Raw genomic sequence first — 51,536 nt, 5'->3', positions numbered from 1 at the left:
ACGTCGCCGGGTTGGCGGGGTCGGCCCATACAAACCCGCAATTGCCGGCCAAGCCGGACTCCTACAGGGAGGGGTTCAACACGCTGTATCAGCCCGCCAGGCCAACGAACATATCCTGCACGTCGTCATGGTTGTCCAGGCCTTCGAGGAAGGCTTCGACTTCGGCCATCTGCTCATCGCTCAAACCCGTCACCGGGTTCTTGGAGATATAGCCCAGCTTGGCCGACAACACGGTGAAGCCCTGCTCCGGCAGCGCTTTCTGCACGGCGTCGAGGTCGGTGGTCTCGGTGATGAACAGGGTGGTGCCCTCTTCCTCGCCGTCTTCGAAATCCTGTGCGCCGGCTTCAATCGCGGCCATTTCCGGGTCAGCGTCAGGGCTGTCCGGCGAAGCTTCGATCAGGCCGACGTGGTTGAAGTCCCAGGCCACGGAGCCGGAAGCCCCCAGTTGACCCTTGCGAAAGGCCACGCGGATTTCCGCCACGGTACGGTTGATGTTGTCGGTCACGCACTCGACGATCAACGGCACCTGGTGCGGGGCAAACCCTTCGTAGGTCACGCGGTGGTACTGCACGGTTTCGCCGAGCAGACCGGCGCCCTTCTTGATGGCGCGGTCCAGGGTTTCCTTGGGCATCGAGGCTTTTTTGGCCTGCTCCACCACCAGACGCAGGTGGGCGTTGGTCGCGGTGTCGGCGCCGTTGCGGGCGGCGATGGTGATTTCTTTCACCAGCTTGCCGAAGATTTTGCCCTTGGCATTGGCTGCCGCTTCTTTATGTTTGACTTTCCACTGTGCGCCCATGACTCACTCTCTTTTCGTCCATCGCGCCGAAACGTCTACTGGCCGGCGCTTTGGGGGCAGAGTTTATAGCGCAAAAACACTCTAATCCACCAAAAAACCGGCCAGCCTGTCAGGTGCGCAAGGGTTTGATCGCGACGTTGCGGTCCGGCACAAAATCGCCGACCTCGGCCAGCACCGCCGGCCTGGCGTTCCAATAGGGCATCAACACCAGCGAAGAAAACAGCGCGGCGCCGGCAAACACGATGAACACCGTGACCGTGTCGAAGTAGCCCGGCAGCAAGCCGCCGAGCACCGCGCCCACCGAGCCGCAACCGTTGACAAAGCCTGCCGCCGTGGCGCCGGCCTTGGCGGTGCCGAAGTCGATGGCGGCGGTGCTGCTGATCATCGAGTCCGGCCCGTACAGGGTCAGGCCCATGACAAACAGCAAGGCCATCACCAGCATCACACTGCCGGTGTGAAGCGCGCCCATGAACAACGCGAGGGCCACGGTCAGCGCCAGCAGACTGAGCACACAGGCGGGCATGCGCCGCGCGCCGAAGAGCTTGTCGGACGCCAGCCCGATCAGAATCGGCCCAAGCAACCCGGCCAGTTCAAAGGCGGTCGGCACAATCGCCGCGCCGACCTTGCCCACCGAGGGCATCTGCTCGTAGACGATCACCGGCCCCCACAACAGGATCGCGTAACGCGCCGGTTTCAGCAGGAAATACGCCAGGCCCAAGGTCAGCACCGTGCGGTTGCGCAGGATCGCGCGCAGTGGCTCCAACACGCTGATGCGTTTTGCGGCCGCCCTTTCCTCGGCGGTCATCACCGGCTCGGGTTCGACCGCCGGCAAGCCGACATCTTCGGGCGTGTTGCGCTGGAAGATGAAGAACAACAGCGCCACCACCCCCACCACCGCCGCACTCGAGATAAACGCCGCGTGCCACGTGCCGATCAACGTGTAGGCCCACCACCCGGCAAAGGGCGAGGCCACCAGGCCGCCGAACGCGTAGCACGAACTCCACAGCCCGAGCACCCGCCCACGCTGCTGCGCCGGGAAGAAACTGCCAAGGTTCTTGCACAGCCCCGACCAGCCGGTGGACTGCGCCAGCCCCTGGATCAGCATGCAGGTGACAAAGATCGGCAAGGTCGCAACGGTGCCCATCACCAGCGCGGCGGCAGCGGAAATCAGCAAGCCACCGAGCACCACCACCCGCGGTCCGAAGCGGTCGGCCAACATGCCCCAGGTGAACTGCCCGACCGCATAGGCCGCCAGGTAAATGCCATCCAGGTTGGCCATCATCATTTTATCGAGGGGGAAACTCGGGTCGTCGACGATCCCCAGCTTGGCCACGGAAAACGCTTTGCGAGTGAAATAGAACGCCGCGTACGCGAGCCAGGTGATGGCGAAAATCTGCACGCGCCAACGCTTGATGCTACCCATTGGGATATTCATGGTGGTTCTGACCTCAGGTGAGTGTGCCGGCAGAATCGAGAAGCAAATGCCTGTTCTTTTTATGGTTGAGCACTGCAATGCCGGGCCGTGGACACGGCGGCATTGGTCAGATGAGACCTGTGTCCCAGGTCCCATGGCCGCCGTGGTTGTAGGACTCAACCTACGGCGGTTGACGCGTATCAAAGCAATGGCTGACTAATAGGTAAAATCGATTTATCGTATTTCAAATATAAGCCCAGCTTGTAGGAGGATCAGCGATGTCGGTGTCCCACGCCCAGCTCAAGGCCTTCCATGCGGTGGCCGTACACGGCAGTTTCACCCAGGCCGCCGAACGCCTGTTTCTGACACAGCCGGCGATATCCGACCAGGTGCGCAAACTCGAAGAACGCTTCGGCGTGCTGTTGTTTCACCGCAACAAGCGCTCGGTGCGCCTGACCGATCTGGGCGAGCGCCTGCTGGCCATCACCCAGCGCCTGTTTGTGATCGAAGCCGAAGCCGAGGAGTTGCTGCAGGACTCACGCGCGCTGCTCACCGGCACCCTCACCCTCGCCGTGGATGCCCCGGTGCACGTGCTGCCGCAGATCGCGCGGTTTTGCCAACTGTACCCGGGCATCAGCGTCAAGATCGAAACCGGCAACACCGACGAATCGCTGTTTCGCCTGTACAACTACCAGGCCGACCTTGCCTTGCTTGGCCGTGATGTCGACGATGAGCGCCTGCTGTCACTGCCGTTGCCCGACGACCAGTTGCTCGCCTTCGTCGCGCGCAATCACCCCTGGGCCGGGCGTGAGTCGATCTGCCTGGCCGACCTGGATGACACGCCGCTGGTGCTGCGCGAAATCGGTTCGGTCACCCGGCAGACGCTGGAGCAGGAAATGAGCCAGGCCGGCCTGCGCATTCGTCCGGCGATCCAGGTCGAAGGCCGTGAGGCCGCGCGTGAGGCGGTGGTGGTGGGGATTGGCGTGGGGGTGGTCTCGGCGGCGGAGTTCGGCGCCGACTCGCGGGTGTACGCCATGCCCATCCGCGACTGCAGCCAGCGCATGAAGGAAACCCTGGTGTGCCTCAAGGAGCAAAGTTCGCGGCGGGTGGTAGCGACGTTCCTGCAGATCGTGCGCGACAGCCTTCAGCCGGGCGCCAACTCGAAAAACGCCTGAATCAAGCGCAATGCGCGGCGCCGCTCCATGCAGCCGAGCATGTGCCGGTTGCGCAGCCCCTCGCCCTGGATTGCCACGGCCTGCACCCGCGGGTCCGGGCTGACTTCCATCGATGAGACCACGCCGACGCCCAGCTCGGCAGCGACGGCTTCGGTCACCGCCTCACGGCTGTCGAGTTCCAGCAGCACCTTGGGCTGCACCCCCGACGCCGCGCACGCCGCGTCGAAGGTGCGGCGGGTGATGGAACTGGGCTCGCGCAACACCATGATCACCTCGTCGAGTTGCTCCAGGCGAATCCCCCTGGACTGCTGCGCCCACGGGTGGCTGGCCGGCACCAGGGCGCAGATCCGCGACTCGCTCAAGGGTTGCAGGTGCAGGCCGCTGCGCGGCTCGACCTCGGTGAGTACCGCCACATCCGCATGCTCGGACAACAGTGCCGCCAGGGTTTCCTGGGCGTTGCCCAGGCGCAGGTTGACGGTGATCCCTGGGTAGCGCGCACGCAGGCTGGCGATCATCGGCATGACCAGGTGCGGGCCGTCAGCCGCCACCTCCAGGCGCCCGGTGAGCAACTGCCGGTTGGCCTCCAGCATCGTCTGCGCTTCGTCGACCAGGCCGAAGATCGCACGGGTGATCGCGGCCAGGCGCGCGCCCTCCTCGGTCAGCTCCACGCGGCGCGCGGTGCGGCGCAGCAGCGGGATCTGGTAATGCTCTTCCAGGGCCTTGATATGCCCGGTCACCGCCGGTTGGCTGATGAACAGCCGCGCCGCCGCACGGGTAAAACTGCCCTCGCGGGCCACGGCATCGAATGCGCGCAGTTGGAACAGGTTCATAGCTATCGACCTCACTGATAGCTCGCATAACAACAAACAATTTGATTGATGACAAGCCAAACTGCAATTTAGGCCCCGTAGATTCAACCCCGATGCCTTGCGAGGACTTGAGATGACCACTGCCGCGCCGATCCTGCTGACCCCTGGCCCCTTGACCACATCGAACCGCACGCGTCAGGCGATGATGGTGGATTGGGGGTCCTGGGATGACCGTTTCAATGCCCTCACTGCCAGCGTCTGCTCGCAACTGCTGGCGATCCTTCACGGCACCGACAGCCACCATTGCGTGCCCCTGCAAGGCAGCGGCACCTTCGCCGTCGAAGCCGCCATCGGCACCCTGGTGCCGCGTGACGGCAAAGTCCTGGTGCTGATCAACGGCGCCTACGGCAAGCGCCTGGCAAAAATCTGCGAAGTACTCGGCCGCGACTTCAGCACCTTTGAAACCGCCGAAGACCAGCCCACCACCGCCGCCGACGTCGACCGCCTGCTGCGCGCCGACACGGCCATCACCCATGTCGCGTTGATCCACTGCGAAACCAGCACCGGCATTCTCAACCCGTTGCCGGAGATCGCCCAAGTGGTCAAGGACCACGGCAAGCGCCTGATCATCGACGCCATGAGTTCCTTCGGGGCGCTGCCGATCGATGCCCGTGAAGTGCCGTTCGATGCGCTGATCGCCGCCTCGGGCAAATGCCTGGAAGGCGTGCCGGGCATGGGGTTCGTCTTCGCCGACAAACAGGCCCTGGCCGCCGCCCAGGGCAACTGCCACTCCCTGGCGATGGACCTGTTCGACCAGCACAGCTACATGGTCAAGACCGGCCAATGGCGCTTTACCCCGCCGACGCACGTGGTCGCGGCGCTGCACGAAGCGCTGCTGCAATACGCCGAAGAAGGCGGCCTGCCCGCGCGCCATCAACGCTACGCCGACAACTGCCAGGCGCTGCTCGACGGCATGGCCGCACTCGGCCTGCGCAGCTTCCTGCCGGCCGAGATCCAGGCGCCGATCATCGTCACCTTCCACGCCCCGCAAGATGCGCGCTACCAGTTCAAGGACTTCTACGAGCGGGTCAAGGCCAAGGGTTTCATTCTGTACCCAGGCAAATTGACCCAGGTCGAAACCTTCCGCGTGGGCTGCATCGGCCACGTCGATGCGACAGGCATGCAGGCAGCGGTCACGGCGATCGCGCAAACACTGCAAGACATGCATGTGCTCGAACCTGCAGGAGCCGGCTTGTCGGCGATCACCGGCGACGCAGTTCTTCTGTAACCCCTCATTTTCGTTCAGCGCTGGCAAGCCAGCTTCTACAGGATTTGTGTATGAACTATCAGAACCCCAACACCCTGCAGGCCGTGATCCTCGATTGGGCCGGCACCGTGGTCGATTTCGGCTCCTTCGCGCCCACGCAGATTTTCGTCGAGGCCTTTGCCGAGTTCGATGTGCAAGTCTCCATCGAAGAAGCCCGTGGCCCGATGGGCATGGGCAAGTGGGACCACATCCGCACCCTCTGCGACCAGCCGCAAGTCGCCGAACGCTACCGCAAGGCCTTCGGCCGCACGCCCACCGATGACGACGTGACCGCCATCTACCAGCGCTTCATGCCGCTGCAGATCGAGAAGATCGCCGAACACTCGGCGCTGATCCCCGGTGCCCTCGACACGATCGCACGGCTGCGTGTGCAAGGTATCAAGATCGGTTCCTGCTCCGGTTACCCCAAGCAAGTGATGGACAAGGTCGTCGCCCTGGCCGCCACCAACGGCTACATCGCCGACCACGTGGTGGCCACCGACGAAGTGCCCAACGGCCGCCCATGGCCGGCCCAGGCCCTGGCCAACGTAATCGCCCTGGGCATTGATGATGTCGCCGCCTGCGTGAAGGTCGACGACACCGTGCCGGGCATCCTCGAAGGCCGTCGCGCCGGCATGTGGACGGTGGCCCTGACCTGCTCCGGCAACGCGCTGGGCCTGACCTACGAGCAGTTCCGCGCACTCGACGCCGCCACGCTGGCCAGCGAACGCAAGCGCATCGAGGCGATGTTCAAAGGCTCGCGCCCGCACTACCTGATCGACACGATCAACGAGCTGCCGGCAGTGATCACCGACATCAACCAGCGCCTGGCCCGCGGTGAAATGCCGCAAAGCCACTGATCGAGGTCAAGACAACGGCAATCGCGCCAGGCAAAGCGCTCAAAACCGGCATACAGTTAAGTCACTGCGTCACCCAAGAACGCAATGTTGTCCAGTGATGAAACTGTACCGGTGGCGAGGGAGTTTGCTCCCTCGCCACCGGTTTGCCCTGATGAGTGAGGAACACAGCGATGCCGTGGAAAAATTCCGATACGCGTTACAGCACCATGTCGATCGCGTTGCACTGGTTGATGGTGGTGCTGCTGGCGGTGGTCTACGCCTGCATTGAGCTGCGCGGCCAGTTTCCCAAAGGCAGCGGCGCGCGGACGCTGATCGTCGAGATGCACTTCATGTTCGGCCTCACCGTGTTTGTGCTGGTGTGGCTACGCCTGTTTGCGCGCAGCCTGGGGGTGGCGCCGAAGATCGTGCCGGCGCCGCCGCAATGGCAAACCCTGCTCGCCACCCTGATGCATATGGCGCTGTATGCCTTGATGATCGGCATGCCGATTGCCGGTTGGTTGATCGTCAGTGCCGAAGGGCATTCGGTGATGTTCTACGGCATCGAGCTGCCGCCGCTGATTGCCGAAAACAAAGGGTTGGCCAAGGAGATTGAAAGCTGGCACGTGCTGTTCGGCAAGATCGGCTACTGGCTGATCGGGCTGCATGCGCTGGCGGGGATCGCTCATCATTACATCCTGCGTGACAACACGGCGTTGCGCATGATGCCCGGCAAGCGAGGGAGCATTCAGTAACGCCATCGACTGCTGGATCACACTCGCGGATGCCCTGAGCTCAACGATGGGAAACCCCGGCGGCCTTGCAAGCCGCCGGTGTGGACAAAGATAAGGCGCGTACCACAGACGAAGCGGCGGGCTTCAATCTGCTGCTTCAGCGCCAGCAACGCCTTGCCGGTGTAGAGCGGCTCCAGCGGCAGGCCACAGGCTTGCTCGGTGGCGTCGATAAAGGCCAGCAACTCCGGATCAACCTTGGCAAAGCCGCCCCGGCTGGCCTCCAGCAATTGATAACCGTGCTGCACCAGCGCCTGTACCTGCTGCGCCACCCCGTGGTCATCGGGCACCGCCAGCGCGCCATACACCGGATGCGCGCCCGCCTCCGCCAGCACCAGTCCCGCCAGCGTGGTACCAGTGCCCGCTGCCAGCCACCAGCCGTCATAATCCGCCCAACCGATGTCGCTCAATTGCGCGCGCACCTGCTCCACCAGTACCGCACAGCCCAACGCTCCCGCCAGGCCACCGCCACCTTCGGGCACCGGGTGCAGGTGTGGATACTGCTCGCGCCACGGCCCCCAGAAGTCCGGCGCATGCCGCGCGCGATAGCCGCCATAGCCCAGCCAGTGCAACTGCATGCCGAAGGCGTTGAGGTCGAGGACGGTGGGGGTGTCTTGCGCATGGCCACGCAGCAGGCCGACGGTGGCAAAGCCAAAGCGCTTGCCCGCCGCCGCCAGCGCATGCAGATGGTTGGAATGCGCGCCACCCAGGCTGATGATCCCACTGGCGCCAGCAGCCCGACCTTGCGCGAGGTGCTCGGTGAGCTTGAACCACTTGTTGCCGCTGATCAGCGGGTCGATGCGATCCAGGCGCAGCACGGCCAACTCGACGCCGTCCAGCCAATCGAGCTGCACAGGTTCAAGCGGAGCGTAGGGAAGCCAATCGAAGGGGCCCATCGGGAAGGGTCTGCATGCAAAAAGGGGCGGTAGTCTACCACCGCCCCTTTCGTCGTCTTACAGCTCGGCGGCGAGGCGCGAGCCCTGGTTGATGGCGCGCTTGGCATCCAGCTCGGCCGCCACGTCGGCGCCACCGATCAGGTGCACGTTCTGGCCGGCCGCAACCAGGCCGTCCTGCAGTTCGCGCAGCGGGTCTTGCCCGGCGCAGATGACGATATTGTCGACCGCCAGCACCTGCGGCTCGCCCTCGGCACCGATGCGGATATGCAGGCCCTGGTCATCGATCTTCAGGTACTCGACGCTGTTGAGCATCTGCACCTGCTTGTTCTTCAGGCCAGTACGGTGGATCCAGCCGGTGGTCTTGCCGAGGCCATCGCCGACTTTGGAGGTCTTGCGCTGCAGCAGGAACACTTCACGCGCCGGGGCATGCGGTTGCGGCTTGATACCGGCCACACCGCCACGCGCCTGCAACTGGGTGTCGATGCCCCACTCCTTCCAGAATGCTTCGCGGTCCAGGCTGGTGGACACGCCCTGGTGCACGAGGAATTCCGACACATCGAAACCGATACCGCCGGCGCCGATCACCGCCACGCGCTTGCCGACCGGCTTGCGTTCGAGGATCACGTCCAGGTAGCTCAGCACCTTGGCGTTGTCGATGCCGGGGATCGCCGGCGTGCGCGGCGCGATGCCAGTAGCGAGGATGATCTCGTCATAACCGCCCGCCGCCAGTTGCGCGACATCCACGCGGGTGTTGAGGCACAGCTCGACGTGGGTGGTCTGCAATTTGCGTTTGAAGTAGCGCAGGGTTTCGAAGAACTCTTCCTTGCCGGGCACGCGCTTGGCGATATTGAACTGGCCGCCGATCTCGCTGGCCGAGTCGAACAATGTCACCTGATGGCCGCGCTCGGCCGCCACGGTGGCTGCCGCCAGGCCTGCAGGACCGGCGCCGACCACGGCGATCTTCTTGATCTGCTTGACCGGCAGGTAGTTCAGCTCGGTTTCGTAGCAGGCGCGCGGGTTGACCAGGCAGGTGGTCAGCTTGCCGCCAAAGGTGTGGTCCAGGCAGGCCTGGTTGCAGCCGATGCAGGTGTTGATTTCGTCCGCGCGCCCGGCGGCGGCCTTGTTGACGAACTCCGGATCGGCCAGGAACGGCCGCGCCATCGAGACCATGTCGGCATCGCCCTCAGCGAGGATCTGCTCGGCAATCTCCGGCGTGTTGATACGGTTGGTGGTGATCAGCGGAATCTGTACCGCGCCGCGCAGCTTGGCGGTGACTTTGCTGAACGCGCCACGCGGCACCTTGGTGGCGATAGTCGGAATACGCGCTTCGTGCCAGCCGATACCGGTGTTGATAATGCTCGCACCGGCCTGTTCGATGGCCTTGGCCAACTGCACGATTTCTTCCCAGGTGCTACCGCCTTCAACCAGGTCGAGCATCGACAGGCGGAAGATAATAATGAAGTTCGGGCCGACGGCTTCCCGCACGCGGCGCACGATCTCCACCGCCAGGCGCATGCGGTTTTCGTAGCTGCCGCCCCAACGGTCGGTACGCTGGTTGGTGTGCGCGGCGAGGAACTGGTTGATGAAGTAGCCTTCGGACCCCATGATTTCCACGCCGTCGTACTCGGCAACCTGGGCCAGCAGCGAGCAGGTGACAAAATCCTGGATCTGCTTCTCGATGCCCTCCTCGTCCAGCTCCTTGGGCTTGAACGGGTTGATCGGCGCCTGGATCGCGCTGGGCGCCACTTGCTTGGGGCTGTAGGCGTAACGGCCGGCGTGGAGGATCTGCATGCAGATCTTGCCACCCGCCTCGTGCACGGCCTTCGTCACGATCTTGTGCTTCTGCGCCTCTTCGTCGGTGGTCAGCTTGGCCGCGCCGGCATACACCCCGCCTTCATCGTTCGGGCCAATGCCGCCGGTGACCATCAGGCCGACGCCGCCACGCGCACGCTCGGCAAAATAAGCGGCCATGCGTTCGAAGCCGCCGGGCTTTTCTTCCAGGCCAGTGTGCATCGACCCCATCAGGGTGCGGTTGCGCAAGGTGGTAAAACCCAGGTCCAACGGGGCCAGCAGGTGCGGGTAGGCAGCAGCGGTCATGGTACAGCTCCACAACGGATCATCACGGGACGTGGCGCACTCGAACGGTGTGCCATCGGTTTATGTCCCACAGACTAAGAGCCCGCCCGCCGGCGCTCAATGACTGAAACTGACAAGTTATTGATCCAAATGCACAGCGCCCCTTGGCAAGCGGGTGCATGGGCCCTACCCTAGTCGGCGAACCCCGCACTCGGTCTGTTGTCTGTTGCCCCATGCGTAAACTTCTAGCTTTTACCGTCACCATGGCCCTGGTTGCCGCCATCGCCGCGTATCTGGTCTGGACCCAGGAGCGCCCCGTGGCGCATTACCTGTCGGACCTGCGCATCACCCTCGCCGTCAACGAAGGCCTGCCTGCCGACCGCGGCAACTTGCTGGGCATCCAGCCTGAGCTGTTTCCCGCCGACTACCAGAGCCTGGAACGCCTGCACCTGAAGCTCGCGGCCTACCTGCAAAAAGCCCGTGACCAGGGGCTGATCAACGACAAGACCATCGTGGTGCTGCCGGAACACATCGGCACGTGGCTGATGCTCACCGGCGAAAAGAACGAGGTGTACCAGGCCCTGCACGTGAAGGATGCAATGAACTGGCTGTCCGTCAGCAACCCCGTGCTGTTCCTGCGCGCCTGGATCAGCGCCACCGGCGACAGCCGCACCGACGACGCCTACCTGCGCATGAAAGCCAAGGGCATGGCCCGCGACTATCAGTTGCTGTTCGGCGGCCTGGCCAAGGAATTTGGCGTGACCCTGGTGGCCGGCTCCATCACCCTGCCCAACCCCAGTGTCAGCCAGGGACAACTGCAAATCGGCTCGGGGGCGCTCTATAACGCCAGCGTGGTCTTCAATGCTGACGGCTTGCCGCTTGGCGATCCGCAGCGCCAGCTCTACCCGATCTACGATGAACGCGGTTTTATCCAACCGGGTGACGAAAACGTCGTCAGCGTGGTCGACACCCCGGCCGGCCGCCTCGGTGTGCTGGTCGGCAGTGACAGCTGGTACCCGGACAACTACCGCAAGCTCAACGAGCAAGGCGCGCAACTGATCGCGGTGCCCGCCTTTGTGCTCGGCCGCGATACCTGGGATCGCCCATGGCGCGGCTTCAAAAGCGTGTCGACGCCGACCGAAATCAGCCTCAAGCCCGAAGAGCTCAGCGAAGGTGAGGCGTGGCGTCGCCTCACGCTGATCAGCCAGTCGCCCGTCAGCCATGCCACGGCCGGCATGAGCGTATTCCTGCGCGGGCAGTTCTGGGACCTGGGCACCGCCGGCCACAGCTTTCTCAGCAACAACGGGCAGATCAACGCCGACGGCGAGGCCCGTGGCGCACGCCTGTTGAATATCTGGCTGTGAAACCGGTCCGGCTGGGGGATCTGTCGGTGGGCTTCGTGCACACCCTGGCAGACGCCATCCACAGTCACGGCCTCGACCCCCAGCCGCTGCTGCTGCAATACGGCCTGGACCCGGCGCGTCTCGCCGAGGCCGGCGCACGCTTGTCGATCCCACGCTATATGCGCCTGGGCCACGCGGCCATCCAGCTCACCGGCGACCCCGCCCTGGGCCTGCGCATGGGCCAGCTCAGCCGCCTGAGCCAGGCCGGGCTGGCCGGGGTCACCGCCGCCCAGGCGCCCAACGTGCGCGAGGCCGCCCGCACGCTGACACGCTTCGAGGCGTTGTACGGCTCCAACTATCGCGGGCAATCGAGCTTTCACGAAGACGCCGAAGGCGCCTGGCTGCGCTTCTATTCCATCAGCCCGTACAACGCCTATAACCGCTTTGTGGTGGACTCGATCATCGCCGGCTGGCTGCACCAATTGTCGGGCCTGGCCCAGCAACCGGTGCAGGCGCAAAAGGTCGAGATCGAATTCGAAGCGCCCGACTACAGCGAGCAATACAGCATGCTGGGCGACAGTCCGATACAGTTTGGGGCCGAGGTCAATCAACTGCGCTTGAGCCAACCGACCCTGGCGCTGCGCAATCCACAGCACTGCCCGAGCACCTGGCAACTGTTGCTGCAATTGTGTGAACGCGAACTGGAGCAGTTGACCCGCACCCGCAGCCTGCGTGAGCGCATTACCCGTTTGCTCGGGCCGATGCTCAATGGCGGCCGGGAACCCGACCTGGAAGAAGTGGCGGCACGCTTGAAGCTGCCAACCTGGACGCTGCGCCGCAAACTGGCCGAAGAAGGCACTCAGTTTCGCGCGATTCTCAACGATACCCGTCGCGACTTGGCCATGACCTACATTCGCGATACGGAACTGGCGTTCGGCGAAATCGCCTACTTGCTCGGTTTTGCCTCGGCCCAGGCGTTTCAACGCGCCTTCAGGCGGTGGAACAACCAGACCCCAGGGGAATTTCGCCGCAGTCAGCGGCATTCCGCCTGAAGTCGGTCTTACAGCTCTGTTGCATCGTCTGCGGGTTCCAGCGGGTCCAACTCAATCGCGTGGTACTCGAGCAGTTCTTCCTGGTAATCGTCCATCGTGGACTCCTTGTTTGATTGAAAAGCGGCTGCAGATAAATGACCTGCACTGCCAGCCTAAAGTGCCGTGATGACGAAAAAAAGTCGATGCGATGACGTTCCTGCACGTGCAGATTAAACGTAGCAGCGTCGGGCTGATTTAGCACCTCGTCGTTGAGGTGCGATTGCAATCATTGCAAATGCAATCATATTTCCAGTAGGGTACGAGCCTCTGTTGCCAGGAGCCTTGCCCCCATGCCCGCCTCTACCGCAAACGCCGCGCAGCTGTGCATCAATGCGCTGACCACGACCGAACATGCGCGCAGCTCACCGCTGTATGCCGTGATGACCATGGCCAATACCCTGGAATTGAGTCGCCAGGCCTGGGTGATCCGTGGCCAGTCGCGCTCCCGGCGCGTCAGTAATTGGCCGAGTTGGTTCGCGCGCAACACCGGGGAAAAGCCGCTGTTGTACCTGCACAGCGCCATGTCATCGGCGCAGCTGAGTGCGCTGTCGGACGAGACCGCGCAGCGCGGCATCTTATGCAACGACATCGAGAACCAGCCCTCGCCCTGGCCCCGGGGCGCACAACCTTCGCTGCCGTTGTGGCTGGCCACCAACCCGCGCTGCACCCCATATGACCCGGCCTCGGGCGACGAAGCGCGGGCGATTGTGCTGGCGGGGTTGCGCGCGCTGTACGTCGACGGCCAGCCGGGGTTCTATTACCTGGCCCTGCACGACCATGAAAGCGCGGTGCCGATGGCGGAGCAGGCGCGTGAGGATGCGCTCAAGGGCATGTACCCGATCCGGCGTGAAGGCGCGGATGTGCGCCTGCTCGGTGCGGGCCATGCATTGGAAGCGGTGGTGCAGGCGGCGCGCCTGCTGGAGCAGGACTGGAACATCAGCGCACAGCTCTGGAGTTGCCCCAGCTACACACGTCTGGCCCGCGAGGCAGCGGCCGCTGAACGCTGGAATCGTCTGCATCCGGGCGCGCCCAAACGCAGCTGTCACTTGCGTGACTGCCTGGCGGGAAGTCGCGCGCCGGTGGTTGCCGTCACCGGCTATCCGCAAGCGATTGTCGATCAGTTAAGGGCGCATGTGGATGCACGCTTCGTCGCGTTGGGCGCGGGGTCGGTGCAGGCGGCGGCGCCGAGTCAGTATTGGATAGTGGTATCGGCGCTCAGGGCGTTGGCGGATGAAGGGCGGATCGACGCGCTGCACGTACAGGCCGCGATGAATCGCTATGCATTGAAATGCGCTTGATGGCAGGCCGGCACCTACACGGTTTCTGCGTGGGGCTTCAGGTTTTGCGGCGACTGCGGGTCTGGACGCCCGCGTCCATCGCCAGCCCGGCAGTGCGTTCCAGTGCGTCGGCGAAGGCCTGGCGCTGCTCCGGCTCGATTTGCGACAGGAATAACTCGTCCACCGTGCTTTCGTAGATCGTCCACATTTTTTTGCGCAGCACCCGGCCGGCGTCGGTGATCGAGGCAAACGCCGCGCGGCCATCACCGTCGGAGCGCGAACGCAGCACCAGGCCGTCCTTTTCCAGGCGGTCCACCAGGCGAGTGAGGTTGTAGCGCTCGATGGCCAGCACGTCGGCCAATTCGTGCATGCGGCGGGTACCGTCGGGGCCGCTTTCCAGGCCCCACAGCGCGTCGTACCAGGCATAGGGCGGGAGGTCGGCCGCGGCCAGGCGGCGCTCGATTTCACGGATGACCGTCCTGTGGGCCCTGACAAAACGGAACCAGACATCAGGCTCTTTCGACGACATGCAACACCATCCGGGGAATTTCAAGAAGGTTGCAATAGTAGCTCATCCCGCGCTAGATTCGGCCATGTAGTTGCAATTGCAATTACTTTTGACGGCACTCCCACAAGGAGACCGCCACTTGAAATCCGCCTACCCTGGAGCCTCCCATGACCCCGAACAACGCAGTCCGCCGCGATGACGATCCACAGGAAACCCGCGAGTGGCTGGAGTCCATCGAATCGGTGCTGTCCACCGAAGGCCGCCCGCGCGCCCACTACCTGATCGATCAATTGCTGGATTTCGACGTGGCGCGGCATGGCGACTTCTACGGGCGCGTTACCACGCCCTACGTCAACACCATCCCGGTGGACCGCCAGTTGCCCTACCCCGGCAACCTCGCCATTGAGCGACGCACCAATGCGTTTATCCGCTGGAACGCCATGGCCATGGTGTTGCGTGCAGGCAAACACTCAGGTGTGGGTGGGCATATCGCGACTTATGCGTCAGCCGCCGTGCTGTACGACGTAGGCTTTGACCACTTCTTCCGTGGCCGTACCGACACCTTCGACGGCGACCTCGTGTATATCCAGGGCCATTCCTCACCGGGCATCTACGGGCGCGCTTACCTCGAAGGCCGTATCAGCGAAGCCCAGCTGGACAATTTCCGCCGCGAGGCGGGTGGCGACGGTATTTCGTCCTACCCTCACCCGCGGCTGATGCCGGACTTCTGGCAATTCCCCACCGTGTCCATGGGCCTTGGGCCGATCACTTCGGCCTACCAGGCGCGCTTCATGCGCTATCTGGAACTGCGCGGCCTCAAGCAGCACCAGGGCCGCAAGGTGTGGGCATTCCTCGGTGATGGCGAAATGGACCAACCGGAATCCCTGGCCGCCATCTCCCTGGCCGGTCGCGAGAAACTCGACAACCTGATCTTCGTGGTCAACTGCAACCTGCAGCGCCTCGACGGCCCCGTGCGTGGCAATGCCAAGGTGATCCAGGAGTTCGAAAGCCTGTACCGCGCCGCCGGCTGGAACGTGATCAAGGTGATCTGGGGCGGCGGCTGGGACGCGCTGCTGGAAAAAGACCAGAGCGGCCTGCTGCGCCAACGCATGATGGAATGCGTGGACGGCGACTATCAGAACTACAAGTCGCAGAACGGTGCCTATGTGCGCGAACACTTCTTCGGCAAATACCCGGAGTTGCTCGCACTGGTTGCGGATATGTCCGACGACGAAATCTGGAAACTCTCACGCGGCGGCCATGACCCGGACAAGGTCTACAACGCCTATGCGGCAGCCGTTCGCCACACTGGACGCCCGACGGTGATCCTGGCGAAAACCGTCAAGGGCTTCGGCATGGGCGAAGCCGGCGAAGGCCAGAACATCAACCACCAGCTGAAAAAAATGGGCGCCGACGCCGTCAAGGCCTTCCGCGACCGTTTCGACCTGGAAGTGGCTGACGATCAACTCGACGCAATCCCCTACCTCAAGCCGGCCGCCGACAGCGAGGAAGCACGCTACTTCGCGGCACGGCGCCAGGCGTTGGGCGGCTATGTGCCAGCGCGGCACGCGGCGGTCCAAGCGTTGCAGATCCCCGAACTGAGCGCCTTCGCCACCCAGCTCAAGGACACCGGTGACCGCGCGATCTCGACCACCATGGCTTTCGTGCGCATCCTCGGCACCCTGCTCAAGGACCCGCACCTGGGCAAGCTGATCGTGCCTATCGTGCCGGACGAGTCACGCACCTTTGGCATGGAAAGCCTGTTCCGCCAGATCGGCATCCACTCGGCCGTCGGCCAGCTCTACACCCCACAGGACGCCGGGCAACTGAGCTACTACAAGGAGAGCAAGGACGGACAGATCATGCAGGAAGGCCTGAATGAATCCGGCGCCATTTCCTCATGGATCGCGGCGAGTACGTCCTACAGCAACCACGGCCTGATGACCGTGCCGTTCTATATTTTCTATTCGATGTTCGGCTTCCAGCGCGTCGGTGACCTGGCGTGGGCTGCCGGCGATGCACGGGCACGCGGCTTCCTGCTCGGCGCCACGGCCGGGCGCACCACGCTAATGGGCGAAGGCTTGCAGCATGACGATGGCCACAGCCACATCCTGTCCTCGGTGATTCCGTGCTGCGTGTCTTACGACCCGACCTTTGCCTACGAGCTGGCGGTGATTATTCGCGAAGGCATGCGGCGCATGTACGTCGAACAGGAGGACATTTACTACTACATCACCCTGCTCAACGAAAACTACCCGCACCCGGCGATGCCGGACGGAGTGGAAGACGGCATTCTCAAAGGCATGTACCGCCTCAGCGGTGGCCCCAAAGCCCAGGTGCAACTGATGGGCAGTGGTTCGATCCTGCGCGAGGTCATCGCCGCCGCCGCCCTGCTCGCCGAGGATTTCGGCGTGCAGAGCGCGGTGTGGAGCGTGACCAGCCTCACCGAATTGCGCCGTGACGGGCACGCGGTTGAACGCTGGAACCTGCTGCATCCGGACAGTGAGCCGCGCGTGAGTTACGTCGAGCAATGCCTGCAAGCGCACACGGGCCCCGTGGTGGTCGCAACGGACTACATGAAGCTGTTCGCCGATCAGATCCGCCCGTTCGTTCCCGCTCGACGCTTTGTCGCGCTGGGCACCGATGGCTTCGGACAGTCGGACACCCGGGAAACGTTGCGCGCATTCTTCGAGGTGGACCGGCACTTCATCGCGCTGGCGGCCCTCAAGGCGCTGGCGGATGACGGCGTGATCGGTCGGGACAAGGTCAGTGAAGCGATCAAACGCTACGGGATCAACGTCGACAAGGTCGATCCCGTAGCCGTCTGAGTTACTGCGCGGGCGTCGGCAGAGGGGGAATCGCCTCTGTCGGCGGCGGCAGGTCGGGGGTAGTCGCTGCGGGTGCAGGTTCGGCCTGCGGCGCAATCGGTGCAGCCTCGGGAGCCGGCACCACCGGCTCAGAGGCCGCTGGCGCAGCCGGTTCTTCCTTCGGCGCCTCGACCTTTTCGGCGGCTGGGGGTGTCTTGGGCTCCGGCACACCGAGGTCAGCCTTGGGCTTCTCGGGAATATGCTCGGCCTTCTTCACTTCCTGCGGCAGGAACACGTCCACCAGCGCAAAGTAACGGTCGTAGAACTTCGGCGCAGAGACTGTCTCGCTCGCGACCTTGACCATCGAGTCATCGGTGGAGCCGATTGGCATCGACACCGACCCCAACACTCCCACACCCAGGCTCGCGGAGTTGTTGACCTTCTTCAGCGCATAGCGATCCTGCAAGGCATTGGCGAACATCGTCGAGTGGTTGTTGCCTTTGCCATCATCGGCGCACACCACGTTGAAGCTGATCTGCAGATGGGTCTCGCCGGTCTGCTGGAAGCTCTTGTTACCGACCACCAGTTTCGGATCGTTGCTGGTGATGATGTAGCCCTGGCTCAGCAAGGCCCGGCGTGCGGCTTCGCAAGCCGCGACATCGGTGACCGGATAATCCCGGGAAAACGTACCGGAGTCGTCGAAATTCTCATGTTCATAAATAGCGGTCTTGGGTGACGAGCAGCCCGCGGCGCCCGCCAACACCAGCGCCAACCCGAGGCTACGCAAGTGAAATGATGTCGACATTGAAAATCCTGAGGAAAACAGTCCGGGCGGTATTGTGCAACAGAACGCGTGCTTGGCGCGCGCATTCCTGTCGGTAAAACGTCACAGGCCTACACGACAGCTGCCGTGGGAAAAAGCCCAGCGCACATATGATCAATAAACACGCGTAATTTCGCCGAGGCATGGCGACTTGATGGCCATAGCATCCAGAAACTGCCCCGGTGTTCGAGGTAGTCATCCAGCACCCGTTGCAAACGTCCCTGCGCCACGGCCTGGTTGACCATGTAGTCCGGCAGGCAGGCTATGCCCAGGCCCTCGTGCACCACATGGTTGAGCGACTCGATGGTGGTGCTGACCAACGGTGTGCGCAAGGTCGGCTCCGCAGTGCCCGGCGCAAGGCGCAGCGGCCAGTGCTCGAGTTTACCGGTGGCGCAGAACTTGTGGCGCAGGCAAGCATGCTCGCTCAGGTGGTGGGGCTGCAGCGGCGTACCATGCTGCTGGAAGTAAGCCGGGGTGCCCACCAGCACCAATTGGTAATGCCCCAGGTGGCGCGCCATCAAGCGCGAATCTTCCGGCTTGCCGGTGCGAATCACCGCATCGAACCCTTCCTCGATCACGTCCACCATGCGGTCGGAAAAATCCACATCCAGCTCGATGTCCGGATAGGCGCGCATGAAGTCGCTGAGCACCGGCATCAGCAGGCCCCGCACTTGCGGCACGCTGATGCGCAGCTTGCCGCGGGGCGTTGCGCTGGCCTCGGTCAGTTCGCGCTCGGCGGCCTCCACCTCGGCAAGAATGCGCCGTGATCGCTCCAGAAACAGCGAGCCTTCGCTGGTCAAGGTGATACTGCGGGTGCTGCGATGAAACAGCCGCACGCCGAGGCGTTCCTCCATGCGTGCAATGCTTTTGCCCACTGCTGAAGAGGACACCCCCAGCACGCGACCAGCGGCGGTGAAACTGCGCGTTTCCGCCACCTGCACGAAAACCGAGAGGCTGCCCAAGCTGTCCATGATCACGCCCTTTTTGATTACGGACGCCTGAGTCCGATAAGTTCGGAACCTTAGCCTGTTTTTCCGACGTGCACAGCCCCCTACTCTGGCGCCTTGCCCTTTTGCATGGATAGAGTTTGATGACCGCACTCACCGATTCCCCACCCGTTACCCAGCGTGACGCACTGCCGCTCGGCGGTTTGCTCGCATTGGCCTCGGCCGGTTTTATCACCATCCTCACCGAGGCCATGCCCGCCGGGCTCCTGCCGCAGATGGGCGAAGGCCTCGGCGTGTCGCCCGCGCTGGTCGGCCAATTGGTCACGCTCTACGCCTTGGGCTCGTTGCTGGCGGCCATCCCGCTCACGCTGCTGACCCGCGGCTGGCGGCGACGGCCATTGCTGCTGATTGCCATCGGTGGCTTTGCCCTGGTCAACAGCGTGACCGCGCTGTCCAGCCATTACGGACTGACGCTGGTAGCGCGTTTTTTTGCCGGGGTCTTCGCCGGGTTGCTCTGGGCACTGCTGGCCGGTTATGCCAGCCGGATGGTTGCCCCGCACCTGCAAGGCCGGGCGATCGCGATCGCGATGCTGGGCGCACCATTGGCCCTGTCCCTGGGCGTACCGGCCGGTACCCTGCTCGGCACGCTAGTCGGCTGGCGCCTGAGTTTTGCGATCATGACCGGGCTGACGCTGGTGTTGCTGGTGTGGGCGCGCTGGCAGCTTCCGGACTTTGCCGGCCAACCCGCACAGCAGCGCCTGGGCCTGCGCCAGGTACTCAGGTTACCCGGCATTCGTCCGGTGCTGTGGGTGACTTTTACCTACGTACTGGCCCACAACATTCTCTACACCTACATCGCCCCACTGTTGGTGCCGGCCGGGATTACCGCCGACGTCGACCGCGTGCTGCTGGTGTTTGGCTTGGCGGCATTGCTGAGCATCTGGCTGGCTGGAGTGCTGATTGACCAGTGGTTGCGCACACTGCTGCTGATCAGTTGTGCGCTGTTTGGCCTGATCGCCGTGGCCCTGGCGTTCTGGATCAACGTCCCCGCCGTCATCTATATTACAGTGGCCTTCTGGGGCCTGGCGTTCGGCGGACTGCCGGCCTTGCTGCAGACCGCACTCGCCAAGTCAGCGGGAGCGTCGGCGGACGCTGCGCAATCGATGCTGGTGACCGTGTGGAACCTCGGCATAGCCGGCGGCGGCCTGGCCGGCGGCGTATTGCTGCAGGGCTGGGGCGTCTCGGCCTTTGCGTGGGCGGTGGTACTGCTGATGCTGCTGGCCCTGATCGGCGCCTTACAGGCGGCGCCCCAGCAACTGGCCCGGCCAACCCTCCAGGTTGAAGGTTGAGATTCGCGTATAGCCGCACGACTCATAAAAACCCACCAGGTCACCTGTGCCGCCGGCGTAGCAGTCCACCCGCAGGCGCGTGACACCGGCTGCGCGCGCCTGGTCATCGGCGAATGCCAACAGGCGCCGCCCCAGGCCGCGTACACGGGGGTCGCGCGCGGCGATCAACAATCGCACATACACCTCCGGCTCGGTCGCCGCTGGTACATAAGGCATCGGCTCGCCCAGCACCAGTGCAGCCAGGATCTGCCCCGTGGGGGCCTCTACCACCCAGGCACCCGGCAGTGCGCAGGCTTGCGACACTTGCGCGACTCGACGGGGCGAGGCCGACCAGGGCTCAGTGCCCCATTGATGGTTATTGCCCAGGCGTGCGAACCACTCAATCACCTCGTCAAACACCTGCAGCACCGCAGGAACATCCGCCTCAGTGGCGCGACGGATCACCCAGCCTTCCTGTTCCTGAATCAACACGCGTGAACCTCCTTGCTCGACGATTGCGAAAGCCCAGTCTAGCGCACAAAAAAAGCCCCCGGTCATTGCTGGCCGGGGGCTTTCTTATTCAAACCGCCATCAGTACTTCTTGATGTCGGCCTTGGTTTCCAACTGCTTGCGGTACGCCGCGAAGTCCTGCTGGCCGACACGGGAAGCGAGGAAGCGGCGGTATTGCGCTTTTTCTTCTTCCGATGGGGCTGCGGCTTCATTGACGCCGTTCAAGCGCACGATCACCAGGCTACCGTCAGCCAGGGTCACGGTGGTAAAGGTCGGCTTGTCCTTGGCCGCAGGCTTGGGCATGCGGAACAGGGCTTGCAGCACGGCCGGGTCAATCGCTTCCTGGCTACGGGTAGCCGCTTCAGTGACTTTCCAGGCCTGACCATCGATCGGTTGGTTCAGCGGGGTCTTGCCATCACGCAAGCTGGCGATCAACTCGTCGGCATGCGTCTTGGCAGCGGCGCTGGCGCGCTCCTTGATCATCTGTGCACGGATCGGCGCAGCAACGCTTTCCAGCGGCAGTTGCGCAGGTTTGCGGTGCTCCTTGGCACGCAGCACGATGATGGTTTCCGGGTCGAGTTCGATGGCGCTGCTGTTGGCACCTTCATCCAGGACTTCCGGGCTGAACGCAGCGGTGACCACGGCACGGTTGGCCGCAACGCCTTCGCCACCTTCACGGCCAAACGGCGCGGAGGTGTGCACAGTCAGCTTCAGGTCGGACGCTGGCTGGGCCAGGTCAGAGGCTTCGAATGCCGCATCTTCCAACTGCTTGGTCGCTTCGACAAAACGCTGCTCGACCTGCTGGGTCTTGAGCTCGCGGGTCAGCTTGTCCTTCAGGCTGGCGAACGTCGGCACTTGCGGTGCTTCAACGCCCAACAACTTGATCAAGTGCCAACCGAAGGTGCTGCGCACCGGCGCCGAGACCTGGTCCTTGTTCAACGCGTACAAGGCGGTTTCGAAGTCCGGGTCGTAGACGCCAGGGCCGGCAAAGCCGAGGTCGCCGCCATTGTTGGCCGAACCTGGATCCTGGGAGTACTCCTTGGCCAGGGCTTCGAACGACTCGCCCTTGGCCAGGCGCGCCTGGATTTCCTCGATCTTGGCCTTGGCTTGCGCGTCGGTGACCTTGTCGTTGACTTCAATCAGGATGTGCGCCGCACGACGCTGTTCAGCGAGGTTGGCGGTTTCTTTCTGATAGGCCGCCTGCAACTCCTCGTCCTTGACCGCAACCTGGTCGAAGAAGGACGACTTCTTCAACTCCAGATAGTCGATGACCACCTGGTCCGGGGTCATGAACTCCTTGGCGTGCTGGTCGTAGTAAGCCTTGACCTCGTCGTCGGTGAGTTTCACCGCGCCAGGGTTGGCCTTGATGTTGACGGTGGCGAAATCGCGGGTCTGCTTCTCCAGACGGGCAAAAGCGTTCACCTCGGCGTCGGTCACGAAACCGCTGCCGGCGATGCCTGCGCGAACCTGGCCGATGAGCATTTCCTGGGTCAGCATCTGACGGAACTGCAGTCGGCTGTAGCCCAGTTGACGGATCACCTGGTCAAAGCGTTCGGCACTGAACTTGCCGTCCACCTGGAATTCCGGTGTCTGCAGGATGACCTGGTCCAGTGCTGCTTCAGAGAAGCCGAACTTGGAATCAGCCGCGCCTTGCAGCAGCAGCTTGCGATCGATCAGGCCCTTGAGGGCGGCGTCGCGCAGCAGTTTTTCGTCGAGCAGCGAAGCATCGAAATCCTTGCCCAGCTGTTGCATCAGCTGGCGACGTTGCATGTCGACAGCCTGGCTCAGTTCGGTCTGGGTGATTTCCTCACCGTTGACCTTGGCCACGTCCTGCTTGGTGTTGGTCGAAGCCTGAAAAATAGCCTCGATACCGGTGAACGCCATCAAAGCGACGATGATCCCGATAATGGTCTTGGCAATCCAGCCTTGTGAATTGTCCCTGATATTTTGCAGCATGCGTCCCCCAGAAACGGTTGAACTTCAAAAATTGGCAACCGTGGAGCGTGGGTAGAGTCCGGATAGAAGAAAGGCGCATCCGAGGATGCGCCTTCTCGTAACTGGCGGAGCGGACGGGGGTTTGAACCCACACCCCCGGCGTGGCGACCCGATGGATACGTGGGTCAGCTGCCGCTCCGCTGCCAGGCCAGACCTGCGTCCGACCCGGGTAGGCAAAGGCTTGATCGAAGCTTAGTTAACGGCTTCTTTCAGGGCTTTACCGGCTTTGAAACCTGGTTTCTTGGCAGCAGCGATTTGCAGTGCTTTGCCAGTCTGTGGGTTACGGCCAGTGCGAGCTGGGCGGTCAGTCACAGAGAAAGTACCGAAGCCTACCAGTACTACGGAGTCGCCGGCCTTCAGAGCGCCAGTGACGGATTCGATTACTGCATCCAGCGCACGGCCAGCAGCAGCTTTCGGGATATCAGCGGATGCAGCGATAGCATCAATCAGTTCCGACTTGTTCACTCTAAGTCCCCTTATATATCTATTGAGTATGATTCTAAGTTTTTTGGTGAAAGCAAAAACCAGTGCTGAATGGCCTACAGACACTTAAGAGCCGCTTTATAACAAGGGCTCTAAAAAGCTGTCAAGGAAGCCCCCAGGCTTCAACACATTAATGCGTGCTAATTCTTTCCTTGGAATCAGACTCGCGCTTTTCGTCCTTAGCGACTATCTCCGGAGCCACATCCGGCAAGGGCTCCGGCGCGTATTGCAGCGCAATTTGCAGGACCTCGTCAATCCATTTAACCGGTTTAATCTGAAGATCCTGCTTGATGTTGTCAGGAATTTCCTTCAGATCGCGAACATTCTCTTCAGGAATGATCACGGTCTTGATTCCACCCCGGTGCGCAGCGAGTAATTTCTCTTTCAAACCACCGATAGCCAATACCTGGCCACGCAGGGTAATTTCGCCGGTCATGGCGACATCGGCGCGCACCGGAATACCGGTCAATGCCGACACCAGGGCCGTGCACATGCCTACGCCTGCGCTAGGGCCGTCTTTAGGCGTCGCCCCTTCCGGCATGTGGATATGGGTGTCGTGCTTCTCGTGGAAGTCCAGGGGGATCCCCAGGCTCCTTGCGCGGCTGCGCACCACGGTCTGCGCGGCGGTAATCGATTCGACCATCACATCGCCCAGCGAACCGGTCTTGATCAACTGGCCCTTGCCCGGGATCACTGCTGCTTCAATGGTCAGCAATTCGCCGCCCACCTGGGTCCACGCCAGGCCAGTCACCTGCCCTACCTGGTCCTGCTGCTCGGCCAGGCCGTAGCGGAATTTACGCACGCCGAGGAAGTGCTCCAGGGAGTCGGCCGTGACCTTCACCGAGAAGCGTTTTTCCAGCGCATGTTCCTTGACTGCCTTGCGGCAGATCTTCGCAATCTGGCGCTCAAGGCCGCGCACACCGGCCTCGCGGGTGTAGTAACGAACGATGTCGCGGATCGTCTCGACCTCGAATTCGATCTCGCCCTTCTTCAGGCCGTTGGCCGAAATCTGCTTGGGCGCGAGGTATTTGACGGCGATGTTGATCTTCTCGTCTTCGGTGTAACCCGGCAGACGAATCACCTCCATCCGGTCCAGCAGCGCTGGCGGGATATTCATCGAGTTGGAGGTGCACAGGAACATCACGTCGGAGAGGTCGTAGTCGACTTCCAGGTAATGGTCGTTGAAATTGTGGTTCTGCTCGGGGTCGAGCACCTCGAGCAATGCCGAGGCCGGATCGCCGCGCATGTCGCTGCCCATCTTGTCGATTTCATCGAGCAGGAACAGCGGGTTGCGCACGCCCACTTTCGTCATCTTTTGAATCAATCTTCCTGGCATCGAACCGATGTAGGTACGGCGATGACCACGGATTTCCGCTTCGTCACGCACGCCACCGAGGGCCATGCGCACGAATTTACGGTTGGTAGCATTGGCAATGGACTCGGCCAGGGAGGTTTTACCCACACCAGGCGGCCCTACCAGGCACAGTACCGGGCCACGAATCTTCTTCACGCGCTTTTGCACGGCGAGGTATTCGAGGATGCGCTCTTTGACTTCTTCGAGGCCGTAGTGGTCGGCATCCAGGATGTCCTCGGCGCGCGCCAGGTCCAGGCGTACCTTGGTCTGGGCCTTCCACGGCACTTGCACCAGCCAGTCGATGTAGGAGCGAACCACAGTGGCTTCGGCGGACATCGGCGACATTTGCTTGAGCTTGTTCAGCTCGGCATTGGCCTTGGTCAGCGCGTCTTTCGGCAGGCCGGCGGCATCGATGCGCTTTTTCAGCTCTTCGATTTCGTTGTGGCCTTCCTCGCTGTCGCCGAGCTCCTTCTGAATGGCCTTCATCTGCTCATTCAGGTAGTACTCGCGCTGGCTGCGCTCCATTTGTTTCTTCACGCGACCGCGGATGCGCTTCTCAACCTGCAGCAGGTCGATTTCGGCATCCAGCAGCGCCAGCACGTGTTCGACACGGGCCGGCAGGTCGATGATTTCGAGGATGTCCTGCTTCTGCTCGATCTTCAGCGCCATGTGCGCAGCCATGGTGTCAACCAGGCGGCTTGGCTCATCGATGCTGTTAAGCGAAGACAGCACTTCAGCCGGGACTTTCTTGCCCAGCTGCACATACTGCTCGAACTGCGAGAGCAGGCTGCGGACAAAGACTTCGGATTCGCGCTCAGGGGCTTCGACTTCGTCGATCAGCGCCACTTCGGCGCGCAGGTGGCCGTCCACCTCCATGAAGCGCTCGACCGCACCGCGCTGCTCGCCTTCGACCAGCACCTTGACGGTGCCATCGGGCAGTTTGAGCAGTTGCAGTACGGTGGCAATGGTACCGACGCGATACAGGGCATCTTCGCCAGGATCATCATCGGCAGGATTTCTCTGGGCCAACAGCAGGATCTGCTTGTCGCCCGTCATCGCGGCCTCGAGGGCTTCGATAGACTTCTCGCGCCCCACGAACAGCGGGATAACCATGTGCGGATAGACGACGACATCACGCAACGGCAGGAGAGGCAATTCGATGGTTGTCTTCATGATTTCGCCTCTATGACAGTTGAAAAGTAAGCTTGAAACCAAGATGGGGGCTGCGTGTAAAAAAAACAAGCTCAATGCTGGCAGTTACACGCAGTAAAAAATCTTCATGAAAAACAAAGGGGCCCCTAAAGGCCCCTTGTTTGTACCGAAACTGCGAAACGCTTACGCGTCTGGCGCAGCCTTGGCAGCCGGCTCACTGTTTTCGTAGATATACAGTGGCTTGGACTTGCCTTCTATAACGCTTTCATCGATCACCACTTTACTCACCTCGGACTGCGAGGGGATTTCGTACATGGTGTCGAGCAACACGCCTTCGAGAATCGAGCGCAGGCCACGTGCACCGGTCTTGCGCTCCAGTGCCCGCTTGGCCACCGATTTGAGCGCGTCGGTACGGAACTCAAGGTCTACACCTTCCATTTCGAACAGCTTCGCGTATTGCTTGGTCAGGGCGTTCTTCGGCTCGGTGAGGATCTGAATCAGAGCAGCCTCATCCAGCTCGTCCAACGTGGCCAGGACCGGCAGACGGCCGACGAATTCCGGGATCAGACCGAACTTGACCAGATCGTCAGGCTCGACTTCACGCAGGGACTCGCCCACCTTCTTGCCTTCTTCCTTGCTGCGCACTTCTGCACTGAAACCGATACCGCCACGGGTGGAACGCTGCTGGATAACCTTCTCCAGACCCGAGAACGCACCGCCACAGATGAACAGGATGTTGCGCGTATCAACCTGAAGGAATTCCTGCTGCGGATGCTTGCGGCCGCCTTGTGGCGGTACGGAAGCGACCGTGCCTTCAATCAGTTTCAACAGGGCCTGCTGCACGCCTTCACCGGAAACATCCCGGGTGATCGACGGGTTGTCGGACTTGCGCGAGATCTTGTCGATTTCGTCGATGTAGACAATACCCATCTGGGCTTTCTCTACGTCATAGTCACATTTCTGCAGCAGTTTCTGAATGATGTTCTCGACGTCCTCACCCACGTAGCCAGCCTCGGTGAGGGTGGTTGCGTCGGCGATGGTGAACGGAACGTTCAGCAGGCGAGCGAGGGTTTCTGCAAGCAGGGTCTTACCCGAGCCTGTAGGACCGATCAGCAAGATGTTGCTCTTGCCGAGTTCGACTTCGTCGCCTTTCTTGTCACGCTGGTTCAAGCGCTTGTAGTGGTTGTACACCGCTACGGCCAGAACCTTCTTTGCACGCTCTTGACCGATGACATACTGGTCAAGGATGCCGCTGATTTCTTTAGGCGAAGGCAATTTATGCGCGCTGCTTTCGGCCTGTGCTTCCTGCACCTCCTCACGGATGATGTCATTGCACAGGTCGACGCACTCGTCGCAGATAAAGACCGAGGGGCCGGCAATCAATTTGCGTACTTCATGCTGGCTTTTGCCACAGAAGGAGCAATAGAGCAGCTTGCCGTTGTCCTCGCCGTTGCGGGTGTCAGTCATTCGTTCGATCCAAATCCGATAGGCTTGCAACACAAGATGAAGGCTTATGCGGGCTTTTTCAAGCCCGCCGATGATCGGACATGCCGACCAGCCCTATTTTGAGCGGCTTATATTAAGCGGGGCGCTTTTCGATCACTGCGTCGATCAACCCGTAATCACGCGCGACTTCGGCGCTCATGAAGTTGTCGCGGTTGGTATCGCGCTCGATTTCTTCCAGGGTGCGCCCGCTGTGCTTGGCCATCAGCGTGTTGAGACGCTCGCGGATGAAGAGGATTTCCTTGGCGTGGATTTCGATGTCCGACGCCTGGCCCTGGAAACCGCCCAGTGGCTGGTGAATCATTACGCGCGAGTTCGGCAGGCAGAAACGCTTGCCGTGGGCGCCTGCGGTGAGCAGGAACGCGCCCATGCTGCAGGCCTGGCCGATGCAAGTGGTCGATACATTCGGCTTGATGAACTGCATGGTGTCGTAGATCGACATGCCCGCCGTCACCGAACCGCCAGGTGAGTTGATGTAGAGATGGATGTCCTTGTCCGGGTTTTCCGCTTCAAGGAACAGCAGTTGCGCACAGATCAGGTTGGCCATGTAGTCCTCTACCGGGCCCACCAGAAAGATCACTCGCTCCTTGAGCAGGCGCGAGTAGATGTCGTAGGCGCGTTCGCCACGAGCGGACTGCTCGACAACCATCGGGACCAGGCCGCCTGCGGCCTGGATATCAGAGTTCTGCTGAATATAGGAATTACGGAACATGCTCTGCAGTTACTCCCAAATAGTCATGTCTTGAAAACGCATAAGCCAGCGCGAGGCTGGCTTATGGTTGAATTTCCAACGAGTTGGACAATCAGTCGGCTTGTGCTGCTTCCGCCGGTTTGACTGCTTCTTCGTAAGAGACCGCTTTGTCGGTCACCTTAGCCTTCTGCAGAACAGTATCCACAACTTGTTCTTCCAGCACAACCGAACGTACTTCGTTCAGCTGCTGGTCGTTCTTGTAGTACCAAGCCACGACCTGCTCAGGCTCCTGGTAGGCCGAAGCCATTTCCTGGATCATTTCACGAACGCGATCTTCGTCAGGCTTGAGGTCGAACTGCTTGACCACTTCAGCCACGATCAGGCCCAGCACGACGCGGCGCTTGGCTTGTTCTTCGAACAGCTCGGCCGGCAGTTGGTCAGGCTTGATGTTGCCACCAAACTGCTGCACAGCTTGCACGCGCAGGCGGTCCACTTCGTTGGACAGCAGGGCCTTAGGCACTTCGATCGGGTTGGCGGCCAGCAGACCGTCCATGACCTGGTTCTTGACCTTGGACTTGATGGCCTGGCGCAGTTCGCGCTCCATGTTCTTGCGAACTTCGGTGCGGAAGCCTTCGATGCCGGTTTCCTTGATACCGAATTGAGCGAAGAACTCTTCGTTCAGTTCTGGCAGCTTAGGCTCGGAAACGCTGTTGACGGTCACGGTGAACTCGGCGGCTTTGCCAGCCAGGTCCAGGTTCTGGTAGTCAGCCGGGAAAGTCAGGTTCAGAACGCGCTCTTCGCCCGCCTTCGCGCCAACCAGGCCGTCTTCGAAGCCAGGGATCATGCGGTTGGAACCCAGCACCAGCTGAGTACCCTTGGCGGAGCCGCCAGCGAACACTTCGCCGTCAACCTTGCCAACGAAATCGATGTTCAGCTGGTCTTCGTTCTGGGCAGCACGGTCGACCACTTCGAAACGGGTGTTCTGCTTGCGCAGGATTTCCAGCATGTTGTCCAGGTCGGAATCAGCTACTTCAGCGCTCAGGCGCTCGATAGCGATACCTTCGAAACCTGCCACTTCAAACTCTGGGAACACTTCGAATACGGCAATGTATTCCAGGTCCTTGCCCGCTTCCAGGGACTTCGGCTCGATCGAAGGCGAGCCAGCCGGGTTCAGCTTTTGCTCGACAACCGCTTCATAGAAGGAAGCCTGGATCACGTCGCCTACCGCTTCCTGACGCGCATCAGCACCAAAACGGCGCTTGATTTCGCTCATTGGCACTTTGCCTGGACGGAAACCAGCGATCTTGGCCTTTTGGGCAGTCTGCTGCAGACGCTTGTTGACCGCAGTCTCGATACGCTCTGCCGGCACGGTGATGCTCAGGCGGCGCTCGAGAGCAGTAGTATTTTCAACAGAAACTTGCATGGATATTCCTCGTTGCACAGACGTTAGCCGGCCATTTCCGACCCCAATCAAGGGCATGCATTCTAGTGGGTCAAACTCAAGAAGTCACCCTACTGAGAATACGCCCGGAAACAGCCGGCAATTTATCGGTACGAAGGCACTGATGTACCTCGCCCCGGTGACAAATACAGCCCATCACGCCAGAGCTCTGCGCCGCCTCTTCTATATATAGAAGAAGTCGTCATCCATCTCCCTGACGGCCAACCCTCAAACAGGGCCAGCAGGCAGCGCGGCATCATCGAGACACATAAATACGACGAAACGCCTGCCCTTGCGACCCACTACCTGCAGCCGCTGAATATTCGAACCGCTAAAACCAAAAAAGGCGCCAGACTGTTAAATCTGGCGCCTTTCGAATATGGGGTGGACGAAGGGGATCGAACCCTCGACAACGGGAGTCACAATCCCGTGCTCTACCAACTGAGCTACGCCCACCATATTGCGTTAACAAAGAAACCAAACCACTTCTTTGTCGAGCCTTACCCACCTGACGGAGGGACAAAGCTTTTATTGGTGCGGATGAAGAGACTCGAACTCTTACGCCTCGCGGCGCTGGAACCTAAATCCAGTGTGTCTACCAATTCCACCACATCCGCGCTTGAAGCTCTTAAAGCAAAGGCGCCAGATGATTAATCTGGCGCCTTTCAAAATATGGGGTGGACGAAGGGGATCGAACCCTCGACAACGGGAGTCACAATCCCGTGCTCTACCAACTGAGCTACGCCCACCATATAGCGCTACTTGTGCCAAAGCTGCCTAATGGCGCACCCGGCAGGACTCGAACCTGCGACCATCCGCTTAGAAGGCGGATGCTCTATCCAGCTGAGCTACGGGCGCCTGATTAATCTGTACTCTTTAAGGACTACAAACTAAGTGCTTCCAGCCTTGCAGAACAACAATCCTGCTCGACCTTCTTAACCAGTGCTAGGCTGTGCCCGACAAGTGCGACGAATAGTATAGAGGGTCCTGAAACCCGTCAAATCTTTTTTGAAAAAAATTCATTTTATTTAAGGGGTTAGGCCAATTTGCAGACCAAGCGCCTTTGCCCTCACGGCTTGGCATGCGAGAATGCGCGCACTTTTCTTCCCCCTCTCGATGGTTAATCACGCGTAATGACTGCACAACTTATCGACGGCAAATCAATCGCCGCCAGCCTGCGCCAGCAGATCGCCAAACGAGTCACCGAGCGTAGCCAGCAAGGCCTGCGCACGCCTGGCCTCGCGGTGATCCTGGTCGGCAGCGATCCTGCCTCTCAGGTTTATGTCTCGCACAAGCGTAAAGACTGTGAAGAGGTCGGCTTTATCTCCAAGGCCTACGACCTGCCTGCCGACACCACCCAGCAGGCGCTCACCGACCTGATCGACGGTCTCAACGATGACCCGAGCATCGACGGCATCCTGCTGCAACTGCCGCTGCCTGAGCACCTGGACGCCTCCAAGCTGCTCGAGCGCATTCGCCCGGACAAGGACGTCGACGGTTTCCACCCGTATAACGTCGGCCGCCTGGCCCAGCGCATCCCGTTGCTGCGCCCGTGCACCCCCAAAGGCATCATGACCCTGCTGGAAAGTACCGGTGTCGACCTCTATGGTCTCGACGCCGTCATCGTCGGCGCCTCCAACATCGTTGGCCGCCCAATGGCGATGGAGCTGCTGCTGGCCGGCTGCACCGTCACCGTCACCCACCGCTTCACCAAGGACCTTGCCGGCCACGTCGGCCGCGCGGACCTGGTCGTGGTCGCTGCCGGCAAGCCGGGCCTGGTCAAGGGCGAGTGGATCAAGGAAGGCGCGATCGTCATCGACGTCGGCATCAACCGCCAGGAAGACGGCAAGCTGGTCGGCGACGTAGTCTACGAGACCGCCCTGCCCCGCGCCGGCTGGATTACGCCGGTCCCCGGCGGCGTTGGCCCGATGACCCGAGCCTGCCTGCTGGAAAACACCCTGTACGCGGCAGAGTCGCTGCACGACTAATAACCAGCCGTGCTGAAAAAGCCCTGCCTTATCGCAGGGCTTTTTATTGCCCGCAATAAAACCTGTTTTTTCTTTGTTTTTAAGTACTTTCGTCTGGTTTTAGAAGAACATTCGACAGTCTCTCGTCCATACTCCTAAAATGTAACGGCATTTGTCATATAACCCGTTCCAGAACGGTATTTCCTTACTTTTTTAGCGAGTTCATCCGCGTGAAAATTCGTCTTTCTATCGTCAGCCTATTGTTTGCGTTCACAGGCACCTTCGCGCACGCCGCCGAAACCACCCAGGCCCCGCGTGATACGTCCAAACTGCAAATTGCTTCCGGCAGCGCCATGCTGGTGGATCTGCAGACCAACAAGGTCATCTATTCCAGCAACCCCGACGTGGTGGTGCCCATCGCCTCGGTGAGCAAGCTGATGACCGGCCTGATCGTGCTTGAAGCCAAGCAGAACATGGATGAATACATCGACATCAACATCACCGACACCCCGGAGATGAAAGGTGTTTTCTCGCGCGTGAAGATCGGCAGCCAGATGCCGCGCAAGGAAATGCTGCTGATTGCCCTGATGTCCTCGGAAAACCGCGCGGCCGCGAGCCTGGCGCATCACTATCCGGGCGGCTACGCGGCCTTTATTGCCGCCATGAACGCCAAGGCCAAGGCCCTGGGCATGACCAGCACCCACTACGTCGAGCCGACGGGCCTGTCGATTCATAACGTGTCGACCGCCCGCGACCTCAGCAAGCTGTTGGCGTATGCGCGCAAATTCCCGATGCTCAGCCAGCTGAGCACCACCAAGGAAAAGACCGTAGCGTTCCGCAAGCCCAACTACACCCTCGGTTTCTCCAACACCGACCACTTGATCAACCGCGCCAACTGGGACATCAAGCTGACCAAGACCGGCTTCACCAACCAGGCCGGCCACTGCCTGGTGCTGGTGACCAGCATGGGTAACCGCCCGGTATCGCTGGTGATCCTGGACGCCTTCGGCAAATTCACCCACTTCGCCGATGCCAGCCGTATCCGCAATTGGGTCGAGACCGGCAAGAGCGGCTCGGTGCCGGACGTGGCATTGCGCTACAAGGCCGACAAAAACCTCAAGAACCGTCCGAACGCGGCAGAAGCCAGTCGTTGACCGCACCTTGATGTGAGCGCTGTCTTGTGTGGGCTGGCTTGTGTGGGAGCTGGCTTGCCTGCGATAGCATCACCGCAGTATCACTGCTCCCCCTCAGTGCCCGCATCGCGGGCACGCCCGACTCCCACGCAAGCCGGTTCTCACTGAATGTCTGTGGTTACTTTTTTTCCGCCAACACCTTGAGCGCCTGCGCCGCGGCCTGCTCCTGCCCGGCCTGGGCCGTGGCGTTGGCAGCATCTCGCCAGCGTTGAGCGTCGACATTCGCCGGTAACTGGCTTGGGCGCTGGGTGAGGATTGCCCACTGCCCGGCGCTGCTCCACTTCGATTCAAAATCGCTGAAGCTCATCAACAGCCGCCGGTCCATGCCTGAGCGCAGCAGTATCGTGCTCTTCTGCTGGTTGAACCCGACCACGACCACGTAGTGCGCGTCAGACCACAGCCCGCCGCCAATGCGCGCCATCACCGGGTAACCCGCCGCCACCTGCGCCAGCACCGCCGTCAGCTTGGCATCCAACGGGTACACCATCAGGCCGTACTCACGCGCCAGTACCTGCATGTTGCGTTCAAGGTCGGCTTCACCGCCCGGCAAGTGCAGCGGCTTATCCAGCAAGCCCGGTGTCATGACAATGCCTTGTTGCGACAGCATGCTGGCTAAAGCCGTAGGACCGCTCTGATAAGCCTCGCTGCGAAATGTCGGCACGCCATTGAGTTCGACCCGCTCGGGCAGGCCCGGCAATTTCGAGGGGTGGCTGGAACAGGCCGCAAGCCCTATGGCAACAGCCAGCAACAAAGAGGTTTTAACGTTCGAGCGTAACCGCAATTTTTTACTCTCTTGATCAATGGCCGGTGAAGGCCCTGATCATAGGACGCTCTGCCACACGGGTATAGCCCACAGGCGCAGTAAAGGGTCAGTGATAGAGCAAAGAAGTTGGTTGGACACGACCATTGGTCAATAGCAGGCAACCGCCAGGTAGCTAGACTGTCCATTGAGAAGACTGTGCGTGCCCCCTGAGGGGCGAAAGGAGGCCCGAATGAGCCTTGCAACGACGATTTTCCTGTTGATCTGCGGTTGGCTGGCGGTAGCCGGCGCCATGTTGTGGGGGGTGTTGCGCATCACCCGTCGGCACCATCACCCCCACGTCAAACCCGCGGCGCCCGCCAAGCCTCACAAGGCCGCGGTGCGCCACGCCTAGCCAGGCATGCAGTTGAAGTCCTGAGTGGCGGCAACCTCCTTGCCGTGACCATCCTTGAGCGAGGCGCGCACGGTAGTGCCCAGGCTCGACTCGACCAGGGTGTAATGCTCACCGGCCTTGAAGTTTTTATACTCGACACGCCCCTGGCAATCCTGCTGATTGTCGTCGCCTGGCTCCTCCTCGAATAACGTCACATCCAGCCGATGATCCCCCGGGGTCACCTCGAAGAAGCGTCCGTCATCCACACGCTTGCCGTCCACGCGCTCGGCCATCAGGTCGTTCGGCGCTTCCTCCTTCAAACCAATCCAGGCTTCGCTCGGGTCAGCCTTGGGGATCGGGCCGGCACACGCCGACAACAACAGTACGGCACCAAGTGCAGGAATCAACAACAGTGGTTTGAGTGACATGGCAGGGCTCCAAAGGACATCAGTAAAAATACGCGGCGAAGTGTCGCCTCCGATGGGCTACAAGCTTGGGGAGCCATCCTTTGTAGAACAAATGAATACATATGAAACGATCTTCAGCCCTTAACTAAATGTTCCTTCACCTGGCTGAAAGGTGCGTGTTAGGTGGGTCGGGCAAGACTGCCGGGGTTTGCAATCCTGCTCCTCTGGAGGTTCACGCATGCTCGGGCTGGTAAAGACCGCACTGCAAAAGCCGTACACGTTTATCGTGTTGGCCATATTCATCTGCATCATCGGGCCGATGGCGGCCCTGCGTACCCCCACGGATGTTTTCCCCGATATCGGCATCCCCGTGGTCGCCGTGGTGTGGCAGTACAACGGCCTGTCACCGGACGCCATGGCGGGCCGGGTGATCTACACCTACGAACGCTCCCTGAGCACCACCGTCAACGACATCGAACACATCGAATCGCAATCGCTGCCCGGCATGGGCATCGTCAAGATTTTCTTCCAACCGGGCGTCGACATCCGCACGGCCAACGCGCAAGTGACGGCGGTTTCACAAACCGTGCTGAAGCAGATGCCACCGGGCATCACGCCGCCGCTGATCCTCAACTACAGCGCCTCCACGGTGCCGATCCTGCAAATGGCGTTCTCCAGCCCCAGCCTCTCGGAAGCCAAGATCCGAGACCTGGTGCAGAACAACATCCGCCTGCCCTTGAGCGCCCTGCCCGGCCTCGCCATGCCCACGCCAATGGGCGGCAAGCAACGCCAGATCACCCTCGACCTCGACCCCCAGGCGCTGGCTGCCAAAGGCTTGTCAGCACAGGACGTGGGCAATGCCCTGGCCCTGCAGAACCAGATCATCCCGGTGGGCACCGCCAAGCTCGGTCCCAACGAATACACGATCCTGCTCAACAACAGTCCCAAGGCGATCGACGAGCTCAACGACCTGCCGATCAAGACTGTCGACGGCGCGCTGATCACCATCGGCCAAGTGGCCCACGTGCGTGACGGTTCGCCGCCGCAGACCAACATCGTGCGCGTCGACGGCCACCGTGCGGTGCTGATGCCGGCGTTGAAAAACGGCAGCATCTCGACCCTGTCGATCATCGACGGCATCCGCCAGATGCTGCCGCGCATCAACGAAACCCTGCCGCCGTCGCTGAAGACTTCGCTGCTCGGTGACGCCTCGGTATTCGTCAAGCAATCGGTAGGCAGCGTGGCCCAGGAAGGCATCATCGCCGCGCTGCTGACCAGTGCGATGATCCTGCTGTTTCTCGGCAGCTGGCGCTCGACGCTGATCATCGCCGCGTCGATTCCGCTGGCGGTGCTGTCGGCCATCGCGCTGCTGGCAGTCAGCGGGCAGACCCTCAACGTGATGACTCTCGGCGGGCTGGCGTTGGCCGTGGGGATCCTGGTGGACGATGCCACGGTGACCATCGAAAACATCAACTGGCACCTGGAGCAAGGCAAGGCGGTGAAGACCGCGATTCTCGACGGCGCTGCGCAGATCGTCGGCCCGGCGTTTGTCTCGCTGCTGTGCATCTGCATCGTGTTCGTGCCGATGTTCCTGCTGCAAGGCATCGCCGGCTACCTGTTCCGGCCAATGGCGCTGGCGGTGATCTTCGCCATGGCCAGTTCGTTCATCCTCTCGCGTACCCTGGTGCCGACCCTGGCGATGTTCCTGCTCAAGCCGCACGTGCCGGAGCAAGGCGCAGGGCATCATCCAGAAGACCAATTCATCAACCACCACGAAGGTGAGCAGCACCGCAAGCCACGCAATCGCGCGTTGCAAGCGGTGTTGAATTTCCAGCAGGGATTCGAGCGTCACTTCTCAAATATCCGCGATACCTACCACGGCCTGCTGTTGTTGGCGCTGGGCAATCGCAAGCGCTTTATCGTCGGCTTCCTGGCCTGTGTGCTCGCCTCGTTCCTGTTGCTGCCAAGCCTGGGCCAGGACTTCTTCCCGGCCACCGACGCCGGCGCCCTGGCGCTGCATGTGCGCTTGCCACTGGGCACGCGCATCGAAGAAAGCGCGGCGGCCTTCGACCGGATTGAAGCGCGGATTCGTGAAGTGATCCCCGCTGAGCAGCTGGACACCATCGTCGACAACATCGGCATCCCGCTGAGCGGCATCGACATGGCCTACAGCAGCAGCGGCACCATCGGCCCGCAGGATGGTGACATCCAGGTCACCTTGAAAAAGGATCACGCGCCGACCGCCGACTTCGTGAAGAAACTGCGCGAAGCCTTGCCGCAAAGTTTCCCCGGCAGCCACTTCGCGTTCCTGCCGGCGGATATCAGCAGCCAGATTCTCAACTTCGGTGCGCCGGCGCCGCTGGACGTGAAGATCTCCGGGCGCAGCGATGAAGAAAACCGCGCCTACGCCGTGGAGCTTGAGCGTCGCCTGCAACATGTACCGGGCATCGCCGACCTGCGCATCCAGCAGTCCACCGGTTACCCGTCGCTGCAGGTGAATGTTGATCGCATGCGGGCCAATGGCCTGGGGATCACCGAGCGCGACGTGACCAACAGCATGGTCGCCTCCCTCGCCGGCAGCTCGCAGACCGCGCCGACCTTCTGGCTGAACCCGGCCAATGGCGTGTCGTATTCGATCGTCGCCGCGACCCCGCAGTACCGTCTCGACAGCCTGCCGTCGCTGGAAGCCTTGCCGGTGACCGGTGCCGATGGGCAGTCGCAGATCCTCGGCGGCGTGGCGAGCATATCGCGCGTGCAAAGCCCGGCAGTGGTGACTCACTACAACATCGAACCGACCCTGGATTTGTACGCCAACGTCCAGGGCCGCGACCTCGGCGGCGTCGCCCGCGACGTGCAGAAAGTGTTGGATGAAACCGCATCCATGCGCCCCAAGGGTGCGGTGATCAGCCTGCATGGGCAGATCGACGCGCTGCATGAAGCCTTCAGCGGCCTGAGCTTCGGCCTGCTCGGCGCGGTGGTGCTGATCTACCTGCTGATCGTGGTCAACTTCCAATCCTGGGCCGACCCGTTCGTGATCATCACCGCGTTGCCGGCAGCACTGGCAGGGATCGTGTGGATGCTGTTCCTCAGTGGCACCTCGCTGTCGGTGCCGGCCCTCACCGGCGCCATCCTGTGCATGGGCGTGGCCACCGCCAACTCGATCCTGGTGGTGAGTTTCTGCCGCGAACGCCTGGCCGAACATGGCGACGCCCTGAAGGCAGCCATGGAGGCCGGCTACACGCGCTTCAGGCCGGTGTGCATGACCGCCCTGGCGATGATCATCGGCATGTTGCCGCTGGCCATTTCCGAGGAGCAGAACGCCCCGCTCGGCCGGGCCGTGATCGGTGGCTTGATCTTCGCCACCATTGCCACTTTGTTGTTTGTTCCCGTGGTCTTCAGCCTGGTCCACGGTCGTCACCCTACTCGCGCAGCTGCTGGAGAAACCCCACATGTCGTCTGATCACAAACCCTCGCGCAAGCGTCTGATGCTCATGGGTGTCGGCGGCCTGACACTGGCCGCCCTGTTGGTCGCCAACGGCCTGCATGCCCGCACGATGCACGAACAATCGGTGACCGCGTGGACCGAAACCGCCGCCATCCCGCAAGTGATGGTGTTCCAGCCGCAGCAGAACGCGGCCGGTGAAACCCTGCGCCTGCCCGCCCACCTCGACGCCTGGAGCAAGGCGCCGATCCATGCCCGGGTCAGCGGTTATTTGAAGGACTGGAAAGTCGACATCGGCAGCCAGGTCAAGGCCGGGCAAATCCTCGCCGAAATCGACAGCCCCGACCTCGATCAGCAATTGGCCCAGACCCACGCCCGCCTGATCCAGGAACAAGCCAACGCACGCCTGGCAGAAACCACCGCCACGCGCTGGCAAAACCTGTTGGCGAGCCACTCGGTGTCGCGCCAGGAGGCCGATGAAAAATCCTCCAACGCCGCGGCGGCCAAAGCCAACGCCGAGGCGGCTGCGGCCGATTTCGCTCGGCTGTCGGCCCTGGAAAGCTACAAGACCATCCGCGCGCCGTTTGCCGGCACCATCACCGCCCGCAATACCGATATCGGCCAATTGATCAAGGCCGATACCGACAGCGATCCGGAGCTGTTCAACATCGCCGACACCCACCAATTGCGCCTCTACGTGCCGGTGCCGCAGAACTACGCGGCGGTCATCCACCCCGGACTCGAAGCCGAACTGACGGTGCCCGAGCACCCTGGCGAGCACTTCAAGGCGCGCCTGATCGGTGACTCTACCGCCATCGACCGCCGCTCCGGCACGCTGCTCGCGCAGTTCGTCGCCGACAACCCCAACGGCGAATTGCTGCCCGGTGACTACGCCGAAGCCACCTTGCCGATTCCAGCGGATACCCATGGCGTGAGCATCCCGGCCAGCGCGCTGATCTTCCGCGCCCAAGGCACCCAGGTGGCGGTGCTGGACGCACAGAACCACGTGCACTTGCAGGACATCCATATCGGCCTCGACCTCGGCGAGCGCCTGGTGATCGATCAAGGCCTGAAACCCGCCGACCGCATCGTCGACAACCCGCCCGACGCCCTGCGCGAAGGCGACCCGGTGCAACTCGCCGATGCCTCCGGAGGTGCGCATGCGCCCAAGGCTTAAGCCCCTCGCGGCCCTGATGCTGCTGGCGTTGCAAGGTTGCTCGATGGCGCCCACCTACACAGTGCCCACGGTGGACCTGCCGGCCGGCTACCGCGAACAGACCAGCGACGGCCCGTGGCACAGCGCGCAACCGTCCGATCAATTGGCTCCCGAATGGTGGAAGCTCTACAACGATGCACGCCTGGATGGCCTGCAACAGCAACTGCTCAAGGCCAACCCGGACCTGGCGGCAGCGCTGGCGCACTTCGATGCGTCCCAGGCGTATGCCAGCCAATTGCATGCAGGGCTGTTCCCGCAGATCACCGCCAGTGCGCAGCCATTGCGCCAGCGTCAATCCGACTCGCGACCACTGCGCGGCGACACGCAGCCTTCGGTGTACAACAGCAACACGGCAGGATTTTCCCTGAGCTACGACCTCGACCTGTGGGGCAAGATCCGCAACCAGGTCGCGGCCGGTGATGCCCAGGCGCAAGCCTCCGGCGATGACCTGGCGGTGGCGCGGCTGAGCCTGCAACATCAACTCGCGAGCCTGTATGTGCAGCTCAACGGGCTGGATGCACAGAGCCGGATTCTCAATAGCTCGCTGGAGGATTTCAGCCAGGCCCTGCAACTGACGCGCAGTCGTTATGAGGGGCAGATCGCCTCCGAGCTGGACCTGACCCGCGCGCAGAATCAACTGGCCGAAGCCAAGGCGCAACTGGATGAAGTGCGCGGGCAACGCAACCTCACCGAGCATGCCATCGGGGAGTTGGTGGGGGTGGCGGCCAGCAACTTCACGTTGCCGCCCAGCCAGCAGTTGATTGCCCTGCCGGGGATCCCGTCGCAGCTGCCGAGCCACCTGCTGCAACGGCGTCCGGACATCGCGGCGGCAGAACGCCGGGTGTTCGCCGCCAACGCGAATATCGGCGTGGCCAAGGCAGCGTGGTACCCGGATTTCAGTTTGACCGGGCTGATCGGCGGCCAGACGCAAGGGGTTGGCAACCTACTGTCCGCTGGCAATCGGTATTGGGCGCTGGGGCCGCTGGTGAATCTGCCGATCTTTGATGGCGGACGCCTGAGCGCCAATGAACGCCAGGCCAAGGCCGAGTTTGAAGAAGCCTCGGCGCAGTACCGCAGCCATGTATTGAAAGCCGTGCGCGAGGTGGAGGACAACCTCGCGCAACTGCGGGATTTGCAGCAGGAAGCACAGGATGAGCAAGCCGCGGCAGATGCGGCGCAGCATACCCAGGCCCTGGCGATGAACAGCTATCAGGCGGGGGCGGTGAGCTACCTGGATGTGGTGACCGCGCAGACGGCGGCGTTGCAGGCACAGCGGACATTGCAGGCGGTGCAGACGCGGCAGTTGCAGGCGAGCGTGGGATTGGTGACAGCGTTAGGCGGCGGCTGGCAACCCGGCGCCTGAGCCCTGATCGCTTCCCTGTGGTGAGCAGGCTTGCCCTGCGTTGGGTCGCGAAGCGGCCCCAAACCCACACATGAGTTCTTTCAGCAAGAACCTCAGCGTCTTTACTGGGGCTGCTTCGCAGCCCAACGCAGGGCAAGCCTGCTCACCACAACAGCCGACTTCGAGTTCGGCGACGAAGATTGTGTCGTGCCCTGCTCCGCTGTTGCAGGCGAGTGTGGTGTTGGTGACGGCGTTAGGCGGGGCCTGATCGCTCCCCTGTGGTGAGCAGGCTTGCCCTGCGTTGGGCTGCGAAGCGGCCCCCAATCCAGACATGAGTTCTTTCAGGAAGAACCTCAGCGTCTTTACTGGGACTGCTTCGCAGCCCAACGCAGGGCAAGCCTGCTCACCACAACAGCCGACTTCGAGTTCGGCGACGAAGAGCGCGTCGTGCCCTGCCCCGCTGTTGCAGGCGAGCGTGGGGTTGGTGACAGCGTTAGGTTGGGCCTAAGCGCTCCCCTGTGGTGAGCAGGCTTGCCCTGCGTTGGGCTGCGAAGCGGCCCCAAACCCAGACATGAGTTCTTTCAGGAAGAACCTCAGCGTCTTTACTGGGGCTGCTTCGCAGCCCAACGCAGGGCAAGCCTGCTCACCACAACAGCCGACTTTAGGATGACGGCCTTTCAGGCAGCGAGTTTGCCGCTGGCAATCGCCGCCGACGCCGCCACCATCGCCCGCAACAACACCGCGCAGCCCGCCGCCAGGTCATCCGGCGCGGCGTTCTCGATTTCGTTGTGGCTGATCCCGCCTTCGCACGGTACGAAGATCATCCCCGCCGGGCCGAGTTCGGCGACGAAGATTGCGTCGTGCCCTGCCCCGCTGACGATGTCCATGTTCGACAGGCCCAGGCCATTCGCGGCGTCGCGCACAGCGTCCACGCAGCCCTTGTCGAAGTACAGCGGTGGGAAGTCGGCGGTGGGTTCCATCTCGAAACTCAGGCCGTGCTTGGCACAGGTCTCATCGATCACTTTACGCACCTGGGCAATCATCGAATCCAGGCGCGCCGGTTCCAGGTGACGAAAGTCCAGGGTCATGCGCACTTCGCCAGGGATGACATTGCGTGAGCCCGGATAGGCCTGCAGGCAACCGACGGTCCCGCAGGCATGCGGCTGATGCCCCAGCGCCGCCGCATTCACCGCCGCCACCACTGCCGCCGCGCCGACCAGGGCATCCTTGCGCAGGTGCATCGGCGTTGGCCCGGCATGCGCTTCGACACCGCGCAGTTTCAGGTCAAACCACTTTTGCCCGAGGGCGCCGAGCACCACGCCGATGGTCTTTTTCTCATCCTCGAGAATCGGCCCTTGTTCGATGTGCGCTTCGAAATACGCCCCGACCTTGTGGCCGCTGACCTCCCGCGTGCCGGCATAGCCAATCGCGTTCAGCGCATCGCCAACGCTGACACCTTCCACGTCGACCTTGGCAAGGGTGTCCGCCAGGCTGAATTTCTCGGCGAACACCCCGGAGCCCATCATGCACGGCGGGAAGCGCGAGCCTTCCTCGTTGGTCCACACCACCACTTCCAGCGGCGCCTCGGTTTCAACCTTGAGATCGTTGAGGGTGCGCAGCACTTCCACGCCCGCCAGCACGCCGAAGCAACCATCGAACTTGCCGCCGGTGGGTTGGGTATCGATATGGCTGCCGGTCATCACCGGCGGCAGGTTGGGGTTGCGCCCGGGGCGGCGGGCGAAGATATTGCCGATGCCGTCGATGGTCACCGTGCAGCCGGCATCTTCGCACCACTGCACGAAGAGGTCGCGGGCCTTGCGGTCGAGGTCGGTGAGGGCCAGGCGGCACACGCCGCCCTTGGGGGTGGCGCCGAGCTTGGCCAGGTCCATCAGCGACTGCCACAAGCGATCGCGGTTGATGTGCTGATGGGTCGATTGCAGAACGTCGAGGGCAGCGTTCATGGGGATCTCCTCAGGCTGTATTTGTTATGAATAGACTCGATTCCAACCATGGAATGGGGTCAAACATGTGGAAGCGGGCCTCTCGCGAAGAGGCCGTGACAGTCGCCGCAGATATCGTCTGCAAGCCCGCTCCCACATTTGGATTGCATTTCAACGCCTTTACAGCGGGGATTTGGCCGTGACCGGACTGATGCCGCGCTTGGCATTCAGGCCGTAATACAGCAAACCGCCCAACGCCGAGCCGGTGAACCAGCCGTAGCTGTAGAACCAGCTGAATGCATCGCTGCCCAGCGACAGCAAGGTCAGCACCACCGGCACGCCGAAGGCGATAAAACCACTCCAGTTCCACGCCGGGTACACGTCGTCGCGGTACAGGCCGGCCAGGTCCAGCTGCTGCCGCCGGGTGATGAAGTAGTCCACCACCATGATCCCGGCGATGGGGCCCAGCAGGCTCGAGTAGCCCAGCAGCCAGTTGGAATACACGGTTTCCAGGCTGACGTCGGAGACAATCAGGCCGAGCTTTTTCAGCAGTTCATGGCCCATCAGTGCCAGCCCGACCAGCCCGGTGAGGATCACCGCCGTGGTGCGGTTGATCAGCTTGGGGGCGATGTTCTGGAAGTCGTTGGTGGGCGAGACGATGTTCGCCGCCGTGTTAGTGGACAGCGTGGCGATAATGATCAGCGCCATGGCGATGGCCACCCACACCGGGCTCTGGATATGGCCGATCAGGGTCACCGGGTCGGACACGCTGACGCCCACCAGTTTCACCGAGGCGGCGGTCATGATCACGCCGAGGGCGGCGAACAGGAACATGGTCAGCGGCAGGCCGAAAATCTGCCCGAGAATCTGGTCCTTCTGGCTCTTGGCGTAGCGGCTGAAGTCGGGAATATTCAACGACAACGTGGCCCAGAAACCCACCATCGCAGTGAGGCCGGCCATGAAGTAACCGGTGAGGCTCGCCCCTTCAGGCCGCTTGGGTGGGATCGCCATCAGCTCGCTGATCGACACGTTCGGCATCGCCCACACCAGCAGGCCGATCCCCACCGCCACCAGCAACGGCGCCGACAGGGTTTCCAGGCGCTTGATCGACTCGGCGCCGCGCAGCACCACCCATAGGTTGAGGGTCCAGAAGATCATGAAGCCGATCACTTCACCGGTGCCGCCGAGGGATTTCCAACCCTCGAAAATCGAGCCGAGAAACAGGTGGATTGCCAGCCCGCCAAACATCGTCTGGATACCGAACCAACCGCAGGCCACCAGCGCGCGAATCAGACACGGCACATTGGAGCCGAGGATGCCGAAGGACGACCGCAACAGCACCGGGAACGGAATACCGTACTTGGTACCAGGGAACGCATTGAGGGTCAGCGGGACCAGCACCACGATATTGGCCAGCAGGATCGCCATCAGCGCCTCGCCCACCGACAAGCCGAAATACGCGGTGAGCACGCCGCCCAGGGTGTAGGTCGGCACGCAGATCGACATGCCCACCCACAACGCGGTGATGTGCCACTTGTTCCAGGTGCGCTCATGCACTTTGGTCGGTGCCATGTCGTGGTTGTAGCGGGGGCTGTCGAGGACGTCGGGGCCGGCGTCGAGTTCGTACAGGCCGTTGCGTTCAATGACTTGCGATCTGTTCTGTTGCATGGCCGCTCCACGGTTTTTTCGAATTATTGTTGCTCGCCTGCACTTCAATGCAGGCGGCCGGAGTACCTCGTGAACAACATGACATCACGGGTCCGGCCAGCCGCCACTGCACTCAATAACCGTGCCGACAACCGTAACCGAACCCACACCGCTTATATAACGTGCTGATGTTAATCAGCTTTCCGATTGCGCCTTCGGTACTTGCCGCGTTACTCAGGCTAAATAACGTGGAAGTTGCCCGAACGATCAGGAGTCAATCTGGTGCACCACAATTATTTTTATTTCCCACCGCCGTCAAGCGGCATATCTCAAGCGTCTGATTTGCAATAAGAAATGTTGCTCAATTTACGAACCTGTCAAGTGCGTCAAAATGGTGAGACACCGCTACATTTTGGTGAATTTGATATTTTTTCTTTATAAATCAGTTGCTTATTTAAGTTATAAGCTTAAGAAAAATCTTCTTGCTCAATCGAAAAACTCGGGCTAGTTTCTATTCCTGTCACCGATGACAGGAATTAACCGACCATCGGCAAGCAGCATTACAACACTTAGAACTGGCACAAGCCGGTCAAGCCTGTGAGGAATTCGACATGTCGCTGTTGATCCGTGGCGCCACCGTAATTACCCATGATGAAAGTTATAGAGCCGACGTGTTATGCGCAGGCGGTCTAATCCGCGCTATTGGCACTGATCTGGATATTCCCGCCGGCACCGAGATACTCGATGGCAGCGGCCAATACTTGATGCCCGGCGGCATCGATCCCCACACCCATATGCAACTGCCCTTCATGGGCACCGTGGCCAGCGAAGACTTTTTCAGTGGCACGGCGGCGGGTCTGGCGGGGGGTACCACGTCGATCATCGACTTTGTGATTCCCAACCCGCAGCAGTCCTTGCTGGAAGCCTTTCACCAGTGGCGCGGCTGGGCAGAAAAGTCGGCGGCCGACTACGGTTTTCACGTGGCGATCACCTGGTGGAGCGAACAGGTGCGCGAGGAAATGGCCGAGTTGGTCAGCCACCACGGCATCAACAGCTTCAAGCACTTCATGGCCTACAAGAACGCGATCATGGCGGCCGATGACACCCTGGTCGCCAGCTTCGAACGCTGCCTGGAACTCGGCGCGGTGCCCACCGTACATGCGGAAAACGGCGAGCTGGTGTACCACTTGCAGCGCAAGCTGATGGCCCAGGGCATCACCGGCCCGGAAGCGCATCCGCTGTCGCGGCCGTCCCAGGTGGAAGGCGAGGCCGCCAGCCGCGCCATCCGCATCGCCGAGACCATCGGCACGCCGCTGTACCTGGTGCATGTGTCCACCCAGGAAGCGCTGGATGAAATCACCTACGCCCGTGGCAAGGGCCAGGCGGTGTACGGCGAAGTGCTCGCCGGCCATCTGCTGCTGGACGACAGCGTCTACCAGCATCCCGACTGGCAGACCGCCGCCGGCTACGTGATGAGCCCGCCCTTCCGCCCGCGCGGGCATCAGGAAGCCCTGTGGCGCGGCCTGCAGTCGGGCAACCTGCACACCACCGCCACCGATCACTGCTGCTTCTGCGCCGAGCAGAAAGCGGCTGGCCGTGACGACTTCAGCAAGATCCCCAACGGCACCGCCGGTATCGAAGACCGCATGGCGCTGCTGTGGGACGAAGGGGTCAACACCGGGCGCCTGTCGATGCAGGATTTCGTCGCGCTGACCTCTACCAACACCGCGAAGATCTTCAACCTCTACCCGCGCAAAGGCGCGATCCGTGTAGGCGCCGATGCTGACCTGGTGCTGTGGGACCCCGAGGGCACCCGGACCATTTCGGCAAAGACCCATCACCAGCAGGTCGACTTCAACATCTTCGAAGGCAAGACCGTGCGCGGTGTGCCGAGCCACACCATCAGCCAGGGCAAGCTGGTCTGGGCCGATGGCGACCTGCGCGCCGAGCGCGGTGCCGGGCGCTACGTCGAGCGGCCGGCGTATCCAGCGGTGTTCGAGCAACTGAGCAAGCGGGCCGAGCGTTCCAGGCCCACTGCTGTGAAACGCTGAAAGCGGCCTTCGGCCGATCGCGGGCAAGCCCGGCTCCCACATTTCCTGAAGTGTGAACACATTCAAATGTGGGAGCTGGCTTGCCTGCGAAGAGGCCGGCACAGGCAATAAAAAAACGATTGCCCATCAGAGGCAGCACCTCAATAACCGTGAGGCCACTACCGTGATCCAGACCCTGACCCACCTCCCCCATCCCCATGAAGATGGGCCGACACTCGCCAGCCATTTCACCGACCTGGCGCCGCCGCTCAACGCCCGCCAGGCCCAACTGGAAGCTTCGCGCTGCCTGTATTGCTACGACGCGCCGTGCGTGAATGCGTGTCCCAGCGAGATCGATATCCCGTCGTTCATCCGCAATATCCACACCGAAAACGTGCAAGGCGCGGCCCAGAAGATTCTCTCGGCGAATATCCTCGGCGGCAGCTGTGCGCGGGTCTGCCCCACGGAGATCCTGTGCCAGCAGGCCTGCGTGCGTAACAACGCCGAAGAGTGCGCCCCGGTGCTGATCGGCCTGTTGCAACGCTACGCCATCGACAATGCGCACTTCAGTGAACACCCATTCCAGCGAGCCGCACCGACCGGCAAGCGCATCGCCGTGGTGGGCGCAGGGCCTGCCGGTCTGGCCTGCGCCCATCGCGCCGCGCTGCACGGCCATGACGTGGTGATTTTCGAAGCCCGCGAAAAAGCCGGCGGCTTGAATGAATACGGCATCGCCAAATACAAACTGGTGGATGACTTCGCCCAGCAGGAACTGGATTTCCTCCTGCAGATCGGCGGTATCGAAATTCGTCACGGCCAACGCCTGGGCGACAATCTGACCTTGAGCGAACTGCACCAGCAATTCGACTCGGTGTTCCTCGGCCTCGGCCTGGCGGCAAGCAAACAGCTGGGCCTGCCCAATGAGGACGCCCCCGGCCTGCTCGCCGCCACCGACTACATCCGCGAACTGCGCCAGGCCGATGACCTCACTCAACTGCCACTGGCCGACCGCTGCATCGTGCTTGGCGCCGGCAATACCGCGATCGACATGGCCGTGCAAATGGCTCGCCTCGGTGCCCGCGATGTCAACCTGGTGTACCGCCGTGGCCTGACTGACATGGGCGCCACTCACCATGAGCAAGACATCGCCAAGGCCAATCAGGTACGCCTGCTGACCTGGGCACAGCCCGAAGCCGTCTTGCTGGACGATCAGGGCCAGGTACGCGGCATGCGTTTTTTGCGCACGCGCATGGAAAACGGTCGACTGCAGCCTACCGGCGAAACCTTCGAGCTGGCCGCCGATGCCATCTTCAAGGCTATCGGCCAGGGCTTCGACAACGGTGCGCTGCAGGATCCACTCGCCCAGCAACTGCATCGCGTGGGCGAGCGGATCTTTGTCGATGAACAGCTGCAAACCAGCATTCCCGGGATCTATGCCGGCGGCGACTGCGTCAGCCTCGGTCAGGACCTCACCGTGCAGGCGGTGCAACACGGCAAGCTGGCCGCCGAAGCCATGCACGCCCAACTCATGCTGAATGTGGAGGCTGCGTAATGGCCGATCTCTCGATTGTGTTCGCCGGTATCAAGGCCCCCAACCCATTCTGGCTGGCTTCCGCGCCGCCCACTGACAAGGCCTACAACGTGGTCCGCGCCTTCGAAGCGGGCTGGGGCGGCGTGGTGTGGAAGACCCTGGGTGAAGACCCGGCGGCGGTCAATGTGTCGTCACGCTACTCGGCGCACTTCGGCGCCAACCGCGAAGTGCTGGGTATCAACAATATCGAACTGATCACTGACCGCTCGCTGGAGATCAACCTGCGGGAAATCACCCAGGTGAAAAAGGACTGGCCCGACCGCGCGCTGATCGTGTCGCTGATGGTGCCGTGTGTTGAAGAGTCCTGGAAAAACATCCTGCCGCTGGTGGAAGCCACCGGGTGCGATGGAATCGAACTGAACTTCGGCTGCCCCCACGGCATGCCCGAACGCGGCATGGGCGCGGCGGTGGGCCAGGTGCCGGAGTATGTGGAACAGGTGACCCGCTGGTGCAAGACCTATTGCTCGCTGCCGGTGATCGTCAAGCTCACGCCGAACATCACTGACATCCGGGTGGCGGCGCGTGCAGCGTATCGCGGGGGTGCGGACGCGGTGTCGCTGATCAACACCATCAATTCCATCACCAGCGTCGACCTGGAGCGCATGGTCGCGCTGCCGGTGGTCGGTACCCAGAGCACCCACGGCGGCTACTGCGGTTCAGCCGTGAAGCCGATTGCACTGAACATGGTCGCCGAAATCGCCCGCGACCCACAGACCCAGGGCCTGCCGATCTGCGGCATTGGCGGCATCGGCAACTGGCGCGATGCAGCAGAATTCGTCGCCCTCGGCTGCGGCGCGGTGCAGGTGTGCACAGCGGCGATGCTGCACGGGTTCCGCATTGTTGAAGAGATGAAGGATGGGCTGTCGCGGTGGATGGACAGTCAGGGTTACCAGAGCCTGCAGGAATTTTCCGGGCGAGCGGTGGGCAACACCACGGACTGGAAGTACCTGGACATCAACTATCAGGTTATCGCCAAGATCGACCAGGCCGCCTGTATAGGCTGCGGGCGTTGCCATATTGCCTGTGAGGACACTTCGCACCAGGCCATTGCGAGCTTGAAGTTGGCCGATGGCACGCACCAATACGAGGTGATCGACGATGAGTGCGTGGGCTGCAACCTGTGCCAGATCACCTGCCCGGTGGCGGACTGCATCGAGATGGTGCCGATCGAGACGGGCAAGCCGTTCCTGAATTGGACGCAGGATCCGCGCAACCCCTACCGGGAGGCGGTGTAGCCCTTTATATGATCGTTCCCACGCTCCGCGTGGGAATGCCTCACTGGACGCTCTGCGTCCGCGCTTGGAACGCGCAGCGTAGGAACGATCATCACGGCTCCAACCCGATCCCACGCAAAATCACACTGGTCACCGTCTGAATCGCCTTTTCGAACTGCATGTCCGACAGCGGCTGGTGATCATTCAGAATCTTCACCTGATGATCGAAGTCGGCGTAGTGCTGGGTCGACGCCCAGATCATGTACAGCAGGCTCGACGGTTCCACCGGCAGGATGCGTTTGTCCTCCACCCATTGGCGAATTTTCGCTTCCTTCATCTTGGCCCAGTCGTACAGGCTTTCATCCAGCGCCTCACCCAGCGTCGGCGCGCCGTGGATGATTTCGTTGGCCCAGACTTTCGAGCCATACGGCCGCGTGCGCGAGCGTTGCATCTTGGCGCGGATGTAGCTGCTGAGCACGACGCGCGGATCATCGAAGGTCTCGAAGCTCAGTGCATCCTGCTTCCACACTTCCAACAGGTCGAACAGCACAGCGCTGTACAGCTCGCTTTTGGTGGTGAAGTAGTAATGCAGGTTGGAGCGCGGCAGTTGCACTTCTTCGGCGATGTCGGCCATGGCGGTGCTGCCATAGCCCTTTTCGGCGAAGATTTTCTCCGCCGCCAGCAGGATTTTTTCGACGTTGACCCGACGAATTCCACTCTTGTGATTGCCCATAAGGGCTCCCTGACAACAACTTGGCTTAAAGACTACCATCGGCTCTAGATCGCGGCGACAGGCCACAATGAAACTTCTTACGCGAAGCTTTCGCGCATAAATAGGATTGGTTAGGATCGCGATCCCTATGAAGGATCATTGCCATGAGTATTCGACCTCGCCTGGCCACCGACGACCCCGTGCTGGGCGCACTGTGGGAGCGTTCGGTGCGGGCCACCCATGACTTCCTCCCCGAGGATGACATCCAGCGTTTGCTGCCGCTGGTGCGCGACACTTACCTGCCGATGCCGGCACTCGATACGTGGGTGTTCGAGGATGACGCCGGCATCGCCGGCTTCATCGCCACCGGCGGACACAATGTGGAGATGTTGTTTATCGACCCCGACCGCCGTGGCCAGGGCATCGGCCGCCAGTTGCTGGACCACGCCCGCGCCCGTCACGATACCCTCACGGTGGACGTGAACGAACAGAATCCGCAGGCCGTGGGCTTCTACCTGCACTATGGTTTCATCCAGGTCGCGCGCTCGCCGCTGGATGGCGAAGGCAAGCCCTTTCCCTTGCTGCACATGGCTCTACCGACTCCTCAACCCTGAAGGTACTGAACAATGCTGATCAAGAACACGTTGACCGCCGTCGCCCTGCTCGCCTCGCTGCTGGGCGCCTCGGCGGCGTTCGCGCATGCGCACCTCAAGAGTTCGACGCCAGCGGCTGACAGCACCGTCGCCGCGGCTGCCGACCTGCGCCTGAGCTTCAGCGAAGGTGTCGAAGCCACGTTTACCAAAGTCTCCCTGAGCAAGGACGGCACCGAAGTCGCGATCAAGGGCCTGGAAACTCCCGACGCCGACAAGAAGACCCTGGTAGTCACCCCTGCCGCCCCGCTGGCAGCCGGCAATTACAAAGTGGTGTGGAACGCCGTGTCGGTCGACACCCATAAGAGCAACGGTGAATACAGCTTCAAGGTCGGCCAATAACCCATGGCAACGCTGCTGGTGCTGTGCCGTTTTTTGCATTTCATCGTCGTGCTGCTGATGTTCGGGGCCTGTGCATTCAGGCCCTGGCTATTAGGCGCTGGAGCGCAACCGACACTGGACCGGCAACTATTGCGCATCACGCGCGCCCTCGCCTGGCTGGGCCTGGGCTCCGGCGTGGCGTGGTTGCTGTTGATCACCGCAAGCATGGCCGGCAGTTGGCAGGCGGCCCTGCAACCGGCCACCGTGCAATTGGTGCTGGGCAAGACCTTCTTTGGCCAAGTGTGGGTCTGGCACCTGTTGCTGAACCTGTTGCTGGTGATTGCGCTGCTCAAACCCTGGCCCGCCCTGCGCCTGCCTTTGACCGCCCTGCTGCTGGCGACCCTCGCCCCGGTCGGCCATGGCGCCATGCTCGATGGGCTCAGCGGCCAATTGTTGATCCTCAACCAGGTGGTGCATCTGGTCTGCGTGGGCGCCTGGCTCGGTGGATTGTTGCTGCTGGTGTTGATCCTCAGGCAACCGCAAAGGCCCAGCCTGGAACCGATCCTCAGGCGTTTCAGCGGCGTCGGTTATGGCCTGGTCGCCGGTTTGCTGGTGACGGGCTTGATCAACGTGCGCGTGCTCACCGGGCAACTGTGGCCCACGCCGTTGTTCAATGGCTTCGCACTGATCCTGCTGATCAAGGTGATGCTGGTCCTGGGCATGTTGGCGCTGGCCTTGCTGAACCGATTGCGCCTTGATCGCGGCGAACAGCACCTGGGCAGTTTGAAAGCCAGCGTGATGCTGGAATGGTTACTAGGTGTTTCAGCAGTAGCCGCCGTTTCCCTGCTGGGCACCCTTCCGCCGATGGTCATGGCCAACTGAATCCAGGGCAGGCGCGTGTCGTACTCGATCAAATGTGGGGCTTGCCCGGGGTATTGCCGGGCCTTGCGCGGCCGGCGTGGACGCCGCATTCCCCCATGTGGGAGCGGGCTTGCTCGCGAAAGCGCTGGTTCAGTTGATATTTCCGATAACTGACACACCGCCTTCGCGGGCAAGCCCGCTCCCACATTTTTGAGCGGTGTGAAGCCTGGGCGTGGTTGTGAGGTTGAAATCGCCAGGCCTTGCGCCGTAAGCATGGACGATCCATTCCACAATGTGGGAGCGGGCTTGCCCGCGAAAGCGCTGGTTCAGTCGATATTTCCGGTGACTGATACACCGCCTTCGCGAGCAAGCCCGCTCCCACATTTTTTAATCGGTGTGGGGCTCGGGGTATGGTTGCGCGGTTGAAAACGCCAGGCGTTGCGCCGTAAGCATGGACGATCCATTCCCCAATGTGGGAGCGGGGGGGGGCGGGCGCGCGGGGGGTTAGGGGGGATTTT

General features: G+C 61.8%; 41 protein-coding genes and 4 tRNA genes. 21 read left to right on the top strand and 24 right to left on the bottom strand.

The genetic code is table 11. The features are described from left to right. Positions 1-88 precede the first annotated feature (88 nt). The gene (locus QMX97_RS15995) at positions 89-796 is read right to left on the bottom strand and encodes a YebC/PmpR family DNA-binding transcriptional regulator (RefSeq protein WP_065901129.1); all 708 of its coding nucleotides are present in this window, start codon (positions 794-796) and stop codon (positions 89-91) included. Positions 797-905: 109 nt separating this feature from the next. Then, positions 906-2,231, bottom strand: coding sequence for an MFS transporter (locus QMX97_RS15990; RefSeq protein WP_282397228.1), 1,326 nt, complete (start codon positions 2,229-2,231; stop codon positions 906-908). A gap of 257 nt (positions 2,232-2,488) precedes the next feature. Here QMX97_RS15990 and QMX97_RS15985 point away from each other — a divergent pair, with 257 nt between their 5' ends. Beyond that, a complete protein-coding gene (locus tag QMX97_RS15985) occupies positions 2,489-3,385 on the top strand; it encodes a LysR substrate-binding domain-containing protein (protein WP_106803360.1) in 897 nt (298 codons plus the stop codon). Here QMX97_RS15985 and QMX97_RS15980 read toward each other — a convergent pair. Continuing rightward, entirely contained in the window at positions 3,355-4,215 is an 861-nt protein-coding gene (locus tag QMX97_RS15980) for a LysR substrate-binding domain-containing protein (RefSeq protein ID WP_065901135.1), read from the bottom strand. The genes QMX97_RS15985 and QMX97_RS15980 overlap by 31 nt on opposite strands. Before the next feature lie 112 nt (positions 4,216-4,327). On the opposite strand from QMX97_RS15980, the gene QMX97_RS15975 reads away from it, so the two are divergent. The 3 genes from QMX97_RS15975 to QMX97_RS15965 all read left to right on the top strand — a co-directional run bounded on the left by QMX97_RS15975 (position 4,328) and on the right by QMX97_RS15965 (position 7,091). Beyond that, positions 4,328-5,482, top strand: coding sequence for a 2-aminoethylphosphonate--pyruvate transaminase (locus QMX97_RS15975; RefSeq protein WP_213551187.1), 1,155 nt, complete (start codon positions 4,328-4,330; stop codon positions 5,480-5,482). Positions 5,483-5,532: 50 nt separating this feature from the next. Further along, positions 5,533-6,360 (top strand): phosphonoacetaldehyde hydrolase, encoded by an 828-nt coding sequence (gene phnX / locus QMX97_RS15970; RefSeq protein WP_065901139.1) that lies wholly within the window; start codon positions 5,533-5,535, stop codon positions 6,358-6,360. A 170-nt stretch (positions 6,361-6,530) separates the two neighbouring features. Beyond that, complete coding sequence (locus tag QMX97_RS15965; RefSeq protein ID WP_065901140.1) at positions 6,531-7,091, top strand: cytochrome b; 561 nt, start codon at positions 6,531-6,533, stop codon at positions 7,089-7,091. Between the two features lie 17 nt (positions 7,092-7,108). Here QMX97_RS15965 and QMX97_RS15960 read toward each other — a convergent pair whose 3' ends face one another. Further along, a complete protein-coding gene (locus QMX97_RS15960) occupies positions 7,109-8,023 on the bottom strand; it encodes a 1-aminocyclopropane-1-carboxylate deaminase (protein ID WP_282397227.1) in 915 nt (304 codons plus the stop codon). Positions 8,024-8,080: 57 nt separating this feature from the next. Next, positions 8,081-10,120, bottom strand: a complete 2,040-nt coding sequence (locus QMX97_RS15955) for an NADPH-dependent 2,4-dienoyl-CoA reductase (protein WP_106803355.1) — start codon at positions 10,118-10,120, stop codon at positions 8,081-8,083. Positions 10,121-10,332: 212 nt separating this feature from the next. On the opposite strand from QMX97_RS15955, the gene QMX97_RS15950 reads away from it, so the two are divergent. From QMX97_RS15950 to QMX97_RS15940, 3 genes are all read left to right on the top strand, one after another. After that, a complete protein-coding gene (locus QMX97_RS15950) occupies positions 10,333-11,463 on the top strand; it encodes a carbon-nitrogen hydrolase family protein (protein WP_065901143.1) in 1,131 nt (376 codons plus the stop codon). Beyond that, positions 11,460-12,494 (top strand): AraC family transcriptional regulator, encoded by a 1,035-nt coding sequence (locus QMX97_RS15945; protein WP_065901145.1) that lies wholly within the window; start codon positions 11,460-11,462, stop codon positions 12,492-12,494. The genes QMX97_RS15950 and QMX97_RS15945 overlap by 4 nt, the downstream gene beginning before the upstream one ends. Before the next feature lie 329 nt (positions 12,495-12,823). Further along, the gene (locus QMX97_RS15940; RefSeq protein WP_282397226.1) at positions 12,824-13,831 is read left to right on the top strand and encodes a pyruvate dehydrogenase; all 1,008 of its coding nucleotides are present in this window, start codon (positions 12,824-12,826) and stop codon (positions 13,829-13,831) included. Positions 13,832-13,868: 37 nt separating this feature from the next. Here the strand turns inward: QMX97_RS15940 and QMX97_RS15935 are convergent, their stop codons facing one another. Beyond that, positions 13,869-14,339 (bottom strand): MarR family transcriptional regulator, encoded by a 471-nt coding sequence (locus tag QMX97_RS15935; protein WP_065901148.1) that lies wholly within the window; start codon positions 14,337-14,339, stop codon positions 13,869-13,871. Between the two features lie 146 nt (positions 14,340-14,485). Here QMX97_RS15935 and aceE point away from each other — a divergent pair, with 146 nt between their 5' ends. Then, positions 14,486-17,146 (top strand): pyruvate dehydrogenase (acetyl-transferring), homodimeric type, encoded by a 2,661-nt coding sequence (gene aceE, locus QMX97_RS15930; RefSeq protein ID WP_282397225.1) that lies wholly within the window; start codon positions 14,486-14,488, stop codon positions 17,144-17,146. Position 17,147: 1 nt separating this feature from the next. Here the strand turns inward: aceE and QMX97_RS15925 are convergent, their stop codons facing one another. Together QMX97_RS15925 and QMX97_RS15920 are read right to left on the bottom strand one after the other, a co-directional pair. After that, positions 17,148-17,930 carry a DUF2242 domain-containing protein gene (locus QMX97_RS15925; protein WP_106803351.1) on the bottom strand — a complete coding sequence of 261 codons (783 nt, stop codon included), beginning with the start codon at positions 17,928-17,930 and terminating at the stop codon, positions 17,148-17,150. A gap of 89 nt (positions 17,931-18,019) precedes the next feature. After that, positions 18,020-18,919 (bottom strand): LysR family transcriptional regulator, encoded by a 900-nt coding sequence (locus QMX97_RS15920; RefSeq protein WP_106803350.1) that lies wholly within the window; start codon positions 18,917-18,919, stop codon positions 18,020-18,022. Positions 18,920-19,038: 119 nt separating this feature from the next. On the opposite strand from QMX97_RS15920, the gene QMX97_RS15915 reads away from it, so the two are divergent. Then, the gene (locus QMX97_RS15915; RefSeq protein WP_282397224.1) at positions 19,039-20,244 is read left to right on the top strand and encodes an MFS transporter; all 1,206 of its coding nucleotides are present in this window, start codon (positions 19,039-19,041) and stop codon (positions 20,242-20,244) included. Here QMX97_RS15915 and QMX97_RS15910 read toward each other — a convergent pair. The 11 genes from QMX97_RS15910 to QMX97_RS15860 all read right to left on the bottom strand — a co-directional run bounded on the left by QMX97_RS15910 (position 20,191) and on the right by QMX97_RS15860 (position 30,210). After that, positions 20,191-20,715, bottom strand: a complete 525-nt coding sequence (locus QMX97_RS15910; RefSeq protein ID WP_256595075.1) for a GNAT family N-acetyltransferase — start codon at positions 20,713-20,715, stop codon at positions 20,191-20,193. The genes QMX97_RS15915 and QMX97_RS15910 overlap by 54 nt on opposite strands. Positions 20,716-20,814: 99 nt before the next feature. Next, complete coding sequence (locus QMX97_RS15905; protein ID WP_065901161.1) at positions 20,815-22,689, bottom strand: SurA N-terminal domain-containing protein; 1,875 nt, start codon at positions 22,687-22,689, stop codon at positions 20,815-20,817. Between the two features lie 231 nt (positions 22,690-22,920). Then, on the bottom strand, positions 22,921-23,193 hold the full coding sequence (locus QMX97_RS15900) for an HU family DNA-binding protein (RefSeq protein ID WP_003174819.1): 273 nt from the start codon (positions 23,191-23,193) through the stop codon (positions 22,921-22,923). 148 nt (positions 23,194-23,341) lie between these two features. Next, on the bottom strand, positions 23,342-25,738 hold the full coding sequence (gene lon / locus QMX97_RS15895) for an endopeptidase La (protein WP_065901165.1): 2,397 nt from the start codon (positions 25,736-25,738) through the stop codon (positions 23,342-23,344). 162 nt (positions 25,739-25,900) lie between these two features. After that, on the bottom strand, positions 25,901-27,184 hold the full coding sequence (clpX, locus tag QMX97_RS15890) for an ATP-dependent Clp protease ATP-binding subunit ClpX (RefSeq protein WP_010209414.1): 1,284 nt from the start codon (positions 27,182-27,184) through the stop codon (positions 25,901-25,903). Between the two features lie 112 nt (positions 27,185-27,296). Continuing rightward, complete coding sequence (gene clpP, locus QMX97_RS15885) at positions 27,297-27,932, bottom strand: ATP-dependent Clp endopeptidase proteolytic subunit ClpP (protein WP_065901167.1); 636 nt, start codon at positions 27,930-27,932, stop codon at positions 27,297-27,299. Between the two features lie 91 nt (positions 27,933-28,023). Continuing rightward, the gene (tig, locus tag QMX97_RS15880; protein WP_282397223.1) at positions 28,024-29,334 is read right to left on the bottom strand and encodes a trigger factor; all 1,311 of its coding nucleotides are present in this window, start codon (positions 29,332-29,334) and stop codon (positions 28,024-28,026) included. Positions 29,335-29,732: 398 nt separating this feature from the next. Continuing rightward, positions 29,733-29,808 (bottom strand) — tRNA-His (locus QMX97_RS15875). Positions 29,809-29,884: 76 nt separating this feature from the next. Continuing rightward, positions 29,885-29,969: transfer RNA gene (locus QMX97_RS15870), tRNA-Leu, on the bottom strand. A gap of 56 nt (positions 29,970-30,025) precedes the next feature. Next, positions 30,026-30,101, bottom strand: a tRNA-His gene (locus QMX97_RS15865). 32 nt (positions 30,102-30,133) lie between these two features. Further along, positions 30,134-30,210 (bottom strand) — tRNA-Arg (locus QMX97_RS15860). A gap of 275 nt (positions 30,211-30,485) precedes the next feature. Here QMX97_RS15860 and folD point away from each other — a divergent pair. Beyond that, complete coding sequence (gene folD, locus QMX97_RS15855; protein WP_106803348.1) at positions 30,486-31,340, top strand: bifunctional methylenetetrahydrofolate dehydrogenase/methenyltetrahydrofolate cyclohydrolase FolD; 855 nt, start codon at positions 30,486-30,488, stop codon at positions 31,338-31,340. Between the two features lie 209 nt (positions 31,341-31,549). Further along, entirely contained in the window at positions 31,550-32,473 is a 924-nt protein-coding gene (gene pbpG / locus QMX97_RS15850; protein WP_065901174.1) for a D-alanyl-D-alanine endopeptidase, read from the top strand. A gap of 157 nt (positions 32,474-32,630) precedes the next feature. Here pbpG and QMX97_RS15845 read toward each other — a convergent pair whose 3' ends face one another. Further along, positions 32,631-33,293 carry a C39 family peptidase gene (locus QMX97_RS15845; RefSeq protein WP_065901177.1) on the bottom strand — a complete coding sequence of 221 codons (663 nt, stop codon included), beginning with the start codon at positions 33,291-33,293 and terminating at the stop codon, positions 32,631-32,633. A gap of 211 nt (positions 33,294-33,504) precedes the next feature. Here QMX97_RS15845 and QMX97_RS15840 point away from each other — a divergent pair, with 211 nt between their 5' ends. Continuing rightward, positions 33,505-33,666 (top strand): hypothetical protein, encoded by a 162-nt coding sequence (locus QMX97_RS15840; RefSeq protein ID WP_162946106.1) that lies wholly within the window; start codon positions 33,505-33,507, stop codon positions 33,664-33,666. Here QMX97_RS15840 and QMX97_RS15835 read toward each other — a convergent pair. Next, positions 33,663-34,073: a hypothetical protein gene (locus QMX97_RS15835; protein WP_065901180.1), complete on the bottom strand. Its 411-nt coding sequence runs from the start codon at positions 34,071-34,073 to the stop codon at positions 33,663-33,665. The two genes, QMX97_RS15840 and QMX97_RS15835, sit on opposite strands and share 4 nt — an antisense overlap. Positions 34,074-34,290: 217 nt before the next feature. Between QMX97_RS15835 and QMX97_RS15830 the strand changes: the two genes are divergently transcribed. From QMX97_RS15830 to QMX97_RS15820, 3 genes are read left to right on the top strand one after another with little or no spacing between them, the layout of a single operon-like run. Continuing rightward, positions 34,291-37,512 (top strand): efflux RND transporter permease subunit, encoded by a 3,222-nt coding sequence (locus tag QMX97_RS15830; RefSeq protein ID WP_282397222.1) that lies wholly within the window; start codon positions 34,291-34,293, stop codon positions 37,510-37,512. Next, positions 37,502-38,671, top strand: coding sequence for an efflux RND transporter periplasmic adaptor subunit (locus QMX97_RS15825; RefSeq protein WP_282397221.1), 1,170 nt, complete (start codon positions 37,502-37,504; stop codon positions 38,669-38,671). The genes QMX97_RS15830 and QMX97_RS15825 overlap by 11 nt, the downstream gene beginning before the upstream one ends. Then, the gene (locus QMX97_RS15820; protein WP_282397220.1) at positions 38,655-40,073 is read left to right on the top strand and encodes an efflux transporter outer membrane subunit; all 1,419 of its coding nucleotides are present in this window, start codon (positions 38,655-38,657) and stop codon (positions 40,071-40,073) included. The genes QMX97_RS15825 and QMX97_RS15820 overlap by 17 nt, the downstream gene beginning before the upstream one ends. Before the next feature lie 656 nt (positions 40,074-40,729). Here QMX97_RS15820 and QMX97_RS15815 read toward each other — a convergent pair. Next, positions 40,730-42,013, bottom strand: coding sequence for a Zn-dependent hydrolase (locus QMX97_RS15815; RefSeq protein ID WP_282397219.1), 1,284 nt, complete (start codon positions 42,011-42,013; stop codon positions 40,730-40,732). A 159-nt stretch (positions 42,014-42,172) separates the two neighbouring features. Further along, positions 42,173-43,660, bottom strand: coding sequence for an NCS1 family nucleobase:cation symporter-1 (locus tag QMX97_RS15810; protein ID WP_065901195.1), 1,488 nt, complete (start codon positions 43,658-43,660; stop codon positions 42,173-42,175). A gap of 590 nt (positions 43,661-44,250) precedes the next feature. On the opposite strand from QMX97_RS15810, the gene hydA reads away from it, so the two are divergent. The 3 genes from hydA to preA all read left to right on the top strand — a co-directional run bounded on the left by hydA (position 44,251) and on the right by preA (position 48,495). After that, positions 44,251-45,690: a dihydropyrimidinase gene (hydA, locus tag QMX97_RS15805; RefSeq protein ID WP_065901197.1), complete on the top strand. Its 1,440-nt coding sequence runs from the start codon at positions 44,251-44,253 to the stop codon at positions 45,688-45,690. Between the two features lie 163 nt (positions 45,691-45,853). Next, entirely contained in the window at positions 45,854-47,221 is a 1,368-nt protein-coding gene (locus tag QMX97_RS15800) for an NAD(P)-dependent oxidoreductase (RefSeq protein ID WP_282397218.1), read from the top strand. Further along, positions 47,221-48,495 (top strand): NAD-dependent dihydropyrimidine dehydrogenase subunit PreA, encoded by a 1,275-nt coding sequence (gene preA / locus QMX97_RS15795; RefSeq protein WP_065901202.1) that lies wholly within the window; start codon positions 47,221-47,223, stop codon positions 48,493-48,495. The genes QMX97_RS15800 and preA overlap by 1 nt, the downstream gene beginning before the upstream one ends. A 91-nt stretch (positions 48,496-48,586) precedes the next feature. Here the strand turns inward: preA and QMX97_RS15790 are convergent, their stop codons facing one another. Continuing rightward, positions 48,587-49,207 (bottom strand): TetR/AcrR family transcriptional regulator, encoded by a 621-nt coding sequence (locus tag QMX97_RS15790; RefSeq protein WP_027606227.1) that lies wholly within the window; start codon positions 49,205-49,207, stop codon positions 48,587-48,589. A 143-nt stretch (positions 49,208-49,350) separates the two neighbouring features. Between QMX97_RS15790 and QMX97_RS15785 the strand changes: the two genes are divergently transcribed. Genes QMX97_RS15785 through copD form a run of 3 tightly spaced genes read left to right on the top strand, consistent with a single transcriptional unit; the run spans position 49,351 to position 51,039 of the window. Continuing rightward, the gene (locus QMX97_RS15785) at positions 49,351-49,800 is read left to right on the top strand and encodes a GNAT family N-acetyltransferase (RefSeq protein ID WP_065901203.1); all 450 of its coding nucleotides are present in this window, start codon (positions 49,351-49,353) and stop codon (positions 49,798-49,800) included. Between the two features lie 12 nt (positions 49,801-49,812). Further along, complete coding sequence (gene copC / locus QMX97_RS15780; RefSeq protein WP_282397217.1) at positions 49,813-50,178, top strand: copper homeostasis periplasmic binding protein CopC; 366 nt, start codon at positions 49,813-49,815, stop codon at positions 50,176-50,178. Between the two features lie 3 nt (positions 50,179-50,181). Then, positions 50,182-51,039, top strand: coding sequence for a copper homeostasis membrane protein CopD (gene copD / locus QMX97_RS15775; RefSeq protein WP_106803341.1), 858 nt, complete (start codon positions 50,182-50,184; stop codon positions 51,037-51,039). The last annotated feature ends 497 nt before the right edge of the window (positions 51,040-51,536 follow it).

Source organism: Pseudomonas sp. PS01298 (assembly GCF_029959745.1).
Taxonomy (GTDB): Bacteria; Pseudomonadota; Gammaproteobacteria; order Pseudomonadales; family Pseudomonadaceae; genus Aquipseudomonas; species Aquipseudomonas aylmerensis.
Note: the sequence above shows the minus strand (reverse complement) of the source record. Positions and strands in the feature narration are given on the sequence as shown.

Excerpts from the sequence above, each read along its gene's own strand:
- QMX97_RS15995 (WP_065901129.1), bottom strand. The coding sequence starts at position 796 with ATGGGCGCACAGTGGAAAGTCAAACATAAAGAAGCGGCAGCCAATGCC.
- QMX97_RS15990 (WP_282397228.1), bottom strand. The coding sequence starts at position 2,231 with ATGAATATCCCAATGGGTAGCATCAAGCGTTGGCGCGTGCAGATTTTC.
- QMX97_RS15985 (WP_106803360.1), top strand. The coding sequence starts at position 2,489 with ATGTCGGTGTCCCACGCCCAGCTCAAGGCCTTCCATGCGGTGGCCGTA.
- QMX97_RS15980 (WP_065901135.1), bottom strand. The coding sequence starts at position 4,215 with ATGAACCTGTTCCAACTGCGCGCATTCGATGCCGTGGCCCGCGAGGGC.
- QMX97_RS15975 (WP_213551187.1), top strand. The coding sequence starts at position 4,328 with ATGACCACTGCCGCGCCGATCCTGCTGACCCCTGGCCCCTTGACCACA.
- phnX (WP_065901139.1), top strand. The coding sequence starts at position 5,533 with ATGAACTATCAGAACCCCAACACCCTGCAGGCCGTGATCCTCGATTGG.
- QMX97_RS15965 (WP_065901140.1), top strand. The coding sequence starts at position 6,531 with ATGCCGTGGAAAAATTCCGATACGCGTTACAGCACCATGTCGATCGCG.
- QMX97_RS15960 (WP_282397227.1), bottom strand. The coding sequence starts at position 8,023 with ATGGGCCCCTTCGATTGGCTTCCCTACGCTCCGCTTGAACCTGTGCAG.
- QMX97_RS15955 (WP_106803355.1), bottom strand. The coding sequence starts at position 10,120 with ATGACCGCTGCTGCCTACCCGCACCTGCTGGCCCCGTTGGACCTGGGT.
- QMX97_RS15950 (WP_065901143.1), top strand. The coding sequence starts at position 10,333 with ATGCGTAAACTTCTAGCTTTTACCGTCACCATGGCCCTGGTTGCCGCC.
- QMX97_RS15940 (WP_282397226.1), top strand. The coding sequence starts at position 12,824 with ATGCCCGCCTCTACCGCAAACGCCGCGCAGCTGTGCATCAATGCGCTG.
- QMX97_RS15935 (WP_065901148.1), bottom strand. The coding sequence starts at position 14,339 with ATGTCGTCGAAAGAGCCTGATGTCTGGTTCCGTTTTGTCAGGGCCCAC.
- aceE (WP_282397225.1), top strand. The coding sequence starts at position 14,486 with ATGACCCCGAACAACGCAGTCCGCCGCGATGACGATCCACAGGAAACC.
- QMX97_RS15925 (WP_106803351.1), bottom strand. The coding sequence starts at position 17,930 with ATGTCGACATCATTTCACTTGCGTAGCCTCGGGTTGGCGCTGGTGTTG.
- QMX97_RS15920 (WP_106803350.1), bottom strand. The coding sequence starts at position 18,919 with ATGGACAGCTTGGGCAGCCTCTCGGTTTTCGTGCAGGTGGCGGAAACG.
- QMX97_RS15915 (WP_282397224.1), top strand. The coding sequence starts at position 19,039 with ATGACCGCACTCACCGATTCCCCACCCGTTACCCAGCGTGACGCACTG.
- QMX97_RS15905 (WP_065901161.1), bottom strand. The coding sequence starts at position 22,689 with ATGCTGCAAAATATCAGGGACAATTCACAAGGCTGGATTGCCAAGACC.
- lon (WP_065901165.1), bottom strand. The coding sequence starts at position 25,738 with ATGAAGACAACCATCGAATTGCCTCTCCTGCCGTTGCGTGATGTCGTC.
- clpX (WP_010209414.1), bottom strand. The coding sequence starts at position 27,184 with ATGACTGACACCCGCAACGGCGAGGACAACGGCAAGCTGCTCTATTGC.
- clpP (WP_065901167.1), bottom strand. The coding sequence starts at position 27,932 with ATGTTCCGTAATTCCTATATTCAGCAGAACTCTGATATCCAGGCCGCA.
- tig (WP_282397223.1), bottom strand. The coding sequence starts at position 29,334 with ATGCAAGTTTCTGTTGAAAATACTACTGCTCTCGAGCGCCGCCTGAGC.
- folD (WP_106803348.1), top strand. The coding sequence starts at position 30,486 with ATGACTGCACAACTTATCGACGGCAAATCAATCGCCGCCAGCCTGCGC.
- QMX97_RS15840 (WP_162946106.1), top strand. The coding sequence starts at position 33,505 with ATGAGCCTTGCAACGACGATTTTCCTGTTGATCTGCGGTTGGCTGGCG.
- QMX97_RS15835 (WP_065901180.1), bottom strand. The coding sequence starts at position 34,073 with ATGTCACTCAAACCACTGTTGTTGATTCCTGCACTTGGTGCCGTACTG.
- QMX97_RS15830 (WP_282397222.1), top strand. The coding sequence starts at position 34,291 with ATGCTCGGGCTGGTAAAGACCGCACTGCAAAAGCCGTACACGTTTATC.
- QMX97_RS15825 (WP_282397221.1), top strand. The coding sequence starts at position 37,502 with ATGTCGTCTGATCACAAACCCTCGCGCAAGCGTCTGATGCTCATGGGT.
- QMX97_RS15820 (WP_282397220.1), top strand. The coding sequence starts at position 38,655 with ATGCGCCCAAGGCTTAAGCCCCTCGCGGCCCTGATGCTGCTGGCGTTG.
- QMX97_RS15815 (WP_282397219.1), bottom strand. The coding sequence starts at position 42,013 with ATGAACGCTGCCCTCGACGTTCTGCAATCGACCCATCAGCACATCAAC.
- QMX97_RS15810 (WP_065901195.1), bottom strand. The coding sequence starts at position 43,660 with ATGCAACAGAACAGATCGCAAGTCATTGAACGCAACGGCCTGTACGAA.
- hydA (WP_065901197.1), top strand. The coding sequence starts at position 44,251 with ATGTCGCTGTTGATCCGTGGCGCCACCGTAATTACCCATGATGAAAGT.
- preA (WP_065901202.1), top strand. The coding sequence starts at position 47,221 with ATGGCCGATCTCTCGATTGTGTTCGCCGGTATCAAGGCCCCCAACCCA.
- QMX97_RS15790 (WP_027606227.1), bottom strand. The coding sequence starts at position 49,207 with ATGGGCAATCACAAGAGTGGAATTCGTCGGGTCAACGTCGAAAAAATC.
- QMX97_RS15785 (WP_065901203.1), top strand. The coding sequence starts at position 49,351 with ATGAGTATTCGACCTCGCCTGGCCACCGACGACCCCGTGCTGGGCGCA.
- copC (WP_282397217.1), top strand. The coding sequence starts at position 49,813 with ATGCTGATCAAGAACACGTTGACCGCCGTCGCCCTGCTCGCCTCGCTG.
- copD (WP_106803341.1), top strand. The coding sequence starts at position 50,182 with ATGGCAACGCTGCTGGTGCTGTGCCGTTTTTTGCATTTCATCGTCGTG.